Origin of the sequence: Sorangium sp. So ce321 (assembly GCF_051530195.1) — a bacterium.
Lineage (GTDB): Bacteria > Myxococcota_A > Polyangia > Polyangiales > Polyangiaceae > Sorangium.
The window spans coordinates 4,872,572-4,930,242 of record NZ_CP150329.1 but is presented as its reverse complement, the minus strand read 5'-3'; the positions used below and the strand labels follow the sequence as shown (position 1 = coordinate 4,930,242).

Genomic DNA, 57,671 nt, shown 5'->3' with positions numbered 1-57,671 from the left:
GGGGGCCTCCACGGGGAGGAACACGGCGCCCGACTGCAGCCACGCGGCGAAGTACGGCGCCTGCGCGCCCGCGCGCCGCAGCGCGAGCAGGAACGGCCCGTCGCACACGAGCTCGCGCCCTCGACGGCGACGGCTCTTCACGCCCAGCGCGAGCGCCTCGGACACGGTCCGGGCGCCGCGCTCGTCCACGTCGAGCTCCAGCGTCTGGCACGCGGCGACGAGGAAGCGATCTCCAGGGACGATCGGCCTGCCGAGGAGCCCCTCGAAGGACGCGTCGGCGCGCAGCGACACGACCGGGACCTGGAGGGTATCGTCATCCTGCAGCGCGGCCTGACCCCACAGACGCGCCCACCGGCCAGGTCCACGATCGACCGCGGCGAGCGCGTCGTGCGTCGCGTCCGCGAGCGTCGACCAGCCTCCGCGGCGAGCGACGACGATCGAGGCGCCGCCGCGCCCGCGGAGCTCGACGACGAAATCGCCCGGCGACTCGTAGCGATGCACGGTCGCGGCGCCCGCATAGACGCCTGCGCCCGCGCCGCCCCAGTGGCCGAAGCACTGCACGCGGGACCCCCGGAACGCGAACCCCTGGGCGCGATCGCGGAGGAAGGGCCGCTCGAACGCGATCGTGGCCCGCAGGAAGGCGAACGCCACGAGGGCGTGCGCCGGCACGCTCTGCGGCAGCAGCCGTACCTGCGCCTCGCCGAACCGACGCGCCAACCCGGCGCGGATCGCGTCGAGCGCCGCGCCGCCCTCGCCCGCGCTGGCGAACGACTCGGCTGGATCCACGGCGTCGGCGGCGAGGAGAGCGGCGCGGCTCAGCGAGCGAGAGAGCTCGGTGGGCGCGACCAGCACGTCCTCGGAGCCGAGCAGCCGCTGGAGCTCCGCCCACGCGAGCGCGAAGGTCACACAGTGGACGAGGTCGCGATCGACCGGCAGCGCGTGCTCGAGCGTGGGGGCCAGAAGGGGCGCGGTCATCGGCGGCTCGTGATGCATCCGATGTCGACGAGGGGGAAGAGCAGAGACCTCCCCGGGTCGCCGGGCTCCCCACGCGGGCGCGCTGGATACGCGGGCGCCGGGCTCCATCGCTCCGCCGCAGGTCCCGCTGCGCGTGCCCGGTCAGTTCAGACGGAGCAGCCTCCCCACGATCCGGAACAGCCCCCGCGACGCGGCGCTGATGCGGCTGCCCACCACCTCGATGTCGCCGTCCTCGCGGATGCGGATCGCGCCCCGGCCCGAGCGGAGGAGCAGCTCCTGCGCGCCCTCGACGGTGATCGTGTCCGCCTTGAAGTGCAGCGCCTTCGGCCGCTGCGTCGTCAGGGCCCCGACGATCAGCGGCAGCGCGCCCTCGCAGATCTCGACGAGCACGGCGTCGCCGCGCGCATGCGCGTCGGCGATCACCTCGGGATCTACCTCGGGCGCGATCTCGGCCGCGACCGGCCCCTCCGCGCCCCGGACGAGGATCTGCGCCGTCCTTCCGATGACCGAGGCGACGCGCGCGGTCCGCATCGCGGCGCCGAGGAGCTGCGCCTGCCGCGCCGGGAGCGGCGCCGCGGCCGGCTCGGCGGGCGCGGCCGGCTCCGCGAGCACGTCATCCAGGGTCACCCGCCGCGCCTCGGGCGCCTCCGCGGCCTCGGCCTCCGCCTCGATCTCCTCCGCCGCGGGCGGCGCGCCGGCCTGCACGGAACCGCCGTCGAAACGAGCCGTCATCACACCTCCGAGACCTTCTTCGGCAGCTGGATCTTCGGCGCCAGGAAGGCCACGAGCGGCGAGCTGATCGTGACGCCGCCGCCGTCGATCACCACCTCGCTGCCGCCGCACTTGAAGATGATGGCGCCCTTCGCCTCCACCTTGTGGAAGGCCCCGATGAACGTCGCAGGCCCCACCGCCTGCACGACGTGAGACCCCTTGAGCTTGTCGACGACCGCGCCGCCCACCATCGCCGTCCGCGAGCCCGTCACCGTCTCGCTCTCGCCCGCGTTGCTGAGCACCACGAGCCCCGTCGCCTTCTCGTTCTTCGAGCCGGTGACGCTCTCCGAGTAGCTGCCGAAGGCGACCTGCACCGTCGCCGCGCCGACGTCGATCGTCTTCTTCCCGGTCACGTTGTTGTCGATGTCCCGGATCGCGCCGAGGACCTTCATCGACCCCACGTCCTCCTTGTGGGTGCCCGCCACCTTCGCGGTCGAGTGCCCGGGCCCCTTCTCGCGATCGGTCGCGTCGACGCCATCGACGTTGCCCTCCGGCCCGGCGGCGTTCGCCATCGACTCGCCGCCGCCGCCCCCCGAGTCCATCCCGAGCGCCGAGGCGAGCGCCTCCGGCTTGACGAAGATCCCCCCGGCGAGCGCGTTGTGCGCCGCGTTCGAGGCGATCGCCGCGAGCATGTTCGGAGGGCCGCCGGCGCCGGCAGCGCCGCCGGCGCCGCGGGCAGCGCCGCCCGCTCCGCCGCCGCCGCCCGCTCCACCGCCGCCGCCCGCTCCACCGCCGCCGCCCGCTCCACCGCCGCCCATCGAGGCCGCGAGCTGGCTCGCGCCGGGGATGCCCGACGCGCCCGCGATCATCGCGGGCATGCGGCTCATGTCGCCCCCGGCGACCGCCCCCATCGCGCCGGCGACCCCCTGCACCTGCTGCGTGAGCCCGTTGATCGGCGCCATCACCTGGTTGATGGCGCCGTCGACCTGCCCCTGGATCGCCGAGATCGCGTTGTTCGCCATCACGCTCGCGAACTGCACCGCCGCCTGCGCCGCCAGCGCGAGCATCGCCTCGAGCGGGTTGCCGTCCATCTCGAACTGGTTCCCGCCCACCGTGGTCGTCGCGTTGCCCTTCGCCGTCAGCGCCGACACGGCGTTCACCTCGACCGTACGGTTGCCGCCCACGCTGATCGTCTGATCCGCGCCCACCGTGTTCGAGGAGCCCTTCGTGATCTTCGTCGTCTGGTTGCCCCCGACCTCGAGCGACGCGTTGTTCCCGACCACCGTGGTCTCGTTGTTGCCGATGTTCTTCTTGGCGTTGTTCGCGGCGGCCGTCTTCATGTCGTGCTGGGCGTGCATCATGATCTCCTCCGCGCCCGCCTTGTCCTCGAACCGGACCTCGTTGACGCCGCCGCCGCCCGGCGTGCTCGCGGTCCGCATCGCCGTGCGCGTCTTGCCCTCGGGCAGCGCGTAAGGCGGCATGAAGACGCCGTTGTAGAGGCGCCCCGTGACGATCGGGCGATCGGGGTTCCCCTCGAGGAACTCGACGATGACCTCCCAGTCGATGCGCGGGAGCATCATCGAGCCCGACGTCTGGAGCTGCGCGACCCGCATCCAGCACGAGGCCTTGTCGTCGACGGCGTCGCTCCGGTCCCAGTGGAACTTGACCTTGCACCGGCCGTGCTCGTCGGTGTGGATCGCCTCGGGCTGCGAGCCGGCCGGCGCCACCACCGTCGCCGTCTGCGGCCCCTCGATCACCGGGATCGGCGTGATGCGGCGCGGCCGGTACTTCACCTCGGCAGGCACGAGCCGCGCCCGCACCTTGGAGCGCGCCGCGCCGCCGCCGCCGCGCTCGGCGTCCTCCTCGTGGACGAAGGTGTGCGTCACCGCGAAGAGGAAGTACTCGCCGTCGAGCTCGCCAGCGTCCGTGATCGTGAGCTTCTGCCCGACCGCGAGGCGCGGACAGACCGCCTCGATCTCGAGCGTGCGCCGCTCGACCTGCTCCTCCTCCAGCCGGATCTGCGCGAGCCGCGACCCCTCGCTCGGCTCGAAGTAGCCGCCCGGGTAGTCGTACCGCTCGAGCCCCGGACGCTCGCTCGACGCCGCGGTCGCCGTGAGGTCGAGCTGCGGCCGCTCGAAGTCGAAGTCGCGGAGGACGAACTTGCCGGAGCGCACCCGCTCCCGCTCGCGGATCGCGTAGATCGCGTCGCGCTCGTCGGCCGCGCTCAGGCCGGTGCGCCGCCGGAACGGCAGCGCGGGGTCGCCCTGGATCGGCCCGGCGGCGGCGCTGTCGTCGTCGAAGACGAGGATCTCCCCTTCGTCGTCCACCTCGACGAAGCTGTAGATGCCCTCGTGCTCCATGAGCCGCGAGATGAACGCGAGCGCGCTCTCCTGGTACTGCACGCAGTACTCGCGCTTCGGGCAGTCGCCGCTGAGCCGCCACGCGACGCGCGCGACGCCGTGCTCCGAGAGCACCTGCGCGACGATGTCCTTGGCGCTCATCTCCTGGAAGATGCGCGAGTCGACGCTGCGCGCGAGGAGCGCGAGCGAGGAGACGACGCGCACGGCGTAGCGCGCGCCCAGCCCGAGCGCGCCGAGCTCGGTCGAGCCGATCGAGGTCGCGGCCTCCACGGTCCCGGCGATGACGCGCGGCGGCTCGCCGGGCGCGCCGAAGGAGAGCACCGCCCCCTTCCCGATCATCGCGTCGAGCTCCTGGAAGGCGTAGAGGATCACCTCGACGTCGAGCACGAGGGGCCTGCCCGCCTCGTGGATCGACTCGAAGCGGAGCACCCGGGCCGCGGGGACCTCCTCGATCGTGAAGTGCGCTATCGTCTCGCGTGCCACGTTCGCCTCCTCCTCAGTTGTCGAGCACCAGCGCGGCGGTGTCGGCGACGTCGCCGTCGAGCTTCGCGGACAGGCCGAGGATCGCGACGCTCGCGGGCGTCAGCGAGACGATCGACGCGCCCATGACCAGCGTGAGCGCGCCCGTCGCCTCGAAGACGACGTTGTTCGCCTTGACGATGTGCGCGCCGCCGGCGAGCTCGGTGTAGGCGCCGAGCGAGCTCTCCACCCGGTCGCCGTTGGCGACGTTGACGATCGCGCCGCCGACCTTCACGTTCATTGAGCCGCCGACCTCGACGCCGCGCCCTGCCTTGACCGCGATCACCTTCGCGCCCGTGGCCGTCTCGCTCCGGTCGCCCTGGACCGTCACCGTGCGGTGGCCCAGGGAGAGCTCGACCAGCGCCGCGCTGACCTCGTGCTTGAAGGCGGCCAGGGTCTGATCCGTGACCGACCCGACCACGAGGTCGATCTGGTTGCCGGAGACCGTGAGCGAGCTGTCGCCGGTGACGTCGCGCTTGTGGTCGCCGCCGACCTTCATGTCGCGGTTGCCGCCGATCGAGAGCGTGTGGTTGCCGCCCATGTCGTCCACGTGGAAGGTCTCGACCTTCATCGCCTGGTTGCCGGCGACCGAGATCTTCTGGTTGGCGCCGACGCTGCTCGTCATGCTGTTCGTGACGTTCGTCGACTGGTCCGCGCCGATCTTCTTCGTGTGGTTGTTGCCGATCGACTCGGTCGCGTTGTTCTTCACCTCGGTGGACATGTCCTTCGAGGCGTTGATGAACATCTCCTCGCCGCCCTTCGCGTCCGACATCCGGAGCTCGTTGGAGCTGCCTCCGCCCGGCGTCGTCGCCGTCTGGAGGGAGCTCTTCCCGGCCTCCTTCGGCAGGGCGTAGGGCGGCGGCGTGAGCGCGTTGTACATGCGCCCCATCACGAACGGCCGGTCGGCGTCGCCCTCGATGTGGCGCACCGTGACCTCCCAGCCGACGCGCGGCAGCAGCATGGAGCCGCCCGTCGGCACCTGGCTCGTGCGGATCCAGCGGCTCGACGTGTCGTCCTTCTTGCCGGAGCGATCCCAGTGGAAGGAGACCTTCACGTGGCCGCCCGCGTCCGTGTGGATCTCCTGCCCCGAGGGCCCCGTGGTGATCGCCGTCTGCGCGCCCGGGATGACCTGCTCGCGGGCGCGCCGCGGCGGCCGGTAGCGCGTGCTGCCGGTGGGCACGCCCCAGAACTCGCAGCTCATGCGCAGGTCGCGCGCGCCGTCCTCCGCGGCCGCGCTGCCGGAGAGCTCGAAGCTCCGCGGCCGGCTGCCGGCGATGCGCGAGCGCACGACGAGGTACTCCTGGTTGAGCGGGTCGTACGGGTGGCCCTCGACCGAGAAGCGCCGGCCCGGGAGCAGCGCGAGCGAGCCGCTCTCGCCGCGCACGACGTCGCGCTCGGCCTGCACGGCGTCGAGCAGCACCTTGGCGAGCCGCTCCGCCACGCTCACGTCGGCGGTGCGCGCGGGAACCTCGTAGATCTCGAGCGCGTGGTCCCCTGGATCGCTCCCCTCGGCCGAGGCCTCCAGCTTGAGCGAGGGCTTCTCGGGGTTGTAATCGCGGACGAACACCTTGTCGCTCCGCACCGAGACCTCGCGGGACAGGCGGACGACGCGGTCCGCGAACCCGCCGACGCCGAAGTCCTGGAAGAACGGCAGCGAGGTCGTCCCCTCGATGTCCTCGAGGCCGGTCGGCGAGTCGCCGAAGACGAGCACGTCCTCCTCGTCCTTCGTGTGGATCGCGAAGTAGATCCCCTCCTCCGCGAGGAGGCGGTGGACGAAGTCGAGGTCCCGCTCGCGGTACTGGACCGTGTAGACGCGCGCCGGGTGCGGCTCGGTCAAGCGCCAGTCCTGCTGGCCCGCGGGCACGCCCGCCCCCTCGAGCACCTCCTTCACGATGTCGACCGCGCTCTTCTCCTGGAAGATCCGGCAGTCGGCGCGCTGCCCCAGGTTCCAGAGGGCCGGCGCGACCTGGACCCGCAACGTGGGCACGTCGTCGCTGTCGGGCAGGAGCTCGGCGAGTACGACGGTGCCCGCGAAGGTGCGGGTCTGCGTGTCGTCGCTGCGCGAGAGCGTGAACACCGCGCGCTTGTCGATGACGTCCTTCGGCCTCGGCAGCGCCGCTTCGTCGTCGAGCAGGTCGCACTCGAGGCGGGTGAGCTCCGAGAGCTGCTCGGAGAGCTCGAAGCGCAGCACCCGGTAGACCTTGCCCTCCACGGTGACGGAGGGGATCGCGAGGATATGATGATCAGCCACTCTTCACCTCACAAGCGCCCGTGAGACTCACGATCCCAGCTTCATCGACGCGCCCATCTTGACCACCAGCGCGCCCTTGACCGCGATCTTGGCCCCCTTGATCACGATGGGCCCGCCGCCGAGCTTGAGCTCGCTGCCGCCGCCCTTGAACGAGCCGACCGCGCCGAGGAGCGTGATCAGCGGCGCCTGCACGACGAGATCGCCGTTCAGCTTCTGGTAATGGAGGCCGCCCACCAGGTTGGTGACGCCGGTCGCCACCTGGGAAATAGACCCCTTCGTCAGGTGGAGCTCGGCCGCGAGGGAGGTCTGGTCCTTGTTGGCGGTGATCTGCTCCCCGTGGCTGCCGTTGATGATCTGCGCCTTCACGGCGCCCACGGTCTCGGTCATCCCGCCGAGGACGTTATCGTTGATGTTCGCGAGGCTGCCGGCGATGTGCACGGCGCCGACCTTGCGGCTCATGTCCCCGGTGATCGACTGCTCGATGCCGTTCGATATCGTGATCTGATTCCCGCTCACCGTATACGAGCGATTGCCGGTGATCTTCTCGACGTAATTGCTGATCGCGTTGCTCGTGTCGTTGCCGCCGACCGAGATGGATTGGTTGCCCGTGATCTTGTGCGAGAGCACCGCGCCGACGTCGAGCGATTGATTGCCCGACACGGTGATCGACTCGTCGACCTTGACCGAGCGGGAGCCGTTCACGCTGATGTGGTTCTCCTCGTTGACCGCGACCTCGTCGACCCTGTCGTTCTTGACGGTGACGTTGAGGTCCTTCTGGGCGTGGACGCCGAAGCCCTGGCTCCCCGAGCTGTCGGACATCCCGATCTCGTTGTGGCCGCCCGCGCCCGGCGACGACATGCTCTTCAGCGAGCCGGACGCCTTGGCGGCGGGGAGCGACTGCGGCGGCGTCTTCTCGGCGTTGTAGGTGCGCCCGAGGGCGAGCGGACGGTCCGGGTCGCCGTCGAGGAAGGCGACGGAGACCTCCCAGCCGACGCGGGGGAGGATCATCGAGCCGCCCATGGCGAGCTGCGAGACGCGCAGCCAGCAGCTCGAGGTGTGGTCCTGCTGGCCCTGCCGGTCCCAGAAGAAGCGCACCTTGATGCGGCCGTACTTGTCGACGTGGATCGCCTGCTCCTGGGTGCTCGACCCCGTGACGACCGCCGTCTGGATACCGCGGATGCGCGGCCTGCGCGCGCGGCGCTCGGCCGCGAAGGGCGCGCCCTTGGGGATGCCGCGGAAGTGGTTCTCGACGTCGTAGTTCGTCTCTCCCCCCGTGAGCGTCTGGTTGCCGCGCGAGACGAGGTGGGTGACGACGAACTCGCCGTTCAGGCACGGCTCGGCCGCGCCCTCGACGGCGAACGGCTCGCCGACCTTGAGGCCCGCCGCGCGGCTCTGGCCCTGGCACACGTCGGCGTCGGCGGCGAGCTCGCGCATGCGGGCGTCGGCGAGGCGCGCGCCCACGCTCCCCTTGGTGAAGCCGCTCGGGTACTCGAAATAGGGCAGCGCCATCGCCTCCTTGCGGGGCAGCGAGGACTCGGGCTTCACGGCGGGCTTCTCGAAATCGAAGTCGCGCAGCTGGACGCTGCTCGTGCGTAGGGCGCGCGTCCTCGTGAAGTTGGCGAGCGGCAGGGCGCCGGGGAGGCCGCCCTGCGCCATGCGGAAGAGCACCGGCGCCCCCTCCTCCACCTCGAACGAGGCGGGGTCGTCGGTGATGATCATCGTGTGGCCGGAGACCTCGTGCCGGAAGTAATAGAAGAGGCCGTTGTCCTCGAGCAGGCGTGAGACGAAGTTGAGGTGCGACTCGCGGTACTGGACGATGAACTCGCGCGGCTCGTATTCCTTCGCTATCCGCCACTCCACCTTGTCGCCGAAGCCCGCCTCCTCGAAGATCGTCTGCGCCACCTGGACGATGGTCTTCTCCTGGAAGATGCGGCACCCCTCGCGGTGCGCGAGGGCCGCGAGCGCCGGCCGCAGGCGGACGTCGAACTGGCGGGCCTCGCCCACGACGCGCGCGAAGCCGGCGCGGTCGACGATGCCGTCGTACAGCCGCTGCGCGCCGTTGCTATCGACGACCCGCAGGCAGAGGCGGCTGCGCAGGCAGTCCTCGACCCGGAAGGCGGCGTCGAAGGTCGAGAAGCGCACCTCGACCGCGTACGGGGTGGAGATGCCCTCGACGGCCTCGAACCCGGCGACGACGATGTCCGCGGGGAGCTTGTCGCCCTCGAGGGAGAAGGTGGCGAAGGAGGCGGGCATTGGAGCCATGGTAGGCGATCGGCGGGCGGTGCCAAGCCCCATCGCCGGGCCGCGACGCGGGGCCGACGCGAGGACAGGGGCGTGGGAATCTTGCGGAGCTCAGGGCGGGTGCCCGGGATCGCGCGACGGACAGGGTCTGCTCGGGCTCCGTCTACGCGGGAGCTAAGGCGAGCCCAGTCGACGCGGGACTACGACCCGCGGTGGCGACGTCGGTAGCGGTCGTCCTCGTAGTCCGCGTGCTTTCCCCAGACGTACACATGGCTCGTCATGAGCTCCTCGCGGGAGGGGGTCGGAAGCGCTGCCAGGAGCTCGGCGTCCAGCGCCTCCGGGCTCGTGATGCGCGCCGTGGCACCGCCGTCGAGGGCCTGCGCGGCGGCGAGGACGATCCCCTCGGTCGTGTCGGAGACCACGTCGGTGCCGCACTTGAAGCCCGGGATATCGAGCTCCACGACGTGGATGCCCGGCCCGGACCACGCCCGGGTGGCGCCGCGCGAAGCGGGCGCGAAGGGGACGAGCCCCAGTTCGCGCGCGATCGCCTCGCCCGCGAAGGTCGACGCCTCCAGGCGCGGGCGAGGCATCGCCAATGGGCGCATGAACGCCACGACGAAGCCGTCCAGGAGCGCGAGCACCTCCCAGTAGTGGCTCACGTCCTCGAAGGCGAGCGTGAGGTACTCCGGGCCGTCGATGTGGCTGCCGTAGTAGACGTGCCCGTCGAGCGCGAGCCAGAGCCGCGGGTCATGCACCAGCCACACGGGGAGCAGCCGCGACGACGGGTCGCTCGGGTCGGCGCGCACGCCGTAGCTCTGCAGGTCGTCGCGCAGCCATGGCACCTCCCCTCGCAGGTAGCGCAGCGACGCGTGCACGCCGAAGACGCCGTTCGGAGGATGGCTGAAGCCGCCCATGCTCTCCTCTGCGCGGACCACCGCCTCGGAGCAGGGCCAGCCCATCGCGGAGAGCTCGCGCTGCAGCTCGTCGCGCGGAACGGTCCACTCCGCAAGGCGGCGCAGCCCGAGCCGCTCCAGCAGCTTCCGGGCCAGCGCGCTCAGCTCGCTTGAATTGTGTGTCTGCTCGGGCATGCCACGAACGAGGAGCGGCCGAGAGAGGAACGTCGGCCCATTCGAGCCTGCGGCTGACGCCGCCGTCAACGTTAGCATCCTTACACTCGTCCAGCGCATGAGGTGATCGGCGGGTGCCAAGTGAGGCCCAAATCGCGGGAGCTGCCGGCCACACCGAACCGTTCCGCATATATGCTTGACACAAACCGCATAGATGCGTACACCTGGATCGATTCACGATGAAAGGGGCCAGGGATGCCGCGTCCGTACTCGCTACCGTCTGGTGTCGGATCCGATCTCAAAATGCTGCGTGAGAAGAGCAAGCTGAACCAAAAGGAAGTCCAGCGGGCGTCGGGCCTTGACCAAAGCCGAATCTCCCGGATCGAGAAGGGAGAAATTTTTCCGTCCGACTCCGACGTAAACGCCTTCCTCAGTGCGATTCGAGTTCCGGTGGCGAAGCAATACAAGGAGTACCTACGGACCGAGTGGACTCACTTAACACAACCGCCATACACGCATCCGGACCTCGAAGCGCTCACTCGCGCAGAACGATGCTTGAAGCAAATAGACAGCGCGTTTCCGGATGAGAACGAACGATCTCCTATTCGACGACAACTCGATCTGTACCGCGCTGGCCTACTGCGCCTGGGGAAATTCCTCCAGACCCTGGAACACACTGTTGCGTTCATCGGGACCATTGGGATCGGCAAGTCCACTGCCATCTCCCACATTACTGGGCTAACGGTGCCCCGCGAAGGTGGACTCATGGACCGCTGCGCACTCGAAGTGGCTGGAGGTCGCACAACTTTGTGCGAGGTCCAACTAAAGCCCTCTGCTAACCCTCGAATGGGGGTTATCGTCGATCCTCAGACCGAGGAGGAACTTCACACGCTCGTAGGCGATCTTTGCGCAGGACTCGTTCCTTCCCCCTCAAAGCCTGGAGCGGAAGACCAGCGGCGCGGCGTTCCGGGAGAGGTGGAGACCGCGCTGCGCAACATGGCCCGCCTCCCGCGGCAGCGCAACACAGCCGACCCACTGCGCGATCTTGCGAAAGGTGCCCGCTCGAGCGAGGAGTTGCACGCGGAACTCTGCACCTTGATGAACTTGCCGCGACGCACGCGGTGCGAAATTTGGCACGATGGAACCGGCGTTTCGGAGGTGGAATGGCTGAAGCGAACGTTCAGCGATGTGAATCGCGCTCGACTCGAAGATGTTCCGCTGCCTCGTCGAATCAATGTGCTAATTCCACGAAATCCATTCGATACCACATTTGACGTTACCATCGTAGACACCAAGGGCATCGACGACGTCGCGAGCGCAATCCGACCAGATATTGAAACTAGAATAACCGATCCACGCACCATCAGCATTCTTTGCTCCGGATTCCCAGATGCACCAAATACGGTAGTGCAGCAGGTCCTTCGCCATCTTCGCGATGTGGGTGAAGCCGCAACGCTGCGGGATCGAGTCATCGTGCTCGTATTGCCGCAGAACCAGCAAGCCTTGGATACCATGGAGGATGGCGCACGCGTGGAGTCGAAAGAGCATGGCTACGAGGTCAGACAGCGCGACGCAATCGAGCAACTCCGCCGAGCCGGGTTTGACTCGCCACCACCATTCGTCTTCTACGATGCTGTCGCTGACGATCCCGGTGGTCTCGTAACAGCAATCAACCACCAAATCCGACACTTGCGCGACTCTTACGTTCAACAGATCGCAAAAATTCACGATAACATATCGGTTCTGCTTGCGGACGAGGAGCGAGCTCGAGCCGTTGCAGCGCAGAGCCATGTACTGAATCAACTCGCGATTTTGACCGAGCGCCATGAGTTCTTGCCGAGACGGCCACGAGGTGCACACGTTGAACTCGTTCGATTCATGCGAAAGGACGTCCATCATGGTGTCCTGTGGGCATCGACCCGCCGCCGCGGCCTCTACAGCGCATTCAACGTCTACTTCCGGCTTGGCGCCGGGGCTGCCATGGATGCGCGGGAACGCTCTAAGCAGTTTTTTCATGGTCTCGAGGAATTTTACGCTCAATGGAAGGCCGATCCTACTCTTGAAGGCGCGTCTGGGTTGCTGGACAGCGTGACTAGCCAGCTTGAGTTCTGGCGCAGTCGATTCCTTGATGCGTGCCGCCGCGCAGGCGAGGAGACGTTCCGCCCTGCCCTACTCGAACCTAGTGACCATGCAGACAAGCTCTGGAACAGTTCTGAGGGTCTCTACGGACAAGGGCTACCCTACCGCAGTCTGGTTGCCGATATGTTCAACTCATGGTTTGAGGATCCGAACCGAGAGGATCTGCACGACGACTTGGAGAAGCGTGTTCGCACCGCGTGGAAGGAAGAAGTAATTCAACCATTGCGTCGTCTATGCCAGCCGGAACTGGTGGCGCCGGAGCATGAAGCGCTGCACTGAACTGAGCGGCACAGCCCTCCGCAAATCATGGTTTCATGGATCGCCTGCACACCTGCGCACAGGAGCTGCACGATCAGCGGGCATCCCGCAGCGACGCCTGCTGTCTTCCGTCTCGACGACTCCCAGCCCGCGCCCCCCCGCCGCCCTCGCCCTCACCCCGGCGCCGCGACCACCACCACCGCGCGCTCCCCGCCGTCGCTCCCCGCGAGGGAGACCGCGCACGGGTGCGGCGCGAACCCGCGCGTGAACGCCTCCGCTGCGATGCAGAGGTGCAGCGGTATGGCCGCCGCGCCGAGGTGGCCTATCCGCTGGGCGGGGCTCTCGACCTGCTGCGGGTCGCAGAAGAGGTGCTGCGTGCGCGTCGCGGCGGCCTGGAGCTCGAAATGGCGGAAGGTCTCGAAGGTGAGATCGGTGAGCACCCAGCCGGCGCGCAGCCCGCGCTCGGACAGCGGCGCGAGCGCGGAGCGGAGCGCGGCGGTGAGGCCCGACGCCTGGAACGCCGACTCGTCGTTGTCCGGGCGGGCCCGCTCGTGCCCGGAGGCGAGGCCGACGATCTGCCCCTGCTCGCGGAGCTGGGCGCGGCGCGCGACGTCCGGGCGCATCAGCACCACGAAGGCCGCGCACTCGCCAGGGATGAGCGCGTCGAGGTTGTCCGGCCGGAAGATCCGGCCCGCGGCGTCGAGCGCGGCGATGCGCGCCGGGTCGTAGTCGGTGTGCACGCCGCCGAGCACCGCCGCGTCGATCGCGCCGCGCGCGAGCGCGTCGCACAGCTCCGGCAGCATGAGCCCCGCCCCGGCCGCGCCCCGCGTCGCGACCTTGAGCGCGATCTCCGGCGCGTACGCCTGCGCGCGCGCCGCGAGCTCGGCGGCGAGCCGCTGCGCCGGGACCTCGCCCCCCGGCTGCCGCTGCCCGAGGTGCTCGTCCAGGCACAGGGTCATCTGCACCCGCAGCGCCCGCGCCGCGGGGCCGAGCTTCTCGAGCGCCTCGCCGAGCGCGCGGGCCCCGAGCAGGGCGGCGCGCTCGGCGCCGGTGACGAGCGGATCGAGCGTGGGGAGGAAGCACATCGTGACCGGCTCCCCCTGCCCGTCCACGAGCGGCGCCTCGCGCATCGCCGCCGCCGCGGCGCGGTGCGAGAAGGCGGTGTCGATCGAGCGCAGCCCGATCGGCGTGACCGCGCCCGCGGCCACCAGGGCGGCGAGCGGCCTCACGCGAGCCCCCGCTCGCGCACGATGACGCGCGCGTCCCGCATCCGCCGGGGCGCCTTGACGTGCGCGCGCCAGACCATCTCGACGGCCACCGGCTTCTCCGGGCCGGTGGCGTAGAGGTCGACCAGCACCGTGTCGAGGTGCGGCGCGAACGCGACCGGCTCGCGATCCTTCACGTGGAACTCGATCTCCACCTGCGCCCTCGGGAGCTCGAAGCTGAGCGCCCCCTCGGGCGTGAGGTTGAGCGTCCGCACCGGCTCGCCGCCGGCGAGCGGCGGCTCCGCGATCAGGCCGGGCGAGGCGCAGAGGTTGAAGCGGTGGTCGAAGTCCTCGGGCAAGAGCGGCGCGCGGAGCTCCTGCCACGTCTGATCGTAGGTCCCGGCGTACCTGCGGCGCGGCTCCCAGTGCCGGCCGATGGCCCCGATCCCCGCGGGCGGCGGCGCTGTCTTCGCGCTGCGGATCGGGTACGCGGGGTCCTCGATGCTCGGCGTCGGCTTGTGGGTGAGCGACGCCGGCGCGCGCGTGACGCCCGTGCCGATGGGGTTGCGCGGCTCCTCGAGGAGCGCCGCGGGGTCCTCGTCGTCCGTGCCGCCCCAGGCGTGGTCGTAGCGCATGTCGATCTGCTCGATCGGCCCCGGCGCGGTGAGGCCGGCGCCCTTGTCCACCCAGAGCCGCCTGCCGAACACCACCAGCGACTTCCTGAGCGGGCCGACCTCGACGCGCACGTCGAAGGAGGGCACCGCCTTGCCGCTCGGCGCGTACGCCCTCGCCACGAAGATCACGTCGGTGGCCGGCTTGAACAGGCAGATGTCCGCGGGGTAGGCGATGCTCTCGGGCTTCTCCTTTTCCCACGGCAGATCGGCGAGGCGGACCCCGCGCGTGCGCTCGGGCGGCGCGAGCTCGAAGCCGCCGTCCTCCTGGAGCTCGAAGCTCGCCTTGACGATGGTGACCAGCTTCTCGCCGTCCCGATCGACGAGGAGCTGCGGGTGCGCGGCGAAGTCCGTCCTGTTGTCGAGCGGGGGCTGGTCCATCGCGGGCGCATTATCGGCAAGATCGGGGCGGATGTCTCTCCGGCTGGCGCGGTCACGACGCCCGCGCCACGTCGGCGGCGTAGGCGTCGAGGCCGTGGCCGCGCAGCGCCGCCTCGACGAGCGCGATCGGCTCGGCGCAGGCCGGGTCGGCCGCGCCCGCCTCGGCGCAGACGAGCGGCAGCGCCCGGGCCACGACGAGCCGCGCCGCGCGGTCGCGCAGCGCGAGCGAGAGCGGCAGCGCCCCGAGCAGGCGGTGGCCGTGCAGCGCCGCGCGGAGGTAGAAGCGCTCCCGGTCGGGGGCGGGCGCCGGCGACAGCAGCAGCGCGGCGAGCAGGTCGGGCTCGGCCAGCGCGAAGGTGGCGGCGGCGATCCACTGCGTGGCCTTCCGGGCGAGGTCCCGCTCGCTCCTCCAGGCGGCGTCCTCGCGCGCCCGCCGCGCCGCGCGCGCGTGGAGCGCCGCGAGCCACGGCGCGAGCGCCGCCGGCGCCAGCGGGTCGGGCCGCTCGAAGCGCGCGATCGCGCCGCCGGTGAGCCCCTCGGCCTCGACCGCGGCGGCGAGCGAGGAGAGGCCCGCGGCGACGTCTGGCGGCGGCGCCGCCGCGGCGAGGCGACGCGACCACGCGACGAGCTCGGCCCGGGGCGCCGTCGCGCCGGGCGCCACCTCCGCGCGGTCCGGCAGCCGCGCGACGTCGATGCGCTCGTCGAGGTCGCGCCGCGCCCGCAGCCGCGGGTCGATCAGCGGCGCGCCGCCGGGGCGGCCCACGCTGGCCAGCACGCAGGCGCACTCCGCGGCGACGGAGACGCGGATCGACTCGCCGTCGTCGATGAAGCTCGTCGGGAAGGTGCGGCACCCGAGCGGCTTGGCCTCGGGCCCGCCGATCGCGTGGAGCGAGCAGCGCGCCTCGCTCCCCTCGCCCTCCAGGTAGGCGCACCGGCCGTCCCGCATCGCCACCACGGAGGCGGCGCACGGCCACGTCCCGCGCTCCGGCGTGAAGGCCCGCTCGTGGCGCGCGCCGCCGCCCAGCACCTCGGGCCGCAGCGCCCGCGCCCGCGCGGCCTCCTCGGGGTCGAAGAGGATCGAGGCGTAGATGCGGCAGCAGCTCCCGCTGCCGTCGCAGTGCAGGCTGAAATCGGGGAGCACCTCCAGCGGGCGCTCGCGCGGATCGCCCTCCCCCGGGTCGAGCGCGGGCGTGGTGGGCGTAGTGGGCGAGGGCGAGGGCGAGGGCGAAGCGGGATCCACGGGCGAGGTGGGCCCCGCCGGCCCCGAGGGCGCCCAGGGCGACGCTTCCTCGCCGGCGTCCTCCGCCACGAGCAGCCCCGCGGCGTGCAGCTGCGCGAAGAACGCCTCGGCCGCGGGCACGCGCGCGGGCGCGCCCTCGCGGGCGGCGGCGATCACGATGCCCTCGATATCGCGCGTCCCGTCGGCCGCGGAGAGCAGGACCCACTCCCGCGGGCCGAGCTGGAGCAGCTGTCCGGAGCGGAGGTCGTGCAGGATGACGCGCTCCTCGTCGCCGACGAGGTGGCGCCGCGCGAGCACGTGGTCGGCGAGGCGAGGGCGCGCCGGCAGCACGTTCGGGCTCACCCGGGCACGCTATCCGACGCGGGCAGCGGCGCGCCACCGAAACGAGGAGCGGGCGCCCCGCCCGCTCGCGGCGCGCGGGGCCGCGAGCGGGCGCTCAGCGCACGCACTTCACCCACGCCGAGGTGAAGTAGTTCCACTTGCCGCTCGCCCCGGCGTTGAACCCGGTGAAGCCATCGTCGAAGTTGAGCGCCCAGGCCGCCGGCGCGTTCCTCACCGCCTCGTGGGAGCCCCAGTACCAGTCGTTGCTGCGGGCGCCGTACTGCGTGTCGGGGAACATCGCCCGGTTGATCGACGGCGCCACCTGGGCTTCATCGACGAGCGTCGCGAGCTCCCGGATGCTCGGCAGGCGCCAGGCGCGATCGTTGAGGTCGAGCGTCGCGCAGTAGCTCGCCGCGTCGTCCCAGCTCATCGTGGCCGGCGAATAGCCCTGCTGCCAGACCAGCCCGGTGTAATTATCCATCACCTCTCCGGGCGACACGACGGTGTACTGGTCGGGCGGCGCCACGGCCGGGCTGCTCGGCGCCTCCCCCTCGCCGTTGCCGCGGACGCAGCGCAGGCTCGCCGCCGTCGCCTTGGAGTAGGCGTTGCTGACGATCCCGTCGCTCATGTTGAAGGCCCAGGCGTAATCGCGCCCGGCGCCGGCGCCTGCCTGCCGGATCGTGAGGATCCAGTCGGACGACGTCTTGTGGAAGCCCCCTCGCGCCCCCGGAAACGCGTCCCTGTCGATGGCCGGGCTGCGGGTGAAGTCCACGATCGACGTCATCTCAATCCGCGTGGGCAGGCGCCAGTCGGAGTGCCCGCCGAGCGTCAGGTTGTCGCAATAGCTGATCGCCTGCTCCCAGGTGTACGACTCGGAGGGAGGGCTCTGCTGCCAGTCGAGGCACGTGACGTTGTCGTGCACCACGCCGCCACCGACATCGGTATAGCTCGCGGCGTTGGGGAGCCCGCTGCCCGCCGGATTGGGCATCGGCCAGCACGCCCACTTGTGCGAGCCGCAGGCGGCGGCCCTGCTGCAGGCGTCGGGCGTCCCGTCCGATCCGCCGCTGCCCGGGCCGCCGCCCGCTCCCGGCGCTCCGCCGCCGCCCGCTCCCGGCGCTCCGCCGCCGCCCTCTCCCGGCGCTCCGCCGCCGCTACCCGCGGTGCTCCCCGGGCCGCTGGCCCCGGCGCCGGTCGTCTCCGGGGCTCCCCCGGTTGCGAGCGCGCCGCCCGTCCCCGAGGCGCCGCTCTCCGTGAGCGCATCGCCCCGGTCGCCGCCATCCACGCTGGCCCCTGCGTCCCCCGTGTTCCCGGGGGAGCACGCCGCCGCTGCGAGCGCCAGGCCGAGCGCCATCGCCTTCCGGGCCCACGCGGCCGTCGTGGACACCCCCGAGGTCGCGTGAAGGACCCACGGCTTGCTTCGATTCACAGGCACCTCCGTACATTCAAGTCAATGTCACAAGCCAAGCTGTTCGAACGCACCCACCTATCACACGCTGCGCGACGATCGTCAATGCGCTCACCGGAAGAATCATCCTTGATCGCTGACACACCTCAAGACATTTGCGCTGCGCAGGGTGGCAGAGAGGACGCACATCGCGCATGCGCACCGACCCTCGCGCGGTGCAACATTCCACGCTGCGCGCGCTGCCGACGATGGCCGGTTCCCGTGCGCTGCCAAATCTTCAGCCAGCCGACAAAAACGACCGCGCATGGCGCTCGAGGTGATTGAGATCGAGGCCCTCGAGCGACCTGATCGAGACGGAAGGAGATCTATCGTTCCTCGAGCATGGCCGGCCGGCGAATCGCCATGACCGGACGGCAGGCCTCTGCCAGCAACTCCATCTCATGCGCTGACGCGCCGGGCGTCCGGGTGAGCTCGCGCGCCAGGCGAGCTCGCTCATCGCACATCGCTGGCGGCATCCAGGGAGCGGCTCGCCGCGATCGCCGCCGGTCCCCCTTTCGCTCGCTCCGTCCTGGCGCCATGGAGGACCCATGGCCTCGCCGACGAAGAAGACGTCAATCGGCCTCTCCAGCAACAGCAGGCCGAAGAACAAGAACAAGCGACATCACTGGAAGCGCTACCGCGGCCAGGGCAAGTCGCATCACGGCTAGCACCGCGTCGCCCAAGGACGAATTTGCGGTGCCGAACCGTCGCGATTCGTGGAATCCGCCGGCATTTCAGGGAGGCGTGACGACGGATCGCACCCCTTCAGAGGGCATGGACCCAACCCGGGCCTTGGGCTTCGGGAGCTGGCGCCGGCCAACACGTCGTCTCGTGCCGTCGTGGTCGCCTCGCTCGCCGAGACGCTCACCCGCGCGGTCGCACTCGGGGACGAGGTGGCGGCCCGCGTCGTTCACGAAGCAATCGGTCGGCTGCTCGGGCTGCCGGTGGCACCGAAGGGGTGAGCAAGCCTGGGCCGAACGTTGAGCCTGCTGCTCGCGACGCCGACGCGCCTGCGTCACCGGGCGCCTTGCGGCGCAGAACGGTGCTTTTCCAGTGCGGTGGCCGCCGCGTGGACGCTGGGACAGCGTGCTGGAACATCGGTCGGCTCGCCGAGCGGAAGCCGCGTCGTGCTGCCATTCGTTTTCGATACCAGGCGAGGTGATTGCGCCGGGGCGAACCAATAACCGGGGTTACGCCGCGAGCTCCTCAATTTCGGCTCGAACGGCGTGCGCCGCGAATCTGCTCGAGCGTTGGTGGCGTTCGCCTTTCGATTTCAGCGGAGGTACGGACTCAACGCCTCGAACCAAACATCGGCCATGCGGTTATACCCTGCCTGGTTCGGGTGGAGATTGTCGCCGAGGAGGGTCTGCCTGTAGTTCGTGTCGTCGGTGAACGCTGTGTACATGTCCACCAGCACGATGTGCTGCCCCTTGCTGACGCGCGTCGAAACCAGGTCGGGCATGGCCGCGTTGTAGGCCATGATGGCGTTGTTCGTGGCATCCGTTCTCGTCGGCACGATCTGCGCGAGCACCACGAGGATGTTCGGATCACGCATAAAAATCGAGTCGAGCAGCTTGCCCAGGCGATTCGGTGCGTCCGCAAGGTTGATGTTACCGTTGATGTCGTTCGTTCCGATCATCAACGTAATGATGTTGGGCTGGTAATTCGGAATGCTGGTGCCCACGAGCTGCGCGATGCCGTTGTTGCCCTCGATCGTCCAGCCGCCGTGACCCTCGTGGTTCCTCGGGAACGTCACTCCGTCCACCATGGGCACGCTGTAATCACTGGCGGAACCGACGAAGGTGATGTCGCGGTTCGCTTCGAGCGCGAGGTGGAACAGCGGGGCGCGGTAGCCGCCGGCGACGTTGAAACCCTGCGTGATTGAATCGCCGAAGGGCATGATCTTACAGGGGCCGCTCGCCGGGCAGGGCTGGAATGCCGGGCCGCCGCCCGCGCCAGCGCTGCCCCCTGCGCCTCCGTCGCCCGCGGTACCTCCGCCACCGTCGGATACGCCGCCCATGCCACCCGAGCCCGCTCCGCCGGCGCCCCCGCCGGCCGCGCCCCCGCTGGTTGCGCTCGAGCCGGAACTGCCGGGCGAGCCGCCGCTACCCGACGCTGTCCCGCTGCCGCTCGTGGTCCCCGTCGTCGTGCCCGGCGAGTCGGCGCCCTCACTGCACGCTGCGACGAGCAGCACCACACACGCGAGGACGGCGGAAGAAGAGAATTTCAGGCGGTGTACGAGCATCTGCTACGCATAGCACGATCGCGTACTCCACCGCGATTGTGGAGCGCAGCTTACCGAAGTTGCCGTCGTCGTTGGGAAATTTCATCGCGAGGGGAAGTGCGTCTGGACGGCAGCGCTCTCCGCGGCCACGCGGCGCCCGAGGCCGAACGGCGGTACCACCGGCGCACCTCGTATTCGGTTCTGCGCCCGACGGCCCACGCCTGGTCCGCCTCGGTCCGACCCTCCGAGCACGACCCGGCCCAGTTTTCGCTAGTGACCGCGCGATCGACGGCTCGTGCGCGACGAGGTACGCGCGGCGGCGCGGGCGACGACGACCGCGCCGGCTAGCACCAAACGCCCTCATAGCCCTTGCCGCTGCCAGAACGCACCTCCGCAGCCCTCGGCAGCACAGGCCGTGCGTCTGATAGCGGCTGGCCCCTGGCGGCGAACCCCATCACGACGTGGCGCCCGCCGAGCCACGGCAAGGCAATCTCGGCGGCGTTGAAGCGTTGGACGAGGGGGCGGAGCCAGACTCGACGGGGCAGGAAGGCTAGTACAGCGTTCGCCAAGTTCGTCCCTGGTTCCGCGTGCCCCGCCGGCGAGACGACCTTCGACCAATCGAGGGCGCTCGTCTGAACCGGGGCAGGCTCAGCGCTGCCTGGCCAGCGCCAGCTGGGCGCGGGACCCGATGCCCAGCTTGCGGTAGGTGGACGCGAGCTGGTTGGCGACGGTGCGCGGGCTGATGCGCCGGCGCTCGGCGATCTCCGCGTTCGACAGGCCGAGCGCCGCGAGCCTGGCGATCTCCCCCTCCGCGCGGGTGAGCTGCGCGGGCGGCTCCCACCCCTCCTCCGGCCCGGCCACGACGGCGACCCGTCCGACCGCCACGTCCTCTGGAGGCGCGGGCGTGCTCGAGAGCGCGATCACCTGGTTGATGAGCTCGGCGCGCGACCGGACCCGCAGCTTGCGGCGAATCCTGGTGAGAAGCGCGCTCACCGAGCCCTCCCCGATCCCGAGATCGTACGCTATCAGCTTGTTGCTGTAGCCCATGGCGGCGAGCTGCGCGACCATCCGCTCGCTCGGGCTGAGGCGCCGTGGATCCGGCGCAAACGGCGTGTTCTCGTACACCACCAGGCTGCGCGCTCCTCCCGGACCGGGCGTCGCCACCAGCGACCAGCGGGCCGATTCCAGGACCTGCCACAACGAGAGCGCCTCCTCGGAGCTCAGCCCCTTGGCGTGGGCCCTGGCGATTCGCCGGGCCGCGCTCAGGAGCTCCCGCCTGGGCCCTGCCCCGTCGACCGTGAGGTCGGTCCTGCCGCTCTCCGGGTTCACCGCGCCCTGGACCGCAGCCTTCGTGGTCTGCAGGCCGCGGTGCAGACGCGCCGCCGCCACGAGGTGCCGGGCCAACAGAGACCATCGCCGGCGCTCCGCCCGGTCGAGCCGCACACCTCGGGGAAGCGGGGCGTCGAACTTCACACCTCGGCCGCTGATGTCCGTCGCCTGCACCGAGAGCCAGTCGTCCGCGCCGAACTGCTTGGCAAAGGGTGCCATGGCAGGGTGGTCACGGACGGACACGCCCAGCGCCTGGTTGACCGTGATGACGGCGCCACCGCGGTAGACGAGGTCCAGCAGGCCCTTCGTCGAGCTGACGAAGGTCTCCTGCACGCAGCGGACGAGCTCGGTGTCTCCCAGCATCCGCAGCGAAGATCCGATGGCCACCCCCTCGCCCCGCAAGTCGAACTCGTACACCGCGATCCCGAGCCCCGCATCCAGGGAGGGGCGGAGGACGTCCACGGCGGACGCGAGCCAGTCCGCCCCGGGGCGGACCGCTTCCGCGTAGATGGCGTCGAGAGCACCGATGGTGTCCAGCTTCCGCCGCATGCGGCGACAAAGGGTAGGGGCGCCGGTACCACACCGCAAGCCCACCGCCCTGCTCAGTCCGCCGGGGGACACAGCCCCGCAGCCCGTCAGCGGATTGACTATAGCGGGCTGTTCGCCGCTCGAATAAGCAGGTCATCGACGTCGCCGCGAGCGTGCGGCGGATCGATGTCGACGATGCCTCCGCGAACGTCGCGCCTGCGCTCGCCTGGCCCCGGACCACGCCCGGAGCCACTCAAGCGACCACCGGCAGCGCGCCGCTCGTGCGTTCCCTCCTCGGTGGAAAGCGTACAACCCACAAGCGAACCGCAGACAGGAATAGCCGCCATGATCAGACCCGGATTGATGTTGCTCCTATTCTTACCTCTTTCAGCAGGGGCTTGTGCGCTCGACGACCAGCCCTGGGCGGAGGACAGCGAGGACCAGGAGCAGGTCGGCTCGACCCAGCATCACATCAGGCCCATTCCCGACTGCCCGGCCTCGGCCCTGTCCGCGTCACGCGACAGCGACGGGCGCGACGCCGCTGCGGCGCCCTGCGGTGAGCCGCTGCCACCGCCGCCGCCGCCGCCCTCGCCGCCCAGGCTTCCGAGCAGCATTGCTTACGGTACGTACAGCACCAGCCCCTCCTACGCGGTGAGCTGGAGCACCAGCTCCGGCGACGGGCTGCCCGTGTCCTACCATGTCCAGGAGCAGCGGAACGGCTCGTCATGGCAGTCCGTCTACGAGGGGTCTGGGCGCAGTTTATCCCTCACCAACAAGACGCCGGCCGTTTATTCGTACCGCGTCCGCGCTTGCTCCTCGGCAGGTTGCAGCGCGTACCGAACCGGCACCAAGCTGGTGGTCAACACCCGGCCGGTCATGGATCTATATGGTCAGTATCCATTCCTCTCCACGCAGGATCAAACGAACGCCGCGTACCGGGCGAGACGCCCCGGCATCCGCGGTGAGTTCGCGCGCGGCGGACCATCGCCCAGCCCGGGCGCTCGCATCATCACCGGCTCGAGCGACTTCCACCTCGGGCAAGGCTTCAATCTGCTAGAAGACACCTACGCCGGCATTTGCATCGACACCGAGCAACCCGGCCTCGACGTCGTTGCCAGCACCACCAACTCCACCACATTGGACATCACCCGGGTCGAGACCATAAGCCAGCTTTACCAGGCCATGGATGTCAGCACCGAGGCCGGGCTCAGCTTCGATTACGAGGGCTACTCTGGGGAGATCTCGGCCGGCAAGAAGCGCTTCACCGAGAGCGTGATGGACGAGTATCACGAGCTGATCGTGGTCCGGTGGCGGCGCGACGCGGAGCACTGGACCCTGAATACGCCGCTGAACCCGCTGAAGCCGGATTTCGCGGCGAGCATGCTGGTCCCGTACAACGCCAATGCCAGGAGGGCGTTCCGCGAGGCGTGCGGCGACAAATACATCTACGCAGCCGATCTGGGCGCGACGCTGTACATGACCTTCTCGTTCGACAGCAAGTCCTACAACGCCACCGAGCGCTCGCAAAAGGCGGCCAGCCTCAAGGCAGCGCTGACGAGCATCATCGGCCTCAACGGCTCGGCCTCGGTCTCGGAGGAGACCCGCACCTTGCTGGAGCAGCTCAACGTCGCCGTCAAAGTCTTCAATGTCGGCGGCCCGCTCGTCGGCGCGGTCAACCGCGACAACTTCAACACGACGCTGAACGCCTTCATCAGCGGGCTCGCGCCGGGCAACTACGCGGCCATCAGGCAGCACGCGCGTCACTACGATCATCCCACCCAGCTCCTGGACCACGCCTACTTCGATATATTTGCCGACTATCGAAACTCCCTTGCCCAGCTCCGCCGCTGGAACGTGATCGACGCCGAGCTCGAGCGGCGCACCGCGCTGCTCCAGGCCTACGGGCAGCCCACGAGCAATTACAATGCCGCCAAGCAGGAGCTCGAGACCGCCAAGTCCCTGTGCATCGAGACCGATAGCTGGGGCCAGTGCGTCCACCCGGTCTCCTACTCCACGCTCGGCTACGATGCCGATAATCCCGGTTCGCTGTCCGCGGGTACCAAGCTATACACCTGGCTGGGCGCGAACATCCGCGACATGGACGAAACCGTGGTGTCGCAGACGGGCGACTATCACATACATGACGGCGGCGTTTTCGACAAGGACTGCAAGGACATCGACCACTACACGTGCCTGCCGGTCGGCTGCGTGGCGGACACCTTCAAGGGCTACAACGCGGGTACCGGGATGGGCTTCGGCGTTCGCGAGGGCTACTGGGATGTGCCCGGCGGGGGCTCGAGAAGTCACAGCATGGTGTCCCATGACGGCCAGCGCTGCGCCTATACCGATGCGCGGATATGCACGTCGCGGGCCGGGGACTCGACCGCCGACTATGAGTTCTATCACGAGGTCTTTGGCCAGTGCCCGGCCACGCGAGACTTTCCCATCGTGAACTGAATACCTGTGCTCGGGCACGGCTGCCTGACACCGGGCAGTTGCTCGCGAGGCGACGCTAGCCGAGCCGATGCGCGAGCCCCACCGCCAGCCCGAGGACCGCTGCGGCCGCGACCGCGCCGCGCGCCCGCAGCGTCGCCGGGGGCAGGCGCGGCTCGAGCGGCGGCGCCACGAACGCCTCCAGCCAGGCCTCGGCCGGCGGCCGCGCCAGCACCCCGCCGAGGTCGAACAGCGCCAGGTCCGCGACCCCGGCCGCCGCCGCGACAGCGACATCCTCGCGGAGCTCGTCGACCGACCGGTAGACCGGCTCGTCGCCGAGCGCGCCCTTCCCCACCGCGCCCAGCGAGACGCCCGCCCTCGGACCGAATTGCCTCGCGGCGGCGCGGCACGCCCACGCGAGCAGCGCGAGCGCGTCGTCCCGGCCGAGCGCGCCGCGCGAGTAGCCCTCGAACAGCGAGGTGTAGAGCATCGCGCCGACCCGCCCCCATGGCGGCGCCGACACGGGCGTCCCGAGGATCCGCTCCCAGCCGCCGGCCGGCCCGTCGGCCAGGACGAGCGGCACGATCGCGGCCGAGGTCGCGACCCCGCGCGCGTGGAGCGCCATCGCCATCTCGACGTACGCGCGCTCCGCGTCCCGCCACCGCGCGCCACCCCGCGCTCCCGCGCGCCGGCCGCCGAGCAGCTCGAGCGCGCCGCGCCCCCCCGCGAGCGCGCGGCGCACCTCCTGGATGGGCGGCTCGAGATCGAAGACGACCTCCGCCGCGGCGAGGCCCCGGCCGTCGAGCGCGTCGAGCAGCCGCGCGACGAACGCGCCGAACGCCGGCGCGTTCCCGGCGCTCGCCCAGCGCCCTTCCTCGTCCGCGATCATCGGCCACACCGCGACCGCCACGCCCGCGTCCGCGCACGCCGCCGCGAGTTCCGGCAGCCCCGCCGCCGTCTCGGGCCGCACCGCGATCGCGAGCTCCAGCGCGTACCGCCGCAAGAGCGCGAGCGTCCGCGGCGCCCGCACCACCTCGAGCGGCAAGAGCTCGCTCCAGATCCGCCGGCGCGGCGTCACGCCCGCCTCCCGCTCCGCCGCGCGGCCGTCCGCGCTGGCCCCGGCGGCCCGCCGCCCGCGCCGCGGCGGCGCCGTTTCCTTTCGAACCCCGGGCAGCCCCCGCTACACTCGCGCGTCATGAAGATCCTCTATGGCGTCGTCGGCGAGGGGATGGGGCACGCCATGCGCTCGCGCGTCGTGATCGAACACCTGCTCGCGCAGGGCCACGAGCTCGAGATCATGGCGTCGGGCCGGGCGACGGATTTCCTGTCGAAGCGCTTCGCGGGGGTGAACCGCATCCACGGCCTCCACATGATCTACGAGGAGAACCGCGTGCGGCGCGGCAAGACGCTCTGGTCCAACGTGCTCTCCGGCGCGACGGGCACGCCGAAGAACATCGCCGCGTACTTCGAGCTCATCAAGGACTTTCGCCCCGAGCTCACCGTCAGCGACTTCGAGTCGTGGACTTACCTCTACGCCAAGCTCCACCGGCTGCCGATCCTCTCGGTCGACAACATGCAGATCATCAACCGGTGCACCCACGACCCGGAGATCGTCGCGGGCCACGAGGCGGGCTTCCAGCTCACGCGCGCGTTCGTGAAGAGCAAGCTGCCGTTCTGCAACCACTACGTGATCGCCACGTTCTTCCGCCCCCCGGTCCGCAAGCAGGACACGACGCTGGTGCCGCCCATCCTCCGCCCGGAGATCATCGCCGCGAACCGTCGCCCCGGAGAGCACCTGCTCGTCTACCAGACCGCCGAGGGGAACGACGCGCTCTCGGCGACGCTCGCCAGGACCGGTCTCGAGTGCCGCATCTACGGGATGCGCCGGAACATCACCGAGGAGCAGGTCGAGGGGAACCTGCGCTACCGCCCCTTCAGCGAGGCGGGCTTCATCGACGACCTCGCCTCCTGCCGCGCCGTCATCGCCGGCGGGGGGTTCACGCTCATGGGCGAGGCGGTCTACCTGCGCAAGCCGATGCTCGCCGTCCCCCTCGGCCGCCAGTTCGAGCAGGTGCTCAACGCCCGCTACCTCGAGCGCGAGGGGTTCGGCCGCGGCGCCGACTCGCTGGACGACCCGGCCGTGATCGCCGACTTCGTGAAGGCCATCCCCGCCTGCGAAGAGAAGCTGGCGGGCTACTCCCAGGACGGCAACCGTCAGCTGTTCGAGGTGATGGACGGCCTGCTCGACCGCGCGCTCGCCGGCGTCCTCTGAGCGCAGCGCCGGCGTGCCTCGACGGCGGCGCCGGCGTGCTCTGAGCGCGGCGCGGGCGTGCCTCGACGGCGGCGCCGGCGTGCTCTGAGCGCGCCGCGCGGCGGGGCCGAGCACCGCGCCCCGCACCGCCGCCGCGCCGCCGCGCCGTCGCGCCTACTTCGGCCTGCAGCCCTTGATGTCCGAGCCGGAGATGCCGTTGCACTCCTGGTCCGCGGGGCAGTCCGTCTGCTCGACGCACGTCTTGAGACACTGGAGCGCCGCGGTGTCGTCGGGCTTGCCGCAGACCGACCCGTCCTCGCACTCGCCGTCCGCGCCCTCCTCCTCGCACGCCTCGCCGAGCGCCGACTCGCCGCCGCAGCCCCAGGCGAGCAGCGCGCCGACCATGAGCCCCATCCCGATCCACGTGGTTCGCATTCGATGACCTCGTTCTCTTCGATTCGACTGCGCACGGCGAGGACGCGGTCGCGCGCCGATCACGCGTTGACGCGGCGCGCGCCCCGACCCCTCCGAGCGTCTCCGGATGCTACCGCGCGCTGCGGCTCTTCGCGCCCTGGCGCGGGGTCCACGACGCCGATGCGGTCTCCTCGATCCGGATGAGGACGGCGGTGATGTTGTCGCGGCCACCATTCTCGTTGGCGCAGTCGATGAGCTTGCCGCACGCGTCGTCGAGCGCGGCGTTGTCCTCGATGATGCGCGCGATCTCGCGATCGTCGACGAGCCCGTGGAGGCCGTCGGAGCAGAGGAGGAAGACGTCGCCGGGCTCGACGCGCTCGGCGCGCAGGTCGACGTCGACGCTCGGGCCGATGCCGAGCGCGCGCGTGATCACGTTGCGGGGCAGGTACGCGAGATCGCTCTCGGTGAGGTCGGGCCGCTCGAGGAGCGCGTCGGCGATGAGCGAGTGGTCGCGGGTCAGCTGCGCGAAGCCGCCCTTGCGCAGCAGGTAGCAGCGGCTGTCGCCGGCGTGCGCGACGTAGAACTTCCGCTCTCGCGGCGCGAACGCCGCCGCGACGACCGTCGTCCCCATCCCGCGGTAGTACCGGGAATCGTCGGCGTGCGCGAAGATCCGCGCGTTCGCGTACGTCACGGCGGCGCGCAGCCGGTCGCCCGTGGACGCCTTGCGGCGCTTGCCGTTCGCCTCGCGGAAGTAGCCGGCGATGGCGCTCGCGGCGATCCGGCTCGCGACCTCGCCGGCCTCGTGGCCGCCCATGCCATCCGCGACGACGTAGACGTTGAACTCGGGGAGCAGGATGTATCGGTCCTCGTTGTGGACCCGCTCCCTGCCGACGTCCGATAGACCTGCCGCGATGGCGCGCATTCGCCCAGAGTCTAGACGACGCTTGGCCCTCCAGGGAACTGAGTTAATCTCCCCGGCCATGGCCGACCTGGTGATCGACAACCCCTATACCCTCGACGAAGCCGTCCGCCGGCCCCTCGCTGATGAGGCCGAGGTCAACCGGCTCCTCGACGCCGCGACCGCCGCCGCGCGGAGCTTCGCGCGCACCCCACTCGCCGAGCGCGCCGCCCTGTGCCAGCGCGCGGTCGAGCGCATCGAGGCCAGCGCGGCGTCGATCGCCGCCGACATCACCCGCATGGTGGGCAAGCCGCTGCGCCAGTCCCGCAACGAGGTCGCGGGCATGGCGAAGCGGGCCCGGCACATGATCTCGATCGCGGAGAGCTCGCTCGCCGACGCGGTCCTCCCGGAGCTCCCGGGGCAGGAGCGGCGCATCGTCCGCGCCCCGCTCGGTGTGGTCTTCAACCTCCCCGCCTGGAACTATCCGCTCCTCACCGCCGTGAACGTGGTCATCCCGGCGGTGCTCTCGGGCAACGTCGTGCTGCTGAAGCACTCGCCCCGCTCGCCGCTCTGCGGGGAGCACTTCGCCGCGGCCTTCGCCGAGGCCGGCGCGCCGCCCGGCGTCGTCCAGGCCTTCCACTGCGACCACCCCACGTCCGAGCGCATCGCCTCGGACCCGCGGGTCAACTTCGTGGGATTCACCGGTTCCGTCGAAGGCGGACGCCGGATCTATGCGGCCACGTCGAAGAAGGTGGCCGTCGACGCCGGCCTGGAGCTCGGCGGCAAGGACGGCGCCTATGTGGCAGCCGACGCGGACCTCGAGAAGGCGGTGGACGGGATCGTCGACGGCGCTTGCTACAACGCCGGACAGAGCTGCTGTGCGGTCGAGCGCGCGTATGTCCACCGTGATCTCTATCCGAGGTTCGTGGAGGCAGCGCTGGAGCTCATGAAGAAGTACGTCCTCGGTGATCCGACCGCCGAGGGTACGAACATGGGTCCGATGGCGCAGCCCAACGCGCCGGCGTTCCTGGAGGCGCAGGTGAAGCAGGCGCTCTCGCGGGGGGCGCGGGCGCTCTGCGGCGGGCGGGCGGTCCAGGTCGACGGCCGCGGGCGCTTCTTCGAGCCGACGCTCCTCGTGGACACGGCGCCGGATCTCGACGTGATGCGCATCGAGTCGTTCGGGCCGGTGCTGCCGATCGTGCCCGTCTCGTCCGACGAGGAGGCGCTCGCGCTGATGAACGACAGCGATCTCGGGCTCACGGCGTCGGTGTGGACGCGCGACAGGGAGCGCGCGGCGCGGCTCGCGGCCGAGCTCGACGTGGGCACGGTCTACATGAACCAGTGCGACACGCTCGATCCGGCGCTCCCGTGGACGGGCGCGAAGAACAGCGGCAAGGGCGCGACGCTCTCGGCGCTCGGGTTCCTCCACCTGACGCGGCCGAAGTCGATCAACTTCAAGCTCGGCTGAGGGCCCGAGCGCGCGTCGCCGGCGCCCGCTGTGGGGCGCCGGCGCCCAGTTCAACGGACGCGCGCGGGAGGTCGCCTCGTTCGGGCCTGCCGTGCGCCACGGATCGTGTGGAGTATCCAGAGGCATGGAAACACAACAGCTCTACCGCGGGCGTCTCATCGATCACCTCCAGCTCGTCGTGGCGGACCTCGCCGCGAGCAAGAAGTTCTACCGGGCCGTCTTCGACGCGATCGGCATCTCGATAGGCGGCGAGGCCGACGATTACTTCTGGGCCGACGAGCTCTTCGTATCGAGCGTGAGCTCACAGGCCGCCGCGGGCGCGCTCACCGGCCGGACGCACCTTGCCTTCCAGGCGAACGACCGCGCGACGGTCGAGCGCTTCCACGCCGCCGCGATCGCGGCCGGCGGCAAGGACAACGGCGCCCCCGGCGAGCGCCCGTATCATCCCGGGTACTATGCGGCGTTCGTGCTGGATCCCGACGGAAACAACATCGAGGTCGTGCATCACGGGTCGGCGAACAGGTCGGCGGACGCCATCAAGATCACGTTCTGACCTGTTCGGAAAATTCACAGGGAGGCGGGGAGACGGGGAGGGAAATCTTCAAACATTCCCTGCCTCCCCGCCTCCCTGTTCAATTTCCCCGCTGAGATGGCTGCAGAATGAGGGGATTCCTCAGCGTTCCAACCCAACCTGGTTGCGCTCGAACCCAACCTGGTTGCGCTCGAACCCAACCTGGTTGCGCTCGAACCGCCGGCGCTCTGACTCCGCGCTAACCCAACCTGGTCGAGCTCGAGCCGGCCGGCGCCTGCGTCAGCCCCTCGCCGAGCACGTCGAAGACGGCCTCGGTGAGCTCCATCGCGCCCTCGCGCGGCAGCTGCCCGTCGAGGAACATGCGCGCGAGCCCGTAGACCATCGCGCGGCCCGCGACCTCCGTGACGATGGGGTCGGTGGGGCGCAGCTCGCCGTGCTCCCGCGCCTCCTCGATCATCCTCCGCAGCCGCGCCTGCGCCTCGTCCTGGGCGGCCAGGAGCGCGCGCGCGCCCTCCGGGTCGCCGCGAAAGGCAGGGCCCTTCAGGAGCTCGAACAGCGCGGGGTGCTCCAGGGCGAACCGGACCGACGCGAGCCCGAGCGCGCGGAAGCGCAGCAGCGGCGAGGTCGCCGCCGCGACCTCCGCCGCCGAGGCGATCTCTAACCGCTCGATCCCGGCGAGGGCGACCTCGCGCAGGAAGTCCTCGCGCGAGGGGAAATGGCGGAACGGCGCGCCCGGAGAGACGCCGACCCGCCGCGCCGCCTCCCGCACCCGCACGGCGTCGATGCCGCTCTCCTCGAGGAGCGCCAGCCCCGCGTCCACGAGGGCCCGCTTGAGGTCGCCATGGTGATAGCCGCGCGCCGCCCGCTTCGAGGGCGCCCGCCCGGCAGGCGGCTTCGCGGCGGCGGTCGCCCTCTTCTTCACGGGCGGCTTCACAGGCGGCTTCGCGGCGGCGGTCGCCCTCTTCTTCACAGGCGGCTCCTCGGCGCGCTTTCGACCCGGAGGCATGCCGCGCTTTCCGGGGGACGGACGGCGGCGTCAAGCAGGAAGGAGATCGCCGCTCCGACGCGAACAACCGCGGGGCGGAGGGCCCCTGACGCCCGGCGACGCCGCCCCGCACGATTCAGCTTGCGCTCATGTGATCGATGATTACATGATCCGAACGCGATGTAATCGATGATTACATCCGCCCCACCGGAGGTCCCATGTCCATCGCCCTGTCCGCCCCCCCCGTCCCCGACGCCGCCCTCGACGCTGCCTTCGCCGGCGCGGGCCGCGCTTCCCCGGAGGCCGCGCGCGCGGCGCGCGCCTTCGACCACCTGGCCGACCTCGAGGCCGAGTACGGCTTCACGCCGCTCGCGGTCGAGGGAGCGCTGCCCGATGGCCTCGAGGGCACGCTGTTTCGCGTGGGCCCGGCCCGCGCCACCCTCTTCGGCGTCCGCGTGCCGCACCCCTTCCAGGCGGACGGGGGCATGCTCGCCGTGCGGCTCTCGGGCGGCCGGGCGGAGGGCGCGCACCGCCTGGTGCGCAGCCGCGGCCTCGTCGAGGAGCTCGCGGCTGGCCGGCGCCTCTACGGCTCGACGCTGTCCTGGCCCACGCGCGTGCTCCGCGCCCTGCGGGGCAAGGATCGCAAGAACGTCGCGAACACGAGCCCCTTCGTCGCCGGCGGCCGTCTGTTCGCGCTCGTGGAGAGCGCCAGGCCGACGGAGCTCGATCCGGCGACCCTCGACACCCTGGGCGAGAGCGATCTCGGCGGCGTGCTCGGCCCCACCTTCTCGGCCCACCCGCACCGCGTCGCTGCCCGGAAGACCAGCTACAACTTCGGCGTCCGGTACGGCCGCGCGCCCCAGCTCGACCTCTACGCGGTCGATGACGAGGGGCGCGCGCGCGCGCTCGGCGCGGTGCCGCTTCCGGCGCCGGTGATGCTCCACGACTTCTGCGCCACCCGGCGGCACCTCGTTTTCTTCGTCTCACCCGCGGTCATCCGGGTGGCGCGCGCGCTCCTGCACTGGGGAGGCTTCGACTCCTGGGTGCGCTTCGAGCCCCGCCGGGGCACGGAGGTGATCGTGGTCGACATCGACGACGTCTCCCGCGTGCGCCGCTTCCGCGTCGACACCTTTTTCCAGTGGCACTTCGCGAACGCCTACGACGACGGCGACGACCTCGTCGTCGACCTCGTCCGCTACTCCGGGCTCGGCACGCTCGGCGCCATCGGCAAGGACCCGGACCGGCCCGAGCTCTCCTCGGTCGAGGGCGGCGTCCTCGTGCGCCACCGCGTGCGCGCCGCGCGCGAGCAGCTCCTCGCGGAGGACCTCGGCGGCGTCCGCGGCGAGTTCCCGCGCTGCGACCCGCGGGTCGAGGGGGAGCGGCACGGCGTCGTCTTCCTCGCCGCGGAGGGGCCGGCCGATGATCCGCAAGGGAACGCCATCGCGCGCGTCGACGTCGGCTCGGGCGCGATCACCCGGGCGCACCTCGAGCGCCACGAGCTCCCCTCGGAGCCGGTCTTCGTGCCGCGTTCGCCCGGCGCTCCCGAGGGGGACGGCCACGTGCTCGCCCTGGTCACCGACGTGAAGGCCAGGAAGAGCGCGGTCCACGTCTGGGACGCGGCGCACCTCGACGACGGGCCGCTCGCGCGGGTCCACCTGCCCCATGCGTCGCCGCAGACCTTCCACGGGACGTTCCTGCCCGGGAAGAGCTGAAGGCCCGGGCAGCCGGCGCGCCCAGAGCGAACACTGCCGCGCCCGCTCATGCGCGCCGGACCTCCGGGAAATACTGGGGCGCGTCTGGTCTCCGGCGGCCCCTCTGCGCAGGCACGAACGAAGGGGCAGCCGTGGTGAATATACTCTGCCGCGTTACGCCGTCTGCTCTTCCGCCGCGATCCGCTTCCTCGCGACCGGCCTCGGCGAGACGTCGTTCAGGACCACGCCGAGGATGCGGCGCTCGCCGAGCTGCTCGGCGGCCCTCGTGAGCGACGAAGCGCGGGTCAGCGAGGCGCGCGCGACGAGGAGGATGCCGTCGGAGGCGTCCTCGATGACGTTCGCGTCGCCCGAGCCGAGGACCGGCGGGCCGTCGATCACCACGTAGTCGTAGTGGCGGCGGAGCGTGCGCAGCGCGGCCTCGAAGTGGACCGAGTGGAGCGCCGCGGGGTAGCACGCCTCGAGCGACGGCTCCGCGAGCACCGAGAGCGACGGGCTGACGGCGATGACGCCGAGGGGGCGCGCCTGGCCGGCCATCCGCCGCCGGAGCTGCTCCGAGAAGCCCGCGTACGCCGGCAGCCGGAGCCCGAGGAGCGCCGCGACCCGCGGGCGCGCGAGGTGGCCCTCGACGAGCAGGACGCGCGCGCGCTCGGCCTCGGCGAGCGTCATCGCGAGGCGGGCGGCGAGCGCTGTCTTGCCCTCGGCCCGGCCGGGGCTCACCACCGCGACGGCGAGCGGCTCGCCGCCCCGCCGCTGATCGAGCCGGTGCCGCAGGACGCGGAGCGCCGCGAGCGCCGGCGCGGGCGCGCCCCTGAGCAGCTCGAAGACCCCGTACCCCTCGGGGTCGACGTCGGCGCCGAGGATCTCCACCTCGGGCTCGCCGAACGCCGCGCTGCCGGCGTACGCGAGGTGGCGCGCGCCCACGCAGGCGAGCGACGCAGCGGGCGCGCTCCACGACGCCTCGGGGAGGACGTCGGCGTCGTCGAGATCCAGGTCGTCCGGGAGCGCTCCCTCCAGGGCAAGGTCGGGCGGCGCGGCGTCCGGCTCCGCCGGCGCGCTGGCCGGCCTTACGTCGTATGCGGCCTCGCCGGCCACCTCCCCGCCATGCGCCGGCGCGCTGGCCACCTCCGGGCCGTATTCGGCCTCGCTGGCCACCTCCGCGCCATGCGCCGGCGCGCTGGCCGGCGCTGCGCCGTACGCCGGCGCGCTGGCCGCTTCCGCGTCGTATGCGGCCTCGCCGGCCGCCCCCGCTCCGTACGCCGGCGCGCTGGCCACCTCCGCGCCGTACGCCGGCACGATCGGCCGCTCGCGGAGCGGCGGGCACGCCGGGAGCTCCGGCATCGCGGCCAGCAGGGACGGGCCGCCGAGCGCGTCGATGTCGCCGCCGTCGTACACCGTGTCGTTGAGCAGCACGCGGGTCCCGGCCACGCCGAGCGCGAAGAAGAACGTCACCGCGGCGCCCGCGAAGAAGACGCGCCCCCGGCCGCGATCGGGCCGGCTCGGCAGGTAGGCGGGGTCGAGGATGTCGAGCTCTGTCTCGCTCTTGTTCTCGGCGGCATCGGCGGACAGGTCCGCGGCGCGCTCGTTCGCCTGCACGGTCTTCAGGTACTCGCGCGCCCGCTCGAGATCGAGGCGGAGCCGGTGCCACTCCGTCTCGAGCTCGATGACGCGCTCCTCGGCGCCCTGGTCGCCCCCCGCCGGCGCGCGCCCGCTCTGGTCGCCCCCCGCCGCGTCCCCCGCCGGAGCGCGCCGCGCCTCGCCGCCCGCCGCCGCCCTGACGCCGCCGCCACCGCGCGCGCGCAGGCCCGCGATCTGCCGGAGCAGCGCGCTCCGCTCCGCCTCGAGCGCCGCCCGCCGCGCCGGCGTGAGCGCGCGCGCCTCGTCGCGCGGCACCTCGGTGAGCCCCGCGCGCACCAGCCCGAGCGCGCTCTCGGCGGCCGCGAGCTGGCTCCTGGCCGCCTCGGCGCGGCGCTTCGCGGTGATGGCGTCCGGGTGGAGCGGGGTCACTGTCGTGAGCTTCTCGGCGAGCGCCGCCTCGGCGGCCGCGACCGCCGCGGCCGCCGCGTCGCGGGCCCGCTGCGCCTCGACGACGCTCGGGGGCAGCGGCTGCCCCGGCGCTGCCGCGGGCGACCGCGCGACCCCGAGCAGCGCCTCCACCCGGGCGAGCTGCCGCTCGAGCGCCGCGAGCTGCGGGTCGACCGGACGAGCCGGCAGCGCGGGTGCGATCCGGGCGGCCGCGGGCGCGGGGGCGCCGGGCGGGCCGAGCGGCTGGGGCGCGGGCGCGTAGGGCGAGTCGTTGAGCCCCCACTGGAACTGCGGGTTCCTGGCGAGGAACGTCGCCAGCGCGCGGCTCGCCTCCTCGACCTTCGCGCTCGCCTCGGCGAGCTCCCGCCGCAGGAAGTCGCGGGTCATCGTGGCCGTGCCGAGGCTGTCGCGGCGGTAATCGTCGACGAGGATCTGCGTGAGCCGGGCGGCGACCTGCTGCGCGACGCGCGGGTCGTCGTGGGTGAAGGAGATCACGTACGTGTCGCTGCTCTGCGCGCGGAAGCCCACGTGGTTCTTGATCTCCTCGACGGCCTCGACCATCGAGCGGGCGGTCTTCTCCGGGTAAAGCCCGAACGCCTCGATGACGCCGGCGAGCGTCCCGCGCGCGGTGAGCGTGTCCTTGAGCTTCGGCCCGAGGCGCGCCGCGCGCGCGGTGCTGCTCTGCGGGTCGCGGCCGGTCTGGATGGTCTCGCGGTAGAGGATGGTGGCCTCGCTCCGCCACACCCGCTTGGTGACGAGCGCCAGGGCGAGAGAGATCGAGAGCCCGACCGCGATCATCGCGGCGGCCCCGCGCCAGTACATCCGCACCCGGCCGAGGACGCTGATGGCGCGATCGAGGCGCTCCCGGGGTGTGCTCTCCGTGCTCAGGCTGGACATCAGGTTCCTCGCCCCGTGGGCAGCGCGTCCCTCGCCGCGCGTCGCAACGGGCGCGCGCGGCGGTGCTCCGCGCCTCCCGCGACTCCATGGCAAGGTGCGTGCTCGCGGGCGCGTCACCCCGGGACGCACTGCGGCCGACGACACCGCGCGGGTGGCGAGGCAAGCATGGACGTTCCGCCCTCGAGAGAGGAACTTCCTTCGTGGACATGCGCATGAATACCGGCGTTCCTCGGGCCCATGTCATGACAGCTGCTCGACAAGAGCTGTTCGACGACGATGAACGGAGCGCTCGCCCGGCGTCGGCGGCCCGAGCAGCGATAGGTCCGTCCGACGTTTGCTTCGGGAGCTCCGCGGCCGGTACGGCGCGTCAGCCGTGTCGGGGCAGACGCTCGATCACCAATGAAGCACCGTCAGCCCTGGAATTCTCGGAAAGCTGCGATCGTCTCGGGTCGCCACGTCATACCCCACAGCAAGGGCCGTCGCGATCAGCAGATCATGCGCGCCAACGGGCGATCCCCTCGCCGCGAGCTCAGCGGAGAGGCGGGCGTGCACGCGCGCAACCACGAGGTCGAACGGAATCAAGGACAAGTGGGCGAGCAGCCGCTCGACAAACGCCTCTCGTCGGGCGCGTTGAGAAGCCTCGACCGCTCGGTGAACCCCATGTAGGAGCTCCGACGCGGTGATCGTCGCGATGGCCACTGGTTCATCCCCGTGATCACGGAGCACCTGCTCGAGATCGAGCTTTCCTCGCTCGGCCGCGATGAGCACGCTGGAGTCGATATCAGCGCTCCCATGGCGTCTCCGGCAGCATCGGCTGGTTCTGCGCGATCTCCTCGACGGCATCGAGGTAGGCGTCATCCGGAGGCGGCGCGGATTGTAGCAACCGAACGAGATCCCGCACCGTGCGCCGTGCGGGGGCAATCGGCTCGATCCGGCAGACCGGCTCACCTTCCCGCTCGACGACGAACACCTCCCCCTGCGAGCGAACGCGCTCGATCACGTCGGGGAACATCTGGGCGGCGTCAGCTGCGGAAATGTGCGACTCCATGAACGTCATGGTACCCGCGCCGGTCCATCTGACAACCCGCCGAGCGCTGCCCTCCCGTTCGATCGGGGGTCCAGCTCTGGAGGTCCAGTTCCCACGACTCGCTACGAGCAGCGCCTCGTCGCCTCACGTGTTACGTGGCAATCATGTTCCAGGGCCAACTGGCCGGTCAGTCGGTGATCGCGGCGAACTGTTCGATCACCTGCGGCAAGCTCAGGGCGACGGACGTCCCGTGGTCCACCTCGCCGAAGTCGACCAGCTCGGTCTCGGCCCCCTGCGCTTCGAGCAGCTCCTTGCAGTACTGCGCGTTCGCGATCGGGACGTCGCGATCCCCGGTCGACGCGTAGAGGTGCACGGGCACGTCGGGGCGCCAGTCGCACGTGCTGTCGGCCTCCTGGAGCGCCTCGAGCAGCGTGCCCGTCGGGTGTCGCAGGGTCTCCAGGAACTGCGGCGTGAACAGCTCCTCGAGCGTCGCGGGCAGCGCATCGAAGATCTGCTCGCCGGTGTGGTGGCCATCGAAGAGCCCCTCCACGGTCTCGTCGTAGGGGGCGCGGAACGCGTCGCTCGGCGCGTCGTAGAGGTGGTGGACCCGGTGCCACGCGATCGTCAAGTAGGCCACGTAGGGCGCGACGTGCTCGATCCCGCTCGTCACGGCGGTCTCGAGCGTGCCGCTCACGTGGTAGGGCGCGCTGATCGGCGCGAGGGCGCCGACGCTCAGCTCGGCGCCTTCGCCTCCCTCCAGCGCGCGGCCGAGGGCCATCGCCGCGTTGCCGCCCTGCGAGAACCCGCTGATCAGCACGCGCTGGTCGAGCCCCCGCGCGCTCCGCTCGACGAGGGCCCGCGTCGCGCGCAGCGCGTCCACGGACGCTGTCACCTCTGACGCCGCGTCGTCGTAGGGATGAAAGCCGGGGCCGAGCCCGAGGCCGAGGTAGTCCGGCGCCGCCGTCGCGTAGCCGGCGGCCGCGAAGAGGAACGCCGCCGCCCGATCGGAGCTCTCCGCGCTCACCGAGGCCACGTCGCGCCGGTACACCGTGGTGCCGTGCAGCCAGGCGACAGCGCGCAGCTCGCCCTCGTCGTTGACGGGCAGCGCCACCAGGCCGCTCGCCGTGGTCGGCGCGCCTTCCGTGTCGATCGTCCGGTACACGATCTGGTGGGCCTCGATGCCGAAGCGCACCTGCGACGCGTCGAGCCCGAACGCCTCCAGGTACTCGGAGACCTGATCGGCATCCATCGCCGCCACCGGCGTGGCAGAGACCAGGGCTCCGCGCTCCGCAGGCTCCGTCGCCGGCCCGGTCGTCGTCGTGCACGCGCTCGACGCCGCCACGAGCGCAACCGCGCAGACCATCGGCGAGCGGCGGCGCGCGACGCCGGCCGGCGCCGCACGCTGCGCGCGATCGTCAAAACCATCGCGCCGCGCCGCGCATGGCGCGGCGGTTCCAGGGGTCGTCGTTGTCATGCCCCTCTGTGCCCGGCGCCCTGCGTTCCGTTCAGGAGGGCGCGCCGTCATCGCCGCCGCGCCGTCATCGATCCCGCGCCGCCCGCGACGTCCGCGACGCCCGCGACGCCCGGCGCGCGCAGACCTCCGCGTAGGCCGCCTGCAGCTGCTCGGCGACCGTCGGCCCCTCGCGGCTCGCGGGCATGCCGAGGTGGGCCTCGCGCAGCTCGGCCATGAACCGGTCCCACAGCGCCGGGCCGCCCTCCTCCAGGAGCTGCGCGCGGATGCTGAGCTCCTCGCTGGCCGGCAGGTGCCGGCGACCCCACGCGCCCAGGTGCGCGAAGAGCGGGACCAGCTCGATCGCCCTCTCCGTCAGGCTGTAGACCGCCTTCTGCTTGTGCGTGGGGTCGTCGGCCTTCGTGATCATCCCCGACTCCTGCAGCGACTTCAGGCGATCCGCGAGGATGTTCGAGGAGATCCCCTCCTCCGACCGCGTGAGCAGCTCACGGAAGTGGCGGCGACCGCCGAACATCATGTCCCGCAGGACGATCAGGCTCCAGCGGTCCCCGAACACCTCGAGCGAGAGATTGATCGGACAGCCCGATCGGTGCGTGGCGCTCATCCAGCGGCTCTCCGAAAACTGGTTGCACTTTCGCACCAGTGGTTCTACCCTGCAACTGGTTGCTAAACGAAACTGGTTCGTGAACGGTATCAGTACGTGACCAGGCGCGGTATGCGGGGTGACGGAGCGGGCGCGACGTTGCTGCGCGTCGATCGCCGCCGGGCGCTGGCGGGGATCGCTGCGCTGGTGGCCACAGGGATCGGGGGCGCGTGTCGCCCCGGAGCAGAGGAGGAGCAGGCGATGGGCGAGAGCGGGTTCTCCGAGGCGGGGCTGGGGCGGATGCGCGCGGCGATGGCCGCGCACGTGCAGCGGGGCGATCTGCCCGGCGTCGTCACGGTGGTCAGCCGGGGCGGCGCGACGCACGCCGAGGCGATCGGCAAGATGGCCTTCGGCGACGCCGGGCCGGTGCAGCGCGACACGATCTTCCGGATCGCCTCGCTCACCAAGCCGATCGCCGGCGCGGCGACCATGATGCTGGTCGAGGACGGGACGCTCCGGCTCGATGAGCCGGTGGACTCCCTGCTACCGGAGCTCGCGAACCGCAGGGTCCTGAAGGCCCTGGATGGCCCCGTGGACGACACCGAGCCGGCGCGGCGCCCGATCCTCGTCAGCGACCTCCTCACCCTGCGCATGGGTATCGGCGCGATCATGGCGCCGGGCGACTACCCCATCGTCCAGGCCATGAGGGAGGAGGGCGTGTCGGTCGGGCCGCAGCTCCCGGACGCGCCGAGCCCCGATGCCTGGCTCAAGGGCCTTGGCTCGCTGCCGCTGATGCGCCACCCGGGCGAAGCGTGGATGTACGACACGGCCCTGACCGTGCTCGGCGCGCTGCTCTCCAGGGCCTCGGGCCAGCCGCTGGAGACCTTCCTGCGCGAAAGGCTCTTCGAGCCGCTCGGGATGAAGGACACCGGCTTCAGCGTGCCGGCGGACGAGCTCCATCGCCTGCCCGCCTGTTACGTGCGGGCCCCCGGGACAGGGCAGCTCGCGATCTTCGATCCTGCCGGTCCCGGGAGCCGGTTCAGCCGCGCGCCCGGGTTCCCGTCGGCCTCCGGGGGCCTCGTCTCGACGGCCGACGACGTCCTCGCGTTCGCCAGGATGATGCTGAACAGGGGCGCGCACGGGGGGAAACGGCTCCTCTCCGAACGCTCGGTCGAGCTCATGACCACAGACCACATCACCCCGGATCAGAAGGCCATCTCGCCCTTCAGCCCCGGCTTCTGGGACAGCCGCGGCTGGGGCTATGCGCTCTCCGTGGTCACCAGGTCGAAGCCGGGCGAACCGCGCGGCCTCGGCTGGGACGGCGGCTATGGGACTTCCTGCTACTGGGATCTGGAGACAGGCGTGATCGGCGTGCTGATGACCCAGCGCCTGATGGACTCGCCCACCGCGCCGCCGGCCTTCGTGGACTTCTGGCGCTCGACGTACGAGGCGGCAGGAGCCTGAAGGGCGGCGCGGCGGAGCGGTGCCGGCGGAGCGGCCTATCCGCGGTCGAGGAAGTCCATGAGCCAGGTCATGGCCGGCCGCATGGCGCCGCTCGACTGCTGGAGGCCGGTGTTGTCCCTCCAGGTGGCGCCGACGATGTAACCCCAGAGCGTGATGCCTTTGACCGAGGGGTGGTTCCAGAACATCGTGAACTGCTCCTCCATCACCCGCTTCTGCTGGTTGTCGTCGGCGATGCCGATGTCGTACTCGGTGATGTAGACGGGCTTGCCCAGGGAGGCGAGCTTGTCGACGTACCCCTTCACGGTGGTGGTGTTGATCCTGTAGGCGTCATGGGCCTGCGCGCCGAGCGCGTCGACAGGGGCGCCCGCGTTGATCACCGCCCGCGCGATCTTCATGAAGTTCTGGTGCTCGCCCTCGTACTCGATGTTGTTGTAGTCGTTGAGGATGAGGACCGCGTTCGGGCAGTACTCGCGCGCCCACTTGAAGGAGTTGACGATCCAGTCGTAGCCGCTGGCGCCGTCGCCGCCGATGCCGTTCTTGTAGGAAGGCGTGGTGTGGGGCGGCGGCTCGTTGACGACGTCGATGTACTTCGTGTCGGGGTAGCGCGCGCAGAACGACCGCATCCAGTCCTTGACGGCCGCCTGCTGGTCCGCCCCGGAGAGGCCCGAGAGCCAGCTGGGCTGCTGGGCACCCCACACGAAGACGTGCTGCTTGAAGATGACGTTGTTCGACTTCGCGTAGTTGTAGATCCGGTCGAGCGCTGCCCAGTTCTTCGAGCCGCGGGAGCTCTCGACGGAGCCCCACTTGCCCTCGTTCTCCGGCGTGATCTGGTTCCAGTAGCGCGAGAAGCCGTCGCGCACGGCGCCGTTGGTCGTGATGTTGCCCACGAACTTCGCGCCGGTGCCGCCGCCCCCACCGCCGGAGCCGCCGGAGCCGCCGGAGCCGCCCGCGCCGCCCGCGCCGCCGGAGCCGCCCGCGCCGCCCGCGCCGCCGGAGCCGCCCGCACCGCCGGCGCCGCTGCTCGACGAGGAGCTGGAGCTGCTGGAGCTGGAGCTGCTGGTCGTGCTGGAGCTGCTGCTCGTGCTGGAGCTGGAGCTGCTCGAGGAAGCGCCGGTACCCGTGCCGCCGCTGCCGTTGACCGAGACGAGCGTCGGCCTGCCGCTGCCGTTCGCACAGAAGCCGAACGCCGTCGACGCGCCCGCGTTCAGCCCGCCGTTGTACGACTCATTGGTCGCGGTGAACTGCCCGCCCGACGAGGCGAGGCGCGCGTTCCACGAGTTGCTCACCGTCGAGCCGTTGAGCCCGACCGTCACGCCCCAGCTGGTGGTCCGGGCGGTGCTCGTGTTCTTGATCGTCACGTTCGCGCAGTACCCGCTCCCCCACTGCGACTGGAGCACCAGCTCCGCCGACATCGTGGAGTCAGCGCTGTTCAGCGCGGAGTCCAGAGAGTCGCCGTGCTCGTCCTCGAGAGGCTCGACGGTACAGGCGAGCAGGCAGCACGCGAAGGAAGCCGAGAAGTAGCCAAGCAAGCGAGCGATGCTCATTAAGATCCTCCATGATCAGACCGGCCGAGCCGCAGATTTCTCCCAGAGATGAATAAGTGAATCCGGGGAAGCCTGTGCACTCGGACGCTCGAGTGGTTCGAACCCCCAAGATTCCCGGGCAACACGTTTTTGATCACGGCCATGTCCACTTTTGATCGCGTATGTGTCCGGCAGCTTTTATCAGCCCCATTGTCCGACCGTGCCGTGGATACCGGAACAATCCTCGCTCACGGATGCTGCCGCGCGTGCACGCCGCGCTCCCGTGAAAAAGTGAAGTGCAGAGGAAACGGTCACGTATCAAGAGAGCTGCCAGCACACCACCGCCCACAGGATCGGTGACGCCGCAACCGGGCGTGAGGGGGTGGCGCGCGGGTCGCGCTGCCCCGGAGCTCGTCCGCTCACTGGACGGCTAGAAATCCTTGTAGTCGACCTTCATCTGGTCGTAGGGGGCGATCATGGCCTCGATGATGTCGCCGTCGGCCTCGAAGATGCGCTCGTGGTACTCGGTCGGCTCCCAGATGAAGGTGCCGAGCCCGCGCCGGTCCGGGATGTTGAACATCAGGTCGTTGGCGGCGCGCTTCTCCCACGAATATTCCGCCACCACGAACTTCAGGGCCGGGTAGCGCGTCACGAGGTCATCGAAGTTTTCCCGCCACTCCGAAGGCGGCCCCTGGTACTCGGTGTAACAGGACTGACCGAGCACATCGAACTCGACGCCTTGCCCGACCACGCCATCGACCCACCAGCGCGTTGCCGCGTTGTCGTTGCAGCGGTCGAGGTGGAGCATGATCGTGATCGCGTCGTCGACGTCCTTCACGCCCTGGATGCCGGCCTTCAGGAGCGAGCCGAGCCCCTCGAACGCGCGCCCCGTGACGAAGCCGTCGGGCCACAGCAACCCTTGCGGGATCTCGTTGCCGATCTGGACCATGTCCGGGCGCGCCCCGGCGGCGCTCAGCTGCTCGATCGTGTCGCGCGTGAACTCGCGCACGGCGCTCGCCAGCGCCTCGCCCTCGAGCTCCGTCCAGGCGACGGGCTTGTGTTGATCGTCGGGGTCGGCCCACACGTCGCTGTAGTGAAGGTCGAGCAGCAAGCCCATGTTCGCCCGCTTCACGCGCTGCGCCATCTCGATCGTGCGCGCGAGGCCGCAGAAGCCCTCGCGCGAGTACGGGTCGTCGTCGACGGCCGGGTCGGCGTAGATCGCCGTGGGGTCGTTGAACAGGCGCAGGCGGATCCAGTTGAACCCATGCGCCTTCAGGATCTCGAGGATGTCCTTCTCGACGAGCTGCCCCGTCACCGGGTCGACGTCGCGGAACACCTTGCCTCTGGCCTCGCGCTCCTGCACCCACGAGATGTCCGCGCCGAGGATGAAGCCCGCGGGCGCGCCCGGCGCCGCGCCCCCGCTCCCCCCGGCGCCGGAGCCGACCCCGGCGCCGGCCGCGCCCCCTCCGGGCCCGCCGCCAGCAGCAGCGCCGCCGCCCCCGGCGCTCGCGGGAGGATCACCGCCCGTGGCGCCAGCGTCGGTGGCGCCAGCGCCCGTGGCGTCAGCGCCTGTCGCTGCGGTCTGACCGGCGCCACCGTCGCCGGCCGCGCCGGCGCCCGAGCCCTCACCACACGCGATCAGCGCGGTGAGCAGCGCTGTCACCCCGAACACGCTCGATCTCTGTCGCAGCATCGCTGACCCCTGCGGCGACGCTACCACGCGCCCTTCGCTCGATCACCAGGCTCGAGGCCGGAGCGTTCGCGAGGGTGGCATCACCGGAGGAAAGATCCAGAGTCGCGGTCCGCGCTCACCGCGGACGGCCGCTCGCCGAGGACACCAAACAGGTTGAAACCCCGAGAAAATGAACCACAGAGGGCACAGAGGGCACAGAGGGCACAGAGGGCACAGAGTTTTGGTTGTTGTGCCTCTGTGCCTCTGTGCCTCTGTGGTTCAAATCTCTTCATTCCCGTGCGTTACAAGCTGATCGGAGCTCTGGCTCACCCGCTCACGCGGGGGTGGTCGGCTTGCTGGCCGGCCTGGGCGCGAGCTTGCGCGTCGCCTCCCACAGACCGTTGAGGTAGACGAGGCCCAGCGCGCGGTCGTAGAGGCCATAGCCCGGTTTGCCGGTCTCGCCCCAGATCATGCGGCCGTGGTCCGGGCGCACGTAACCGTCGAAGCCGACGTCGTGGTACGCCTTCACGATGGCGGCCATATCGAGCGAGCCGTCACAGGAGAGGTGGGCCGACTCGAAGAAGGTGCCGTCCTCCTGGACCGCCACGTTGCGCAGGTGGCCGAACGGAATACGGCCCATGCCGCCGAACTCATGGACGAGCGACACGATGTTGTTGCACAGGTCGGCGCCCAGCGAGCCCGAGCACAGCGTGATGCCGTTGGCCGGCGAGTCGACGATCTTCACGAGGCGCATCAGGTCGTCGCGGTTCTTGACGATGCGCGGCAGGCCGAAGATCGGCCGGGGCGGGTCGTCCGGGTGCATGCCCATGCGGACGCCGACCTCCTCGGCGACAGGGATGATGCGCTCGAGGAAGTAGGCCAGGTGCTCCCAGAGCGCCTCTTCACGGACGCTCCGGTACTCGTCGAGGATGGCGCGGAGCTGCTCCGGCCTGTAGCTCGTGTCCCAGCCGGGCAGCGCGATGCCCTGCTCCGGGTCGATCTGCGCCACGGCGTCGGCGTCGAAGGCCAGCGTCAGCGAGCCGTCGGGCAGCTCCCTCGCCATCTCGGTGCGGGTCCAGTCGAAGACCGGCATGAAGTTGTAACAGATCACCTTCACGCCAACCGCCGCGCAGTTGCGGATGTTCTGGCAGAAGCTCTCGATCAGGCGATCCCGGGTCGGCTTGCCGAGCTTGATGTCCTCGTGCACCGGCACGCTCTCCACCACCTCGAACCTGAGGCCGACGCCCTCGATGCGCGCCCTGAGCGCCTGCAGCCGCTCGAGCGGCCACACCTCCCCGACCGGCACATCGTATATCGCCGAGACGATGCCGTAGATCCCGGGGATCTGGCGGATGTACTCGAGCTTCACGGGGTCGTTCTCGCCGTACCAGCGGAAGGTCATCTTCATCGTTGCGATCTCCTCGGGCGACGTGTCCGGCTCGCGAGAAGCCGTGGCACGAGCGACCTCCGGGGCAGAGGGGCGCCGCCCCGGGGTCCACTCGCGCGGCATCGTACAGCCAGCCGGGAGCAAAATAAAGACGCCGCGCGCGCAGGCAGGCCGTGGACGCCCGCGCGGCCTCCGGCGCGTGGCTCGCTCACGATCGATCACCCATCACGCAGACGCAACATTACTTAGGAGAAATTAACATTCACAAGCTTCGCTCGATCGCTCGATCGCTCGATCACGTCGACCACGTGAGCTTGACAGTCCACAGGACGGCGCCTATCGAGCTGGCTGCCGGAGTCAGCCTCGCGATCCGGCCACTTCGATCGAGGAGAAATCGAATGCGTCATCTGATGGCATCAGCGGCAGTCTGGGGGAGCGTCCTCCTGTCCGCTTGCTCGGGAGAGGAAGTCGCCACGTGGGACGACAGCCGGGAGGCCGCCTCGGCGCTCAGCGCCGGAGCGGCCGCGGCGCTCGGGTTCGAGTCGCTGAGCGGCTGGACGGCCAGCGCGGGCTCGCTGTCGCTGAGCGCCACGCGGAGCGAGGGCGAGCACGCCCTCTCGGTCGCGGGCGCCGGGTACACGGTGATCCAGCGCGCGCCGCTCGCGATCGACGAGCCGATCAAGGGCGCTGTCTCGCTCGACGTCCGCGTGCCGGACCAGCAGCCGAACCCCTGGTGGGCCGGCGAGATCTCCCTGGCCGTGCAGGCGCCCTCCGCGGGCGTGTCGCAGAGCCTGGGCACGAGATCGCTGACCGGCCTCGCGCAGGGCACCTTCCACCGGCTCGCGTTCACGGTCCCTCCGGCGGTCCAGCAGGCCCTCTCCGCCGGAGCGCCCGACGTGTCGTTCTCCATCACGCTGAACGTGCCGTCCGGCAGCGGGCCGCACCTCCTCGACCGGCTGGACGCGTTCGACGCCAGCCCGCCCGTCGCTGCGGCGCCGCTGCCGCCGTGGCTCGAGTACTGCGACGCGGCCCCCTGCGCGACGGCCGCCCCGGTCGTCGTCTACGTTTGCCCGGCGAGCAACCCGCTGTGTACGCCGGTCCGGAAGACGACGGTCGTGCCGAACGTGGATGGCACGCCGATCAGCGGTGTTTTCCTGCCCTTGACGCTGCCCGAGGGCGCCACGCTGCGCCTCGCTTCCGGCTCCGCCACGGTGAACTCCAGCTTCGTGACGTACTCGTATGCGCCGCGCCTGGTCCTGCACTCGGACCTCGACGTGCTGCTCAGCTACTACGACGTGGCGCCGGTCTGGAACGGGACGACGCCCCTCACGTTCGAGAGCACGCTGACGAGCTCGGCGGTGATGGACAGCGCGTTCTTCCGCCACCCTTCCTACGCCACCGGGACCGCCGCGGCGGACCTGCACGCGCAGGGGCTGGACGCCGTCTCGATCGAGCGAGCGATGACCGACATCACCTCCGAGAAGCTCCATGCGTTCTTCGTGCCCTCCGAGCTGGGCGGGGTCATGGGCGAGGGCAACTTCTCGTACGGCAACGGGACCATCACGATCAACTACGGGAACCCTCCGTTCATCGCTTACAAGGGCGGCATCCCCAACGCCGCGATGCCGCGGTTCGCGCACGAGAACGCGCACGAGCTGTACGATGAGATCACCTCCTCCATCTCCGGTGACGACTCGTGCCTCAACGAGGGCATCGCCGATGCGCTGGCGTTCCTGACGGAATACCTGCCGGTCGAGGACTTCGGCCCGCTCGGCCTGACCGGGATCGACTTCGATACCGGGTGCACCGAGCTCACGAGGACGCACGACATCGGCAACTGCTATTTCTGGCACGTGAAGAACGCCGGGCTGCTCACCGAGAGCTTCATGCACGGAATCTTCCATCCTCAGCACCAGTACGATTTCAACAGCTGCACACAGAACGTGGAGCGGACGGGCAACAGCATCCTCGTCTATTTCACGGAGGCCGCGGGCGGCGCCGACATGGTGCCGGTGCTCGACGCGATGGAGATCCCCCACGCCGGGTCGTACGCTGCCGCGAAGCTGGCGCTCGGACTCTGAGCCTTCCGCGCCGTCGGCGCTTGGCTCCGTCGCTGGACGGCAGTATCGTCCGGCAGACGCATGAACATCCGCCTTCCCTTCTCCCTTCTGCTCGCTGCTGCATCGGTCGGCTGGCTGGCGAGCTGCAGTGACGACGACAGCGCCTCGACCTCCGCCGGCTCGACCGCTGGCGGGGGCGCCGCGACCGGCGGCGCGACAGCGAGCAGCGGTGGCACGGGCGCGACGACCTCGGGAGTCACCGGCGCGAGCAGCGGCTCGACGGGCGGAGTCGCCGCGGGGGGCGGCGGGGGGAGCACCGGTGAAGCGAGCACCGGCAGCGGCGGCGCGGAATACGTCGCGCCCGGGCTCGTCAAGCGCTCCGAGGGGAAGCTCGCGGAGTCGGGGCTCACCGTGGTGTCCTATGGAGGGTACCTGAACGGCGAGTCCTTCCAGCAGGACGCGATCGTCTCCTTCAGCGGCTACCAGTACACGGCCTTCTGGAACACGAATCGCAACGTCGTGCTCGCGCGCCGGCAGCTGCCGACGAGCCCCGGCGGGGCGGCCGGGCCCTGGCAGAAGTTCGACTTCAAGGACTACCGGCTGAGCGCGGACGACGCCCACAACACGATCTCACTCGGGATCGCGCCGGGCGATGGCACGCTGCACCTCGCCTTCGACCATCACGGCAGCGACCTGCACTACCGCCGCTCGGTCGCGGGTCTGCTGACGGACCCGGAGGGCGCGAGCTGGTCCGCCGCGAGCTTCAGCGCTGTCTCGAGCGCGCTGGTCGGCTCGGCCACCGTGCGGCTCGTCACCTACCCGCGCTTCGTCACCGAGCCCGGCGGGGACAGGCTCCTCCTGAGCGCCCGGATCGGCGAGAGCGGCAGCGGCGACGAGCACCTGTGGGAGTACGACACGGCGACACACGCCTGGAGCTCGCTCGGCGAGTACATCGAGGGCACCGACGCGAGCATGAACGCCTACCTGCACGGCCTCGCGTACACGCGCGGCGGCTCACGCCTGCACGCGGCGTGGTGCTGGCGGGACACGCCCGACGCGACGACGAACCACGACCTGCTCTACGTCTACAGCGACGACCACGGGCGCACCTGGCACAACGACGCGGGTGACAAGGTCGCGACGAGCGGCGCCTCCTTCGTGACCCGGGACACGGCAGGCCTCTCCGTGGGGTCGATCGGGCAGGATCGAGGCCTCATCAACCAGGAGCACATGACGGTCGACGCGAGCGGCCGCGTCCATGTGCTGCTCTCGCACCTGCCCGACGCCGAGGCCAGCAACGCGAACTTCACGAACGCCCGCGCGCGCAGCGAGTTCTTTCATTACGTGAGAGGCACCGACGGGACCTGGACGCGCCACGGCCTCGGGCTGCGGGTGGTCCAGAACTTCCGGGGCAAGCTCGCGATCTCCTCCACCGAGAACGTCTACGCGATCCTCCCCGATCTGCGCATCGCCGGCGCGTCCCCGCGCGACGGGTACGCGACCTGGACGCTCCTCGACGACGCCGACTCGGGCCGGTTCTTCTCCGATCCCCTGATCGACGCCGCCCGGCTCGAGACCTCGGACGAGCTCACCGTGTACTATCCCCAGCGGAGCTCCGTGGACATCTGGGGCCTTGAGTACACGCTCCAGTGAGGCGCAAGTACGCGCTCCACTGAGGCGCAAGTACGCGCTCCACTGAGGCGCAAGTACGCGCTCCACTGAGGCGCAGGTACGCGCTCCACTGATGAGGCGCGCGACGGGCGCGCAGGCGCGCGCCGTCCGCCTCCCGGGGGCGGGGCGCGCCGGTCTGGCTGTCGGCGCCGCGACCCGTCACCTCGCGACCGGCCCTGCCCGCCCCTTGACCGCCGGCGGTCCAGAGCTATCTTTTAGATATATCTTTTAGACTATCGGATCGGGCGCCACGAGGGTGCGCGGTCCGCCAGGCCGGGGAGATCTGCCCACGCGCGCGCGGCAACTGAGTGCTCGCCGCCGTGGCGATCCGTCGCCTGGTAAGAGAGGGGTCTCAGCGATGTTCTGGGGATGCGAACACCATCATCATCATGGCCAACACCATCACGCGGGTCCGCGAGGGCCGAGGGGCCCGTTCGGGCGCGGTCGGCCCGGCTTCGGCGGCGGGCCGCCCGGCTGGTGGGGAGACTGGTTCGGAGCGCCGCCGCTCCGCGCCGATCGCGGCGGCGTGCGCTACCTCGTCCTCGACGCGCTCGCCGAGCGAGCTCGCCACGGCTACGAGGTCATCCAGGCGATCGAGCAGCGCAGCGGCGATGCCTACCGGCCGAGCCCCGGCGTCATCTATCCGACGCTGCAGATGCTCGAGGAGCTCGGCCACGCGCGCGTCATCGAGGCCGAGGGCCGCAAGGTCTACGAGATCACCGACGCGGGGCGCGAGGACCTCAAGGCGAACCGCGAGTACGTCGACGCTTTCTACGAGCGCTTCGCCGAGAGCTCGTGGGAGAGCTTCGCCGAGGACATCGGCGACGTCATGAAGCGCGTCGGCTCGCTCATGAAGATGCTGCGCCACGCGATGCGCCGCGGGCGCCTCACGCCGGCCGTGCTCGCGCGCACCGTGAAGGTGCTCGACAAGGCCGCAGCCGAGATCGAGGAGCTGCTCGGCGAGGACGACGAGAGGCGCGGCGGCCGGCGCCCGTGAGCCGCGCGGCCGGGAGCCGCCCGCGGGCGCCCGGCGCGCGCGTCGCCGCAGCTCGCGCGGCCGCCATCAGGCGAGCGGCGGCTTGCGACAGCTGAGCGCGATCGAGTGCTGGTTGCCGAGGTAGTCGCGCCAGAACTCGACATGCTCGGGCTCCGGCGAGCACTCGAGAGGGTGCCAGTGGATGTCACCGAAGCCGGCCTCCGCGAGCGCCTGCTCGTGGGTGGAGCGGCTCCAGTAGAAGAAGCGGATGGTGATCGGCGGATCCACGAGGAGATCGAGCGTCGTCGCGCCGCCTTCCTTGCGGTCCTCGGGCGGTCGCATCACGATGCCGTACTTGACCGGGCTCGGCCCCGGCGGGTCGAAGTCGGCGTTCGGCACGACGGCGACGAGGCGGCCGCCCGGCGCGAGGTTCGCGAACATGCCCTGACACATCCGCAGCATCTGCTCCCTGCTCGACGCGTAGTTCAGGAGATAGGCAGCGGTGACCCAATCAAAGCTGCCGAGCACCGGCATGTCGGCGGCGTCGTGCACCCTGTACTCGACGCCGAGCCCCGCCCCCGCGTCGCGCTCCCGAGCGGTCTTGATCATCTGCTCCGAGACGTCGACCCCGACCACCCTCGCAGCGCCGCGCTGCCGGAGCAGGCGCGAATAGTAGCCGTCACCGCAGGCGACATCGAGGACGCTCTTCCCCTCGACCGGGCCGAGGATCTTGAGGATCGTGTAGCACTCGACGACCCGCTTGAAGACAAACTGATTGGCCGCCTTCGAGTAAGCGTCGCTGATCTTGTCGTATTGCATCGCCATGGAAGGTACCTTCTGGATCGAGGCGCCGGGTGCCCCCCTCGACGCTCACGCCTGTTCTGCCCGGCGCACCGTTCAGGTGAGGTGAGCGCAGCCGTGCTGGCCGTTCACGACGAGGTAGAGCAGAAAGGCTCTGGGACATCAAGGCCCGCTGTGGAGGAGATGTGGCGGAGCCGTGGCGCGTGAGGAATTCCCGTGGAGCGGCGCGCGCGCCGGCCACGAGCTCGGGCTCGTCTTCGCCCTGAATCAGACGGCGACGCGACCAGGCGCGGTCTCGAAGGAGAACACGCGCCAGGCATTCGGCTGGCCAGGGCGCCTGGCTTCTGTCGCAGCGCCGTTCGTGAGCTCGGCGATGGCGCCGCTCCAGAACGCAAGGGCGCCTCGATTTCCCTCGGAGACGCGCACCGTCCACCTGCCGGGGAGCGCGCTCCAGAGAAGGAAGGCCGCGCGGCGGCCCACGCCGGAGCGACGGTATCGACGGAGGACGAAGAACTCGGCGACGTCGAGCACGTCCGGGTCCTCCACCGCCGGCGAGCCGCGTGTCGCGAGGACGAACCCGGCGACACGCCCGCCGCACCTCACGATGAACGCGAACCGGCGCTCCCGCTCGGACCAGTAGAGAGGAAGCCTGGGGTAGCCGAAGCGCCCGTCCGCCCCCAGCTCGACATCGAACACGTCGCTGAGGTCGTGAATGTACAGCTCGAGGAGGTTGGACAGCAGCTGAGCGTCGGCAGAGGTCGCCGCGTCGAGAGAGATCGCCTGAGCATCGGTCATGCCATGTCAGCCCTTCGTGTACGACCGACGCTGTAGCTCAACGTCTCCTCGGAGGGTAGCGAAGGGCATGGCCGGGCGCTCCGACAGCGCTCCGGAAACGAGAGCGGCTGACAGCAAGGACGCGCCGACAGGCCAGGGTCGGGGGGCCTCGGCCCGCTCGGGCGCGGCGGGCCGCGCCCCCGTCGGCTCAGCCGAGGAAGCCGCGCGCCCGGGCGATCGCCTCGATCGCCGGCCGGCGCCGCTCCAGCTCCTCGACGTCCTTGACGGGGAGGAACCGGGCCGCGAGGCCCTCGCGCGGGACGCGCAGGAACCTGGCCGCGAGGCCGAAGGTGACCTCGTTGAGGATGCGCTCGAACTGGACCGCCTTGCGGTCGCCCACCTTCTTCTCGACCTCCACGTAGACCCAGTCCATCGCGAGCGCGCTGAGCGCCTCGGCGCTGGCAAGGAACGTGTTGGTGTTGAAGACGGGCACGACCTTCGGGTCGAAGCTGGTCGGCAGCCGGAAGTCCTCCGCGATCACCGGGCGGCCGTTCCACCGCATCGGGCCGCCGCCCTTGTCGCCGCCCTTGTCCACCACCTCGACCGTGAGGGGCCCGCCGTGCCCGAGGTGCCAGCCGAGGATGACCGGATCCACCGTCGCGCCGAGGTTGTCGAGGTTGGCGATCCAGACCGTCTTGCCGCCGCGGGCGATGAAGCGACCGAGGAGGCCGCTCTCCCGGAGGGCATCCGGGAGGTCGCCGTGGCCGGTGGCGTAGACGCTCGGCTCGCCGTGCTCGTCCACGAACAGCCCACCTTCCGGGGTCAGACGCAGGGAGACGTGCTGCTCGAAGGTGGTGCAGAGATCGCCCTGCTCGTCGAGGCGCGGTCCGAGCGCCTCGCGGATCGGACCGTTGGTCGCCTCGCTGGTCATGAGCCACAGCGGCACCGGCACGCCCGTCGTGCGCCGGAGGTGATCGCTCTCGGCGAGGCGCAGGTCGAGGAACGTCCGGCCGGGCAGCACCTCGACGAGCGCCTTCACCACGCCGCCCATCCGCGTGGCCATCCCGCCGGCGAGCACGCAGAGGGCGACCTCGCCGCGGCGGAGCGCGGCAAGGCCCGCCTCGCGGCAACGGGCGTGCTCGGGCGTGCCCTCGGCGGGCAAGTCGACCACATCGCCGGGCGCGGGCGGCTCGACCGTGCCCGGGAGGCGGTTGCGGGCGTCCCGGTCCTTGCCGATGGACGCGGCCCACCGGGCGACGCGATCAGGGTCGAACCCGCGGGCCCGGAGGCGAGCGAGGAGCGGAGCGGGGAGCGCGGAGATCTGCTGGGCGAGGGAAGACACGGTATCTTCCAGAGCACGGTGCGATGCGCAAGGCAACGACATAGTGCAGCGGTTCGTGTGGCGAGCGAGCCGGAGAGAGGCGCCGCTCCCGCGCGCGTTACCGGGCTCCGGGATAAGCAGGACACGTCCTAAGCGTATTCCTGAGTTGCGACCGGGAGCCGTGACCAGGCCTCACGGCGGGCGATGAGGGCGTGTCCTCGCCTCGGGTGGTTGGGCCAGAGTCATGCAGGGTCACGCCGCGCGACGCGCGCGCAGGACTCATGGGCCAGAGTCATGCAGGGTCACGCCGCGCGACGCGCGCGCAGGACTCACCGGATCACGGATGCTCCCAGCCGGTGAGCGCCGCCGCGGTGCCGCCGGACATGATGCCGTTCACGAGCCCCTCGTTCCTCCACATCTTGCCCGGGAACGAGGGCTCGATGGCGCTCGCCGCGTCGAGGCGCGCGAGGTGCGCCGCCGAGAGGACGAGCTTCAGCGAAGCGAGGTTGTCGGCGAGCTGCTCGTTCGTGCGCGCGCCGATGATCGGGTAGACCTGCGGCCCGCGCTGCCGCACCCACGCGAGCGCGACCTGCGCGGCCGAGACGCCGAGCTCCCTGGCGACCGCGAGGACCACGGGCACGACAGCGTCGGCGCGCGCGCCGAGGTAGCCCTGGGCCCAGTCGCCGCGCTTCGATCCCTGCGTGCCGTCGTGGAACTTGCCCGCGAGCACGCCGAAGGCGAGCGGCGACCAGGCGAGGACGGGCAGGCCGAACGCCTGCGCCATCGGCAAGAGCTCGTGCTCGACGTGGCGCTCGAGCAGGCTGTACTCGATCTGGATCGCCGAAAGAGGCGCCTTCCCGTGGTCCGTCGCCCAGGTGTTCGCCTGCGCGACGACCCACGCGGGCGCGTCCGAGATCGCGACGTGGAGCGCCTTGCCGGAGCGGACCACGTCGTCGAGCGCGCTCATCACCTCGGGGACGGGCGTCGTGTGATCCCAGATGTGCACCTGGTAGATGTCGATGTAGTCGGTGCCGAGCCGCTTCAGGCTGCCCTCGAGGGAGCGGCGCAGGTTCTTGCGGTGGTTGCCCCAGCCGTTGGGGTCGCCGGGCGCGCCGCTCAGCGTGTACTTGGTGGCGACGACGTAGCGATCGCGGTCGCGCGCGATCAGCTCGCCGAGGCTCTTCTCGGCGGCGCCGCCCTGGTAGTTGCAGGCGGTGTCGAAGAAGTTCCCCCCGGCCTCGACGAAGGTCTCGAACATCCTCGACGCCTCCGCGTGCGGCGCGCCGAAATCCCACGCCTGGCCGAAGGTCATCGTGCCGAGGCACAGCTCCGAGACGCGCAGACCGGTGGAGCCAAAGAGCTTGAGGTGCATGATCGTTCTCTCCCCGCGCGGCGGAGCGGGCGTGCTCCACGGCGCCCCGGGGAGATGCGCCTCGCGCGCCGCGATCGGTAGGCGCGCCGCGCGAAACGCCCCGTTCAGCGCTGCTATACAGTCGGGGCAATGAACCGCGCGACGGACCGCTTCGAGGGTCTGACCGTCTTCCTCACCGTGGCGCGGCGGCGGAGCTTCCGCGCCGCCGCCGCGGAGCTCGGCGTGACCGCGGGCGCCGTGAGCCAGTCGATCCAGGCGCTCGAGCGCCGCGTCGGCCTCCCGCTCTTCGCGCGCACGACGCGCCGGGTCGGCCTCACCGAGGCCGGCGAGAAGCTCCTCGAGCGCCTCGCGCCCGCAGCCTCCGAGATCGGCGCCGCGCTCGAGGCGCTCGGCGAGCTGCGCGAGCGGCCGGCGGGCCTGCTCCGCCTCACGGTGCCGCGGATGGCGGTGCCGTTCGTGATCGAGCCGGTGCTCCCGCGCTTCCGCCGCGCGCACCCGGGCGTGGAGGTGGAGATCTCCGTCGACAACACCTTCGTCGATCTCGCCGAGACCGGCTTCGACGCCGGCGTGCGCATCGGCGAGGCCCTGGCCAAGGACATGATCGCCGTGCGCCTCACGGGCGATCTCCGCTGGATCGTCGTCGGCGCGCCCGCCTACTTCGCGGCCCACGGCCGGCCGGAGGTGCCCGAGGACCTGCTCGCGCACGCGTGCATCCGCTACCGGTTCCAGAGCGCCGCGCTCTACCGCTGGGAGTTCGCGCGCGACGGCCGCGAGATCGCCGTCGACGTGCCCGGCGCCATCACGGTGAACGACGGCGAGCTGGCGCTGTCCCTCGCGCGCGAGGGGCTCGGGCTCGCGTACACGGCCGACACGGTCGTCGCCGAGGATCTGGCGCGCGGCACGCTCGCGACGGCGCTCGACGCGTACGCGCCGGCCGGTCCCGGGCTCTTCCTCTACTTTCCGGCCCGCGCGCAGACGCAGGCGAAGCTGCGCGCGTTCATCGACACGGCGCTCGCGGTGCTGGCGCCGGACGCGAGGCCGGCGGGGCCGCGGCGCTGAGCGCGCCCCTGGCCTGGCGAGCAGCCCACGGCGCCCCCGCTCGCGCTAGGACGCAGGTTCCCGGAACAGATCCTCCGCTTCCGCCGCGGTCGCTGCCCGCTTGAGCCATTCATCCAGCACGCCGAGGTCGGTCTCGCGGAGGATGCGGCGCCTCGCCTCCTCGCTCGTCGGCACGCCGCGCACGCCCAGGATCACCAGGATCGCCGCGGACAGGTTCCCCACCGCCCGCTCCGCCCGGGCTTGCTCCTGCTCGACGCGCGCCTGCTCGCGATCGCTCCGGGCCTCGGCGGGCTCCATCATCCGGCCGAGCTCGCCCACCAGCTCGCCGGCGCCGGCATCGAGGTGCGGATCCGCGTGCGTCATGGCCTCACGCTGATCGAGCGCCTTCTCCGGCTCGGAGCCCAGGAGCGCCCCGACCGCCTGCTCGCGCCCGGCGGGCGACATCGCAGCCCACTCGGCCTGTGCGGGAGCCTGGGGCGCCTCGGTCGGGCTCGGCGATGCCGTTGGATCGCCGGACTTGTGGACGGGAGCCGACATGCCGTCCAGCATACCACCGTTCGCTATCGCGCTCGTCGATACGGCCCGCGAATGAGCCGCGGCGGCTCCAGGCGGCCCGGCGCGCCCCCCGGACGACATCCCCCTTGTTGTGCGATGTTCGTTCGGGGGCTCGACACACGTGAGATGAGGATGGCCGGCAGTGTGCTCGCGGCGCGTCATCGCAGCGCGCGCTCACCCGAGGAACCGCAGAAGGACGTTGAGCAGCACGAGCACCGCGAACATCCCGCCGCAAACGAGCGCGGCCTCCCGCGCGGACACGCGCACCGAGACGCGGCCGTCCTCGGCCCGCGCGGCGCCGTAGAGGGCGGCGGAGGCGCCGAGCACCATGTAGAGGACGTCCTTGTACGCCCATGACAGGAAGAAGATGCCGATCAGCGCGCCGCACAGGCTCACGAAGATCGCCGGCGCGAACCGCCGGGCCGTGGGGCCCACCTCGACGTCGCCCAGCCAGATCGCGAGAGGCACCTTGAGCGACGCGTAGAGGACGAGGGCGAAGAGGCACATCCCGAGCAGGCCCGTCTCGGCCGCGGCGAGCATGTAGGCGTTGTGGGCCGTCAGGCCGAACGACGACTCGTCGCCGAACTGCCCTGCGCCGACGCCGATCCCCCTGGTGCGCCGGATCATCTCGAAGGCCTCCCGGAGCAGCGCGGCGCGCTCCTCCGAGCTCTCGGTCGCCTCGTCGCCGCTCCGGCCGCCGAGCAGGAGCATGGGGGGCCCGACGAAGCAGGCGGCGATGACGCCCAGGGCCCCGCTCCGCCGGATGAAGCTGAGGCCGAGGACCGCGAGGTACACGATGAGCCCCGAGCGCGAGCGCGACATGACGACCATCGCGCCGATCGCCACGATGACGGCCGCCACGGGGAGCGCGCGCAGCGCGGCGCAGATGCGCGAGAGCAGCCGATCGGTGAGCAGGAGGGGCAGCGCGGGCCTGGCGCGCGCCGCGGCAACGCCGGGCGCGAGCGGCGCGGCGACGGGCGGACCGGCGCCGCCGTCCGGAGGACGAGGGCGGCCGGCGCCGGACCGGCGCGGCGGGCGCGGCGAGCGGCCCGCGTCGGACCCGCCCGGCAACGTCGGCGGACGGCCCGCGTCGGACCTGCCCGGCGACCGCGGCGGACGGCCGTCGCGACGCGGGCCCGCGCGGCGCTCGGCGAGCGCGATCGCGAGGGGGATCGACATGCCCGCCATCAGGGAGAGCTCGTTCGGATCGGCGAGCGACCCGCGGTAGCGGACGCGGCCATCGATGGTCGATGTGCCGAGCGGCCCCGGGCGCTCACACCGGTAGTTGCCGTCCGGGACCGGCGGGTCCTTGCGGCAGTCGAGGTTGGTCTCGCAGGGGCGTCCATCCGGCTCGAGCTCGCCCTTGCCTTCCCAGTCCTCGGGCGCGGCGAGCATGCAGCCGTGGGGCTGGAACGCCTGCACGATCGCGACCGCGGTGGTGAGGACGGCGCAGCCGACGAGCGTGATCGCGAGCGCGCGCAGCCCGCGCGGCGAGGCGGCGGCGACGCTGACCGCGAGGAAGATGCCCGCGACGGTCGCGAGCTGCAGGCCGCGCTCCTCGAGCGCGGTCGGGCGCTTGAGCGCCGTCGTCAGGGCCGCCCAGGCGAGGAACGCGAGCGCATAGACGACCTGGGGAGCGAGCGCCGGCTTGAGCCGGCGCCACACGACGTCGAGGGCGACGCAGAGAAGGGTGAGCCCGAACGCCGCGTGAACCAGCGGAATCCCCGAGAGCTCGGGGATGAACTCCTGCGGTTTGATGATGACGAGCGCGCACAGCGCGCACACGACCCACGCTGCCATGGTGTGGCGCGCCGCGACCGCCGCGCGCGGGCCGCCCGCGCCGCCTCGCCGTGAGGGTCGCGGACAGGCGCCCTTGCGCAGGCGCGGTGAGGCGCGGCGCGCATTCCCCCCTTCAGCGCGACGGATCTAGCACCGTGGTCTCGACCGGCACGCGCGAAGCGCGCCGGTGCGCGCGCGAGGAGCAGGCGCGGCGCGCGGCCGCGGGATCGGCGCTTGCTGGTGCGCGGTCTCGTCAAGGAGGCTGGAAACCGCATGTGGTCTCGCTGTATCCGGATTGCCCTGCTCTTGTCTGCGCTCGGGGTCCTCGCGGCGCTCTCGGGCTGCGGTGCGAGCGCCCCGCGGGTCGACTTCGAGGCGGAGCGCCGCGCGACGAGCGCCTACGCCGTCGGCCCCGGCGACGTGCTCGAGGTGCGCGCCTGGAAGAACGAGGCGCTGAGCCACCGCGTCACGGTGCGGCCTGACGGGTTCATCACGGTCCCGCTCGTCGGCGACATCATGGCGTCGGGGCGGACCGTCATGGGCATCGCCGAGGAGATCGCGACTCAGGCGGCCAGGTTCTATCATGAGAAGCCGGTCGTCAGCGTGGAGGTGGCGGAGCTCCACAGCTACCGGGTCTACGTGATGGGCGAGGTGTCGCGCCCGGGCGAGTTCACGCCGACGGCGCAGATCACGGTGCTCC

The 57,671-nt window shown here is 71.0% G+C and carries 42 protein-coding genes (2 of these 42 running past the window's edge); 12 read left to right on the top strand and 30 right to left on the bottom strand.

Annotated features, from left to right (window positions below; all coding sequences use genetic code 11):
* The 6 genes from WME89_RS18730 to WME89_RS18705 form a co-directional block, all read right to left on the bottom strand.
* Nucleotides 1–975, bottom strand: the 5' portion of a protein-coding gene (locus WME89_RS18730) for a hypothetical protein (protein ID WP_438010481.1). The gene continues 3 nt to the left of window position 1, outside the view; only the first 975 of its 978 coding nucleotides appear in the window; the start codon lies at nucleotides 973–975; its stop codon lies off the left edge, out of view.
* Between the two features lie 141 nt (nucleotides 976–1,116).
* Nucleotides 1,117–1,707, bottom strand: a complete 591-nt coding sequence (locus WME89_RS18725; protein ID WP_438010480.1) for a hypothetical protein — start codon at nucleotides 1,705–1,707, stop codon at nucleotides 1,117–1,119.
* Complete coding sequence (locus WME89_RS18720; protein ID WP_438010479.1) at nucleotides 1,707–4,529, bottom strand: type VI secretion system Vgr family protein; 2,823 nt, start codon at nucleotides 4,527–4,529, stop codon at nucleotides 1,707–1,709. Before WME89_RS18720 ends, WME89_RS18725 begins: the two co-directional genes overlap by 1 nt.
* Before the next feature lie 13 nt (nucleotides 4,530–4,542).
* Nucleotides 4,543–6,816 (bottom strand): type VI secretion system Vgr family protein, encoded by a 2,274-nt coding sequence (locus WME89_RS18715; RefSeq protein ID WP_438010478.1) that lies wholly within the window; start codon nucleotides 6,814–6,816, stop codon nucleotides 4,543–4,545.
* Between the two features lie 27 nt (nucleotides 6,817–6,843).
* Nucleotides 6,844–9,069: a type VI secretion system Vgr family protein gene (locus WME89_RS18710; RefSeq protein ID WP_438010477.1), complete on the bottom strand. Its 2,226-nt coding sequence runs from the start codon at nucleotides 9,067–9,069 to the stop codon at nucleotides 6,844–6,846.
* Between the two features lie 188 nt (nucleotides 9,070–9,257).
* Nucleotides 9,258–10,145, bottom strand: coding sequence for a hypothetical protein (locus WME89_RS18705; RefSeq protein WP_438010476.1), 888 nt, complete (start codon nucleotides 10,143–10,145; stop codon nucleotides 9,258–9,260).
* Nucleotides 10,146–10,427: 282 nt separating this feature from the next.
* On the opposite strand from WME89_RS18705, the gene WME89_RS18700 reads away from it, so the two are divergent.
* On the top strand, nucleotides 10,428–12,542 hold the full coding sequence (locus WME89_RS18700; protein WP_438010475.1) for a helix-turn-helix domain-containing protein: 2,115 nt from the start codon (nucleotides 10,428–10,430) through the stop codon (nucleotides 12,540–12,542).
* A gap of 152 nt (nucleotides 12,543–12,694) precedes the next feature.
* Here the strand turns inward: WME89_RS18700 and WME89_RS18695 are convergent, their stop codons facing one another.
* The 6 genes from WME89_RS18695 to WME89_RS18670 form a co-directional block, all read right to left on the bottom strand.
* A complete protein-coding gene (locus tag WME89_RS18695; RefSeq protein WP_438010474.1) occupies nucleotides 12,695–13,750 on the bottom strand; it encodes a beta-ketoacyl synthase N-terminal-like domain-containing protein in 1,056 nt (351 codons plus the stop codon).
* Nucleotides 13,747–14,778 carry a DUF2169 family type VI secretion system accessory protein gene (locus WME89_RS18690; protein ID WP_438010473.1) on the bottom strand — a complete coding sequence of 344 codons (1,032 nt, stop codon included), beginning with the start codon at nucleotides 14,776–14,778 and terminating at the stop codon, nucleotides 13,747–13,749. The genes WME89_RS18695 and WME89_RS18690 overlap by 4 nt, the downstream gene beginning before the upstream one ends.
* Before the next feature lie 52 nt (nucleotides 14,779–14,830).
* On the bottom strand, nucleotides 14,831–16,360 hold the full coding sequence (locus WME89_RS18685) for a YkgJ family cysteine cluster protein (RefSeq protein ID WP_438010472.1): 1,530 nt from the start codon (nucleotides 16,358–16,360) through the stop codon (nucleotides 14,831–14,833).
* A 94-nt stretch (nucleotides 16,361–16,454) separates the two neighbouring features.
* Entirely contained in the window at nucleotides 16,455–17,765 is a 1,311-nt protein-coding gene (locus WME89_RS18680) for a DUF1566 domain-containing protein (RefSeq protein ID WP_438010471.1), read from the bottom strand.
* A 1,291-nt stretch (nucleotides 17,766–19,056) separates the two neighbouring features.
* A complete protein-coding gene (locus WME89_RS18675; RefSeq protein ID WP_438010470.1) occupies nucleotides 19,057–20,028 on the bottom strand; it encodes an SGNH/GDSL hydrolase family protein in 972 nt (323 codons plus the stop codon).
* A 627-nt stretch (nucleotides 20,029–20,655) separates the two neighbouring features.
* Nucleotides 20,656–21,885, bottom strand: a complete 1,230-nt coding sequence (locus WME89_RS18670) for a LuxR C-terminal-related transcriptional regulator (protein ID WP_438010469.1) — start codon at nucleotides 21,883–21,885, stop codon at nucleotides 20,656–20,658.
* A gap of 324 nt (nucleotides 21,886–22,209) precedes the next feature.
* Here WME89_RS18670 and WME89_RS18665 point away from each other — a divergent pair, with 324 nt between their 5' ends.
* Entirely contained in the window at nucleotides 22,210–24,321 is a 2,112-nt protein-coding gene (locus WME89_RS18665) for a hypothetical protein (protein WP_438010468.1), read from the top strand.
* A gap of 55 nt (nucleotides 24,322–24,376) precedes the next feature.
* Here the strand turns inward: WME89_RS18665 and WME89_RS18660 are convergent, their stop codons facing one another.
* Nucleotides 24,377–25,375: a hypothetical protein gene (locus WME89_RS18660; protein ID WP_438010467.1), complete on the bottom strand. Its 999-nt coding sequence runs from the start codon at nucleotides 25,373–25,375 to the stop codon at nucleotides 24,377–24,379.
* A 117-nt stretch (nucleotides 25,376–25,492) separates the two neighbouring features.
* On the opposite strand from WME89_RS18660, the gene WME89_RS18655 reads away from it, so the two are divergent.
* Nucleotides 25,493–26,569, top strand: a complete 1,077-nt coding sequence (locus tag WME89_RS18655) for a glycosyltransferase family protein (RefSeq protein ID WP_438010466.1) — start codon at nucleotides 25,493–25,495, stop codon at nucleotides 26,567–26,569.
* 153 nt (nucleotides 26,570–26,722) lie between these two features.
* On the opposite strand, the gene WME89_RS18650 is transcribed toward WME89_RS18655, so the two are convergent.
* Nucleotides 26,723–26,983 carry a hypothetical protein gene (locus tag WME89_RS18650; protein ID WP_438010465.1) on the bottom strand — a complete coding sequence of 87 codons (261 nt, stop codon included), beginning with the start codon at nucleotides 26,981–26,983 and terminating at the stop codon, nucleotides 26,723–26,725.
* Nucleotides 26,984–27,092: 109 nt separating this feature from the next.
* Nucleotides 27,093–27,884, bottom strand: coding sequence for a Stp1/IreP family PP2C-type Ser/Thr phosphatase (locus tag WME89_RS18645; RefSeq protein ID WP_437310675.1), 792 nt, complete (start codon nucleotides 27,882–27,884; stop codon nucleotides 27,093–27,095).
* A 58-nt stretch (nucleotides 27,885–27,942) separates the two neighbouring features.
* On the opposite strand from WME89_RS18645, the gene WME89_RS18640 reads away from it, so the two are divergent.
* Both WME89_RS18640 and WME89_RS18635 read left to right on the top strand, forming a co-directional pair.
* Complete coding sequence (locus WME89_RS18640) at nucleotides 27,943–29,328, top strand: aldehyde dehydrogenase family protein (RefSeq protein WP_438010464.1); 1,386 nt, start codon at nucleotides 27,943–27,945, stop codon at nucleotides 29,326–29,328.
* Nucleotides 29,329–29,452: 124 nt separating this feature from the next.
* The gene (locus WME89_RS18635; RefSeq protein WP_438010463.1) at nucleotides 29,453–29,881 is read left to right on the top strand and encodes a VOC family protein; all 429 of its coding nucleotides are present in this window, start codon (nucleotides 29,453–29,455) and stop codon (nucleotides 29,879–29,881) included.
* Between the two features lie 217 nt (nucleotides 29,882–30,098).
* Here the strand turns inward: WME89_RS18635 and WME89_RS18630 are convergent, their stop codons facing one another.
* Nucleotides 30,099–30,830 carry a TetR/AcrR family transcriptional regulator gene (locus tag WME89_RS18630; protein ID WP_438010462.1) on the bottom strand — a complete coding sequence of 244 codons (732 nt, stop codon included), beginning with the start codon at nucleotides 30,828–30,830 and terminating at the stop codon, nucleotides 30,099–30,101.
* Between the two features lie 233 nt (nucleotides 30,831–31,063).
* Here WME89_RS18630 and WME89_RS18625 point away from each other — a divergent pair, with 233 nt between their 5' ends.
* A complete protein-coding gene (locus WME89_RS18625; RefSeq protein ID WP_438010461.1) occupies nucleotides 31,064–32,557 on the top strand; it encodes a carotenoid oxygenase family protein in 1,494 nt (497 codons plus the stop codon).
* A 153-nt stretch (nucleotides 32,558–32,710) separates the two neighbouring features.
* On the opposite strand, the gene WME89_RS18620 is transcribed toward WME89_RS18625, so the two are convergent.
* The 5 genes from WME89_RS18620 to WME89_RS18600 all read right to left on the bottom strand — a co-directional run bounded on the left by WME89_RS18620 (nucleotide 32,711) and on the right by WME89_RS18600 (nucleotide 38,578).
* Nucleotides 32,711–35,476, bottom strand: coding sequence for a hypothetical protein (locus WME89_RS18620; RefSeq protein WP_438010460.1), 2,766 nt, complete (start codon nucleotides 35,474–35,476; stop codon nucleotides 32,711–32,713).
* A 393-nt stretch (nucleotides 35,477–35,869) separates the two neighbouring features.
* On the bottom strand, nucleotides 35,870–36,244 hold the full coding sequence (locus WME89_RS18615; RefSeq protein ID WP_438010459.1) for a PIN domain-containing protein: 375 nt from the start codon (nucleotides 36,242–36,244) through the stop codon (nucleotides 35,870–35,872).
* Nucleotides 36,245–36,257: 13 nt separating this feature from the next.
* Nucleotides 36,258–36,533 carry a hypothetical protein gene (locus WME89_RS18610; protein ID WP_438010458.1) on the bottom strand — a complete coding sequence of 92 codons (276 nt, stop codon included), beginning with the start codon at nucleotides 36,531–36,533 and terminating at the stop codon, nucleotides 36,258–36,260.
* Between the two features lie 157 nt (nucleotides 36,534–36,690).
* Nucleotides 36,691–37,866: a hypothetical protein gene (locus WME89_RS18605; RefSeq protein ID WP_438010457.1), complete on the bottom strand. Its 1,176-nt coding sequence runs from the start codon at nucleotides 37,864–37,866 to the stop codon at nucleotides 36,691–36,693.
* A 175-nt stretch (nucleotides 37,867–38,041) separates the two neighbouring features.
* On the bottom strand, nucleotides 38,042–38,578 hold the full coding sequence (locus tag WME89_RS18600; RefSeq protein ID WP_438010456.1) for a winged helix-turn-helix transcriptional regulator: 537 nt from the start codon (nucleotides 38,576–38,578) through the stop codon (nucleotides 38,042–38,044).
* Between the two features lie 111 nt (nucleotides 38,579–38,689).
* Here WME89_RS18600 and WME89_RS18595 point away from each other — a divergent pair, with 111 nt between their 5' ends.
* Nucleotides 38,690–40,021 carry a serine hydrolase domain-containing protein gene (locus tag WME89_RS18595; protein ID WP_438010455.1) on the top strand — a complete coding sequence of 444 codons (1,332 nt, stop codon included), beginning with the start codon at nucleotides 38,690–38,692 and terminating at the stop codon, nucleotides 40,019–40,021.
* A 35-nt stretch (nucleotides 40,022–40,056) separates the two neighbouring features.
* Here the strand turns inward: WME89_RS18595 and WME89_RS18590 are convergent, their stop codons facing one another.
* The 3 genes from WME89_RS18590 to uxuA form a co-directional block, all read right to left on the bottom strand.
* Entirely contained in the window at nucleotides 40,057–41,565 is a 1,509-nt protein-coding gene (locus WME89_RS18590) for an endo-1,4-beta-xylanase (protein ID WP_438010454.1), read from the bottom strand.
* A 409-nt stretch (nucleotides 41,566–41,974) separates the two neighbouring features.
* Nucleotides 41,975–43,237, bottom strand: a complete 1,263-nt coding sequence (locus WME89_RS18585) for a glycosyl hydrolase 53 family protein (protein ID WP_438010453.1) — start codon at nucleotides 43,235–43,237, stop codon at nucleotides 41,975–41,977.
* Between the two features lie 313 nt (nucleotides 43,238–43,550).
* Nucleotides 43,551–44,624, bottom strand: coding sequence for a mannonate dehydratase (gene uxuA / locus WME89_RS18580; RefSeq protein ID WP_438010452.1), 1,074 nt, complete (start codon nucleotides 44,622–44,624; stop codon nucleotides 43,551–43,553).
* A 389-nt stretch (nucleotides 44,625–45,013) separates the two neighbouring features.
* On the opposite strand from uxuA, the gene WME89_RS18575 reads away from it, so the two are divergent.
* From WME89_RS18575 to WME89_RS18565, 3 genes are all read left to right on the top strand, one after another.
* Nucleotides 45,014–46,684 carry a hypothetical protein gene (locus WME89_RS18575; protein WP_438010451.1) on the top strand — a complete coding sequence of 557 codons (1,671 nt, stop codon included), beginning with the start codon at nucleotides 45,014–45,016 and terminating at the stop codon, nucleotides 46,682–46,684.
* Nucleotides 46,685–46,744: 60 nt separating this feature from the next.
* Nucleotides 46,745–48,316, top strand: a complete 1,572-nt coding sequence (locus tag WME89_RS18570; protein WP_438010450.1) for a BNR repeat-containing protein — start codon at nucleotides 46,745–46,747, stop codon at nucleotides 48,314–48,316.
* Between the two features lie 544 nt (nucleotides 48,317–48,860).
* Entirely contained in the window at nucleotides 48,861–49,331 is a 471-nt protein-coding gene (locus WME89_RS18565) for a PadR family transcriptional regulator (RefSeq protein WP_437665532.1), read from the top strand.
* A 66-nt stretch (nucleotides 49,332–49,397) separates the two neighbouring features.
* Here the strand turns inward: WME89_RS18565 and WME89_RS18560 are convergent, their stop codons facing one another.
* The 4 genes from WME89_RS18560 to WME89_RS18545 all read right to left on the bottom strand — a co-directional run bounded on the left by WME89_RS18560 (nucleotide 49,398) and on the right by WME89_RS18545 (nucleotide 53,578).
* Entirely contained in the window at nucleotides 49,398–50,135 is a 738-nt protein-coding gene (locus WME89_RS18560; RefSeq protein WP_438010449.1) for a class I SAM-dependent methyltransferase, read from the bottom strand.
* A 243-nt stretch (nucleotides 50,136–50,378) separates the two neighbouring features.
* Complete coding sequence (locus WME89_RS18555; protein WP_438010448.1) at nucleotides 50,379–50,906, bottom strand: GNAT family N-acetyltransferase; 528 nt, start codon at nucleotides 50,904–50,906, stop codon at nucleotides 50,379–50,381.
* A 187-nt stretch (nucleotides 50,907–51,093) separates the two neighbouring features.
* Nucleotides 51,094–52,227 carry a UTP--glucose-1-phosphate uridylyltransferase gene (locus WME89_RS18550; protein WP_438010447.1) on the bottom strand — a complete coding sequence of 378 codons (1,134 nt, stop codon included), beginning with the start codon at nucleotides 52,225–52,227 and terminating at the stop codon, nucleotides 51,094–51,096.
* Nucleotides 52,228–52,543: 316 nt separating this feature from the next.
* Entirely contained in the window at nucleotides 52,544–53,578 is a 1,035-nt protein-coding gene (locus WME89_RS18545; protein WP_438010446.1) for an aldo/keto reductase, read from the bottom strand.
* Nucleotides 53,579–53,707: 129 nt separating this feature from the next.
* Here WME89_RS18545 and WME89_RS18540 point away from each other — a divergent pair, with 129 nt between their 5' ends.
* On the top strand, nucleotides 53,708–54,637 hold the full coding sequence (locus WME89_RS18540) for a LysR substrate-binding domain-containing protein (RefSeq protein WP_438010445.1): 930 nt from the start codon (nucleotides 53,708–53,710) through the stop codon (nucleotides 54,635–54,637).
* Nucleotides 54,638–54,682: 45 nt separating this feature from the next.
* Here the strand turns inward: WME89_RS18540 and WME89_RS18535 are convergent, their stop codons facing one another.
* Together WME89_RS18535 and WME89_RS18530 are read right to left on the bottom strand one after the other, a co-directional pair.
* On the bottom strand, nucleotides 54,683–55,174 hold the full coding sequence (locus WME89_RS18535; protein ID WP_438010444.1) for a hypothetical protein: 492 nt from the start codon (nucleotides 55,172–55,174) through the stop codon (nucleotides 54,683–54,685).
* A 192-nt stretch (nucleotides 55,175–55,366) separates the two neighbouring features.
* Nucleotides 55,367–56,992, bottom strand: a complete 1,626-nt coding sequence (locus tag WME89_RS18530) for an O-antigen ligase family protein (protein WP_438010443.1) — start codon at nucleotides 56,990–56,992, stop codon at nucleotides 55,367–55,369.
* 252 nt (nucleotides 56,993–57,244) lie between these two features.
* On the opposite strand from WME89_RS18530, the gene WME89_RS18525 reads away from it, so the two are divergent.
* Nucleotides 57,245–57,671, top strand: partial view of a polysaccharide biosynthesis/export family protein gene (locus WME89_RS18525; RefSeq protein WP_438010442.1) — the 5' portion only. It continues 179 nt past the right edge of the window; the window shows 427 of its 606 coding nt (coding positions 1–427); the start codon lies at nucleotides 57,245–57,247; its stop codon lies beyond the right edge, outside the window.

What these genes read in the sequence shown, in the direction of transcription:
- WME89_RS18530 (WP_438010443.1), bottom strand. Translation starts at nt 56,992, where the DNA reads ATGGCAGCGTGGGTCGTGTGCGCGCTGTGCGCGCTCGTCATCATCAAA.
- WME89_RS18595 (WP_438010455.1), top strand. Translation starts at nt 38,690, where the DNA reads ATGCGGGGTGACGGAGCGGGCGCGACGTTGCTGCGCGTCGATCGCCGC.
- WME89_RS18560 (WP_438010449.1), bottom strand. Translation starts at nt 50,135, where the DNA reads ATGGCGATGCAATACGACAAGATCAGCGACGCTTACTCGAAGGCGGCC.
- WME89_RS18650 (WP_438010465.1), bottom strand. Translation starts at nt 26,983, where the DNA reads ATGCGAACCACGTGGATCGGGATGGGGCTCATGGTCGGCGCGCTGCTC.
- WME89_RS18590 (WP_438010454.1), bottom strand. Translation starts at nt 41,565, where the DNA reads ATGAGCATCGCTCGCTTGCTTGGCTACTTCTCGGCTTCCTTCGCGTGC.
- WME89_RS18705 (WP_438010476.1), bottom strand. Translation starts at nt 10,145, where the DNA reads ATGCCCGAGCAGACACACAATTCAAGCGAGCTGAGCGCGCTGGCCCGG.
- WME89_RS18670 (WP_438010469.1), bottom strand. Translation starts at nt 21,885, where the DNA reads ATGCGGCGGAAGCTGGACACCATCGGTGCTCTCGACGCCATCTACGCG.
- WME89_RS18635 (WP_438010463.1), top strand. Translation starts at nt 29,453, where the DNA reads ATGGAAACACAACAGCTCTACCGCGGGCGTCTCATCGATCACCTCCAG.
- uxuA (WP_438010452.1), bottom strand. Translation starts at nt 44,624, where the DNA reads ATGAAGATGACCTTCCGCTGGTACGGCGAGAACGACCCCGTGAAGCTC.
- WME89_RS18605 (WP_438010457.1), bottom strand. Translation starts at nt 37,866, where the DNA reads ATGGTCTGCGCGGTTGCGCTCGTGGCGGCGTCGAGCGCGTGCACGACG.
- WME89_RS18585 (WP_438010453.1), bottom strand. Translation starts at nt 43,237, where the DNA reads ATGCTGCGACAGAGATCGAGCGTGTTCGGGGTGACAGCGCTGCTCACC.
- WME89_RS18725 (WP_438010480.1), bottom strand. Translation starts at nt 1,707, where the DNA reads ATGACGGCTCGTTTCGACGGCGGTTCCGTGCAGGCCGGCGCGCCGCCC.
- WME89_RS18710 (WP_438010477.1), bottom strand. Translation starts at nt 9,069, where the DNA reads ATGCCCGCCTCCTTCGCCACCTTCTCCCTCGAGGGCGACAAGCTCCCC.
- WME89_RS18620 (WP_438010460.1), bottom strand. Translation starts at nt 35,476, where the DNA reads ATGTCCAGCCTGAGCACGGAGAGCACACCCCGGGAGCGCCTCGATCGC.
- WME89_RS18640 (WP_438010464.1), top strand. Translation starts at nt 27,943, where the DNA reads ATGGCCGACCTGGTGATCGACAACCCCTATACCCTCGACGAAGCCGTC.
- WME89_RS18700 (WP_438010475.1), top strand. Translation starts at nt 10,428, where the DNA reads ATGCTGCGTGAGAAGAGCAAGCTGAACCAAAAGGAAGTCCAGCGGGCG.
- WME89_RS18690 (WP_438010473.1), bottom strand. Translation starts at nt 14,778, where the DNA reads ATGGACCAGCCCCCGCTCGACAACAGGACGGACTTCGCCGCGCACCCG.
- WME89_RS18610 (WP_438010458.1), bottom strand. Translation starts at nt 36,533, where the DNA reads ATGACGTTCATGGAGTCGCACATTTCCGCAGCTGACGCCGCCCAGATG.
- WME89_RS18675 (WP_438010470.1), bottom strand. Translation starts at nt 20,028, where the DNA reads ATGCTCGTACACCGCCTGAAATTCTCTTCTTCCGCCGTCCTCGCGTGT.
- WME89_RS18555 (WP_438010448.1), bottom strand. Translation starts at nt 50,906, where the DNA reads ATGACCGATGCTCAGGCGATCTCTCTCGACGCGGCGACCTCTGCCGAC.
- WME89_RS18665 (WP_438010468.1), top strand. Translation starts at nt 22,210, where the DNA reads ATGATCAGACCCGGATTGATGTTGCTCCTATTCTTACCTCTTTCAGCA.
- WME89_RS18545 (WP_438010446.1), bottom strand. Translation starts at nt 53,578, where the DNA reads ATGCACCTCAAGCTCTTTGGCTCCACCGGTCTGCGCGTCTCGGAGCTG.
- WME89_RS18655 (WP_438010466.1), top strand. Translation starts at nt 25,493, where the DNA reads ATGAAGATCCTCTATGGCGTCGTCGGCGAGGGGATGGGGCACGCCATG.
- WME89_RS18625 (WP_438010461.1), top strand. Translation starts at nt 31,064, where the DNA reads ATGTCCATCGCCCTGTCCGCCCCCCCCGTCCCCGACGCCGCCCTCGAC.
- WME89_RS18540 (WP_438010445.1), top strand. Translation starts at nt 53,708, where the DNA reads ATGAACCGCGCGACGGACCGCTTCGAGGGTCTGACCGTCTTCCTCACC.
- WME89_RS18535 (WP_438010444.1), bottom strand. Translation starts at nt 55,174, where the DNA reads ATGTCGGCTCCCGTCCACAAGTCCGGCGATCCAACGGCATCGCCGAGC.
- WME89_RS18575 (WP_438010451.1), top strand. Translation starts at nt 45,014, where the DNA reads ATGGCATCAGCGGCAGTCTGGGGGAGCGTCCTCCTGTCCGCTTGCTCG.
- WME89_RS18570 (WP_438010450.1), top strand. Translation starts at nt 46,745, where the DNA reads ATGAACATCCGCCTTCCCTTCTCCCTTCTGCTCGCTGCTGCATCGGTC.
- WME89_RS18645 (WP_437310675.1), bottom strand. Translation starts at nt 27,884, where the DNA reads ATGCGCGCCATCGCGGCAGGTCTATCGGACGTCGGCAGGGAGCGGGTC.
- WME89_RS18600 (WP_438010456.1), bottom strand. Translation starts at nt 38,578, where the DNA reads ATGAGCGCCACGCACCGATCGGGCTGTCCGATCAATCTCTCGCTCGAG.